The organism is Myroides profundi (assembly GCF_000833025.1).
Lineage (GTDB): Bacteria > Bacteroidota > Bacteroidia > Flavobacteriales > Flavobacteriaceae > Flavobacterium > Flavobacterium profundi_A.
This window is the reverse complement of the sequence record NZ_CP010817.1, coordinates 1,268,772-1,326,442: the sequence shown is the minus strand read 5'-3', so window position 1 is coordinate 1,326,442 and position 57,671 is coordinate 1,268,772. Positions and strand designations below refer to the sequence as shown.

General features: G+C 32.9%; 55 protein-coding genes (1 of these 55 only partly in view). 23 read left to right on the top strand and 32 right to left on the bottom strand.

Annotated features, from left to right (window positions below; all coding sequences use genetic code 11):
- Window positions 1-438: 438 nt before the first annotated feature.
- From MPR_RS05920 to MPR_RS05905, 4 genes are all read right to left on the bottom strand, one after another.
- Window positions 439-1,269 (bottom strand): CvfB family protein, encoded by an 831-nt coding sequence (locus MPR_RS05920; RefSeq protein WP_041890215.1) that lies wholly within the window; start codon window positions 1,267-1,269, stop codon window positions 439-441.
- A 40-nt stretch (window positions 1,270-1,309) separates the two neighbouring features.
- Window positions 1,310-2,041 carry a hypothetical protein gene (locus MPR_RS05915; RefSeq protein ID WP_041890212.1) on the bottom strand — a complete coding sequence of 244 codons (732 nt, stop codon included), beginning with the start codon at window positions 2,039-2,041 and terminating at the stop codon, window positions 1,310-1,312.
- 71 nt (window positions 2,042-2,112) lie between these two features.
- Window positions 2,113-3,198: a DNA polymerase III subunit gamma/tau gene (dnaX, locus tag MPR_RS05910; protein ID WP_041890210.1), complete on the bottom strand. Its 1,086-nt coding sequence runs from the start codon at window positions 3,196-3,198 to the stop codon at window positions 2,113-2,115.
- Between the two features lie 47 nt (window positions 3,199-3,245).
- On the bottom strand, window positions 3,246-3,941 hold the full coding sequence (locus MPR_RS05905) for a DUF4294 domain-containing protein (protein WP_041890208.1): 696 nt from the start codon (window positions 3,939-3,941) through the stop codon (window positions 3,246-3,248).
- Between the two features lie 81 nt (window positions 3,942-4,022).
- Between MPR_RS05905 and MPR_RS05900 the strand changes: the two genes are divergently transcribed.
- From MPR_RS05900 to punC, 4 genes are all read left to right on the top strand, one after another.
- Window positions 4,023-5,114, top strand: a complete 1,092-nt coding sequence (locus MPR_RS05900) for a M42 family metallopeptidase (RefSeq protein ID WP_006265030.1) — start codon at window positions 4,023-4,025, stop codon at window positions 5,112-5,114.
- A 118-nt stretch (window positions 5,115-5,232) separates the two neighbouring features.
- Window positions 5,233-6,012: an enhanced serine sensitivity protein SseB gene (locus MPR_RS05895; protein WP_041890202.1), complete on the top strand. Its 780-nt coding sequence runs from the start codon at window positions 5,233-5,235 to the stop codon at window positions 6,010-6,012.
- A 6-nt stretch (window positions 6,013-6,018) separates the two neighbouring features.
- Window positions 6,019-6,681, top strand: coding sequence for a chloramphenicol acetyltransferase (locus MPR_RS05890; RefSeq protein WP_041890199.1), 663 nt, complete (start codon window positions 6,019-6,021; stop codon window positions 6,679-6,681).
- 181 nt (window positions 6,682-6,862) lie between these two features.
- Window positions 6,863-8,038 (top strand): purine nucleoside transporter PunC, encoded by a 1,176-nt coding sequence (gene punC, locus MPR_RS05885; protein WP_006259381.1) that lies wholly within the window; start codon window positions 6,863-6,865, stop codon window positions 8,036-8,038.
- 61 nt (window positions 8,039-8,099) lie between these two features.
- Here the strand turns inward: punC and capB are convergent, their stop codons facing one another.
- The 7 genes from capB to MPR_RS05850 all read right to left on the bottom strand — a co-directional run bounded on the left by capB (window position 8,100) and on the right by MPR_RS05850 (window position 17,387).
- Window positions 8,100-9,365, bottom strand: a complete 1,266-nt coding sequence (gene capB, locus MPR_RS05880) for a cysteate-C-fatty acyltransferase (RefSeq protein WP_006259382.1) — start codon at window positions 9,363-9,365, stop codon at window positions 8,100-8,102.
- Window positions 9,366-9,603: 238 nt separating this feature from the next.
- The gene (locus MPR_RS05875) at window positions 9,604-12,000 is read right to left on the bottom strand and encodes an alpha-ketoacid dehydrogenase subunit alpha/beta (protein WP_041890197.1); all 2,397 of its coding nucleotides are present in this window, start codon (window positions 11,998-12,000) and stop codon (window positions 9,604-9,606) included.
- A gap of 226 nt (window positions 12,001-12,226) precedes the next feature.
- Window positions 12,227-12,862, bottom strand: coding sequence for a nitroreductase family protein (locus MPR_RS05870; RefSeq protein ID WP_006259384.1), 636 nt, complete (start codon window positions 12,860-12,862; stop codon window positions 12,227-12,229).
- 10 nt (window positions 12,863-12,872) lie between these two features.
- Window positions 12,873-13,826 (bottom strand): phosphoribosylaminoimidazolesuccinocarboxamide synthase, encoded by a 954-nt coding sequence (locus MPR_RS05865; RefSeq protein ID WP_041890194.1) that lies wholly within the window; start codon window positions 13,824-13,826, stop codon window positions 12,873-12,875.
- Between the two features lie 33 nt (window positions 13,827-13,859).
- A complete protein-coding gene (locus MPR_RS05860) occupies window positions 13,860-15,845 on the bottom strand; it encodes an alpha-ketoacid dehydrogenase subunit alpha/beta (protein ID WP_041890192.1) in 1,986 nt (661 codons plus the stop codon).
- A 146-nt stretch (window positions 15,846-15,991) separates the two neighbouring features.
- On the bottom strand, window positions 15,992-16,855 hold the full coding sequence (locus tag MPR_RS05855; protein WP_041890189.1) for a hypothetical protein: 864 nt from the start codon (window positions 16,853-16,855) through the stop codon (window positions 15,992-15,994).
- A gap of 154 nt (window positions 16,856-17,009) precedes the next feature.
- Entirely contained in the window at window positions 17,010-17,387 is a 378-nt protein-coding gene (locus MPR_RS05850; RefSeq protein WP_041890186.1) for a hypothetical protein, read from the bottom strand.
- A 739-nt stretch (window positions 17,388-18,126) separates the two neighbouring features.
- Between MPR_RS05850 and MPR_RS05845 the strand changes: the two genes are divergently transcribed.
- Entirely contained in the window at window positions 18,127-18,777 is a 651-nt protein-coding gene (locus tag MPR_RS05845) for a DUF6266 family protein (RefSeq protein ID WP_006263216.1), read from the top strand.
- Window positions 18,778-19,025: 248 nt separating this feature from the next.
- On the opposite strand, the gene MPR_RS05840 is transcribed toward MPR_RS05845, so the two are convergent.
- Complete coding sequence (locus tag MPR_RS05840) at window positions 19,026-19,349, bottom strand: Bor family protein (protein WP_006259390.1); 324 nt, start codon at window positions 19,347-19,349, stop codon at window positions 19,026-19,028.
- A gap of 838 nt (window positions 19,350-20,187) precedes the next feature.
- Between MPR_RS05840 and MPR_RS05835 the strand changes: the two genes are divergently transcribed.
- Window positions 20,188-20,613, top strand: coding sequence for an acyl-CoA thioesterase (locus MPR_RS05835; protein WP_006259391.1), 426 nt, complete (start codon window positions 20,188-20,190; stop codon window positions 20,611-20,613).
- Window positions 20,614-20,804: 191 nt separating this feature from the next.
- On the opposite strand, the gene MPR_RS05830 is transcribed toward MPR_RS05835, so the two are convergent.
- From MPR_RS05830 to MPR_RS05810, 5 genes are all read right to left on the bottom strand, one after another.
- Entirely contained in the window at window positions 20,805-21,740 is a 936-nt protein-coding gene (locus MPR_RS05830; protein ID WP_041890182.1) for a siderophore ABC transporter substrate-binding protein, read from the bottom strand.
- Between the two features lie 20 nt (window positions 21,741-21,760).
- Window positions 21,761-22,519 (bottom strand): iron ABC transporter ATP-binding protein, encoded by a 759-nt coding sequence (locus MPR_RS05825; protein ID WP_006259395.1) that lies wholly within the window; start codon window positions 22,517-22,519, stop codon window positions 21,761-21,763.
- Window positions 22,516-23,463: an iron chelate uptake ABC transporter family permease subunit gene (locus tag MPR_RS05820; protein WP_006259398.1), complete on the bottom strand. Its 948-nt coding sequence runs from the start codon at window positions 23,461-23,463 to the stop codon at window positions 22,516-22,518. The genes MPR_RS05825 and MPR_RS05820 overlap by 4 nt, the downstream gene beginning before the upstream one ends.
- The gene (locus MPR_RS05815; RefSeq protein WP_041890178.1) at window positions 23,456-24,406 is read right to left on the bottom strand and encodes an ABC transporter permease; all 951 of its coding nucleotides are present in this window, start codon (window positions 24,404-24,406) and stop codon (window positions 23,456-23,458) included. The genes MPR_RS05820 and MPR_RS05815 overlap by 8 nt, the downstream gene beginning before the upstream one ends.
- A 310-nt stretch (window positions 24,407-24,716) precedes the next feature.
- Window positions 24,717-25,610: a LysR substrate-binding domain-containing protein gene (locus tag MPR_RS05810; RefSeq protein WP_041890175.1), complete on the bottom strand. Its 894-nt coding sequence runs from the start codon at window positions 25,608-25,610 to the stop codon at window positions 24,717-24,719.
- 89 nt (window positions 25,611-25,699) lie between these two features.
- Between MPR_RS05810 and MPR_RS05805 the strand changes: the two genes are divergently transcribed.
- Window positions 25,700-26,926, top strand: coding sequence for an MFS transporter (locus MPR_RS05805; RefSeq protein ID WP_041890173.1), 1,227 nt, complete (start codon window positions 25,700-25,702; stop codon window positions 26,924-26,926).
- Between the two features lie 28 nt (window positions 26,927-26,954).
- Here the strand turns inward: MPR_RS05805 and MPR_RS05800 are convergent, their stop codons facing one another.
- The 3 genes from MPR_RS05800 to bioB form a co-directional block, all read right to left on the bottom strand.
- The gene (locus MPR_RS05800; protein ID WP_006263211.1) at window positions 26,955-27,227 is read right to left on the bottom strand and encodes a TM2 domain-containing protein; all 273 of its coding nucleotides are present in this window, start codon (window positions 27,225-27,227) and stop codon (window positions 26,955-26,957) included.
- A 254-nt stretch (window positions 27,228-27,481) separates the two neighbouring features.
- Complete coding sequence (locus tag MPR_RS05795) at window positions 27,482-27,880, bottom strand: hypothetical protein (protein ID WP_235280583.1); 399 nt, start codon at window positions 27,878-27,880, stop codon at window positions 27,482-27,484.
- 1,167 nt (window positions 27,881-29,047) lie between these two features.
- Entirely contained in the window at window positions 29,048-30,022 is a 975-nt protein-coding gene (gene bioB / locus MPR_RS05790; protein ID WP_041890165.1) for a biotin synthase BioB, read from the bottom strand.
- 314 nt (window positions 30,023-30,336) lie between these two features.
- On the opposite strand from bioB, the gene MPR_RS05785 reads away from it, so the two are divergent.
- On the top strand, window positions 30,337-32,418 hold the full coding sequence (locus MPR_RS05785; protein WP_041890162.1) for an LTA synthase family protein: 2,082 nt from the start codon (window positions 30,337-30,339) through the stop codon (window positions 32,416-32,418).
- A gap of 391 nt (window positions 32,419-32,809) precedes the next feature.
- Window positions 32,810-33,382: a Crp/Fnr family transcriptional regulator gene (locus MPR_RS05780; protein WP_041890158.1), complete on the top strand. Its 573-nt coding sequence runs from the start codon at window positions 32,810-32,812 to the stop codon at window positions 33,380-33,382.
- Between the two features lie 44 nt (window positions 33,383-33,426).
- Here the strand turns inward: MPR_RS05780 and MPR_RS05775 are convergent, their stop codons facing one another.
- The 10 genes from MPR_RS05775 to MPR_RS05730 all read right to left on the bottom strand — a co-directional run bounded on the left by MPR_RS05775 (window position 33,427) and on the right by MPR_RS05730 (window position 41,335).
- On the bottom strand, window positions 33,427-34,947 hold the full coding sequence (locus MPR_RS05775) for a PH domain-containing protein (RefSeq protein ID WP_041890157.1): 1,521 nt from the start codon (window positions 34,945-34,947) through the stop codon (window positions 33,427-33,429).
- Window positions 34,940-35,527, bottom strand: coding sequence for a PH domain-containing protein (locus tag MPR_RS05770; RefSeq protein WP_235280580.1), 588 nt, complete (start codon window positions 35,525-35,527; stop codon window positions 34,940-34,942). The genes MPR_RS05775 and MPR_RS05770 overlap by 8 nt, the downstream gene beginning before the upstream one ends.
- A gap of 154 nt (window positions 35,528-35,681) precedes the next feature.
- A complete protein-coding gene (locus tag MPR_RS05765) occupies window positions 35,682-36,404 on the bottom strand; it encodes a hypothetical protein (RefSeq protein ID WP_041895209.1) in 723 nt (240 codons plus the stop codon).
- Between the two features lie 105 nt (window positions 36,405-36,509).
- On the bottom strand, window positions 36,510-37,034 hold the full coding sequence (locus MPR_RS05760; RefSeq protein WP_041890152.1) for a hypothetical protein: 525 nt from the start codon (window positions 37,032-37,034) through the stop codon (window positions 36,510-36,512).
- Between the two features lie 463 nt (window positions 37,035-37,497).
- A complete protein-coding gene (locus MPR_RS05755; RefSeq protein WP_082027843.1) occupies window positions 37,498-37,929 on the bottom strand; it encodes a carboxymuconolactone decarboxylase family protein in 432 nt (143 codons plus the stop codon).
- 69 nt (window positions 37,930-37,998) lie between these two features.
- Window positions 37,999-38,574 (bottom strand): Crp/Fnr family transcriptional regulator, encoded by a 576-nt coding sequence (locus MPR_RS05750; protein WP_041890148.1) that lies wholly within the window; start codon window positions 38,572-38,574, stop codon window positions 37,999-38,001.
- Between the two features lie 27 nt (window positions 38,575-38,601).
- Window positions 38,602-39,546 carry an alpha/beta hydrolase gene (locus MPR_RS05745; RefSeq protein ID WP_041890145.1) on the bottom strand — a complete coding sequence of 315 codons (945 nt, stop codon included), beginning with the start codon at window positions 39,544-39,546 and terminating at the stop codon, window positions 38,602-38,604.
- Between the two features lie 65 nt (window positions 39,547-39,611).
- Window positions 39,612-40,181, bottom strand: coding sequence for a Crp/Fnr family transcriptional regulator (locus tag MPR_RS05740; RefSeq protein ID WP_041890142.1), 570 nt, complete (start codon window positions 40,179-40,181; stop codon window positions 39,612-39,614).
- Complete coding sequence (locus MPR_RS05735) at window positions 40,181-40,801, bottom strand: alpha-ketoglutarate-dependent dioxygenase AlkB family protein (RefSeq protein ID WP_041890139.1); 621 nt, start codon at window positions 40,799-40,801, stop codon at window positions 40,181-40,183. The genes MPR_RS05740 and MPR_RS05735 overlap by 1 nt, the downstream gene beginning before the upstream one ends.
- Window positions 40,802-40,945: 144 nt before the next feature.
- Complete coding sequence (locus tag MPR_RS05730; protein WP_041890136.1) at window positions 40,946-41,335, bottom strand: group III truncated hemoglobin; 390 nt, start codon at window positions 41,333-41,335, stop codon at window positions 40,946-40,948.
- Between the two features lie 58 nt (window positions 41,336-41,393).
- On the opposite strand from MPR_RS05730, the gene MPR_RS05725 reads away from it, so the two are divergent.
- The 5 genes from MPR_RS05725 to MPR_RS05705 all read left to right on the top strand — a co-directional run bounded on the left by MPR_RS05725 (window position 41,394) and on the right by MPR_RS05705 (window position 45,735).
- On the top strand, window positions 41,394-42,143 hold the full coding sequence (locus MPR_RS05725) for a Rossmann-like and DUF2520 domain-containing protein (RefSeq protein ID WP_041895206.1): 750 nt from the start codon (window positions 41,394-41,396) through the stop codon (window positions 42,141-42,143).
- Window positions 42,143-42,670, top strand: a complete 528-nt coding sequence (locus MPR_RS05720; protein ID WP_016649652.1) for a KdsC family phosphatase — start codon at window positions 42,143-42,145, stop codon at window positions 42,668-42,670. Before MPR_RS05725 ends, MPR_RS05720 begins: the two co-directional genes overlap by 1 nt.
- Window positions 42,671-42,678: 8 nt before the next feature.
- Window positions 42,679-43,266 (top strand): Maf family nucleotide pyrophosphatase, encoded by a 588-nt coding sequence (locus MPR_RS05715; protein ID WP_041890129.1) that lies wholly within the window; start codon window positions 42,679-42,681, stop codon window positions 43,264-43,266.
- A 2-nt stretch (window positions 43,267-43,268) separates the two neighbouring features.
- Entirely contained in the window at window positions 43,269-43,793 is a 525-nt protein-coding gene (locus MPR_RS05710) for a mechanosensitive ion channel domain-containing protein (RefSeq protein ID WP_041890126.1), read from the top strand.
- 253 nt (window positions 43,794-44,046) lie between these two features.
- Complete coding sequence (locus MPR_RS05705; protein ID WP_041890124.1) at window positions 44,047-45,735, top strand: SLC5/6 family protein; 1,689 nt, start codon at window positions 44,047-44,049, stop codon at window positions 45,733-45,735.
- Between the two features lie 475 nt (window positions 45,736-46,210).
- Here MPR_RS05705 and MPR_RS05700 read toward each other — a convergent pair whose 3' ends face one another.
- Both MPR_RS05700 and MPR_RS05695 read right to left on the bottom strand, forming a co-directional pair.
- On the bottom strand, window positions 46,211-46,819 hold the full coding sequence (locus MPR_RS05700) for a trimeric intracellular cation channel family protein (protein ID WP_006259425.1): 609 nt from the start codon (window positions 46,817-46,819) through the stop codon (window positions 46,211-46,213).
- Between the two features lie 22 nt (window positions 46,820-46,841).
- On the bottom strand, window positions 46,842-47,579 hold the full coding sequence (locus tag MPR_RS05695) for an RDD family protein (RefSeq protein WP_041890122.1): 738 nt from the start codon (window positions 47,577-47,579) through the stop codon (window positions 46,842-46,844).
- Between the two features lie 17 nt (window positions 47,580-47,596).
- Here MPR_RS05695 and MPR_RS05690 point away from each other — a divergent pair, with 17 nt between their 5' ends.
- The 9 genes from MPR_RS05690 to MPR_RS05650 form a co-directional block, all read left to right on the top strand.
- Window positions 47,597-48,562 carry a stage II sporulation protein M gene (locus MPR_RS05690; protein WP_006259427.1) on the top strand — a complete coding sequence of 322 codons (966 nt, stop codon included), beginning with the start codon at window positions 47,597-47,599 and terminating at the stop codon, window positions 48,560-48,562.
- A 3-nt stretch (window positions 48,563-48,565) separates the two neighbouring features.
- Window positions 48,566-49,486 (top strand): hypothetical protein, encoded by a 921-nt coding sequence (locus MPR_RS05685; protein WP_041890117.1) that lies wholly within the window; start codon window positions 48,566-48,568, stop codon window positions 49,484-49,486.
- A complete protein-coding gene (locus MPR_RS05680; RefSeq protein ID WP_041890114.1) occupies window positions 49,486-50,313 on the top strand; it encodes a DUF4129 domain-containing protein in 828 nt (275 codons plus the stop codon). Before MPR_RS05685 ends, MPR_RS05680 begins: the two co-directional genes overlap by 1 nt.
- Window position 50,314: 1 nt before the next feature.
- Window positions 50,315-51,520, top strand: a complete 1,206-nt coding sequence (locus tag MPR_RS05675) for a DUF4350 family protein (protein WP_041890111.1) — start codon at window positions 50,315-50,317, stop codon at window positions 51,518-51,520.
- Window positions 51,521-51,529: 9 nt separating this feature from the next.
- Window positions 51,530-52,528 carry an AAA family ATPase gene (locus tag MPR_RS05670; RefSeq protein ID WP_006259431.1) on the top strand — a complete coding sequence of 333 codons (999 nt, stop codon included), beginning with the start codon at window positions 51,530-51,532 and terminating at the stop codon, window positions 52,526-52,528.
- Between the two features lie 14 nt (window positions 52,529-52,542).
- Window positions 52,543-53,877, top strand: a complete 1,335-nt coding sequence (locus MPR_RS05665; protein WP_041890107.1) for a DUF58 domain-containing protein — start codon at window positions 52,543-52,545, stop codon at window positions 53,875-53,877.
- A 4-nt stretch (window positions 53,878-53,881) separates the two neighbouring features.
- Window positions 53,882-54,676, top strand: a complete 795-nt coding sequence (locus MPR_RS05660) for a TrmH family RNA methyltransferase (RefSeq protein ID WP_041895203.1) — start codon at window positions 53,882-53,884, stop codon at window positions 54,674-54,676.
- 109 nt (window positions 54,677-54,785) lie between these two features.
- Entirely contained in the window at window positions 54,786-57,383 is a 2,598-nt protein-coding gene (locus MPR_RS05655; RefSeq protein ID WP_041890105.1) for an SEL1-like repeat protein, read from the top strand.
- Window position 57,384: 1 nt separating this feature from the next.
- Window positions 57,385-57,671, top strand: partial view of a GNAT family N-acetyltransferase gene (locus MPR_RS05650; protein WP_041890102.1) — the 5' portion only. Its footprint extends 178 nt past the window's final position; 287 of the gene's 465 nt are visible here — the first part of the coding sequence; the start codon lies at window positions 57,385-57,387; its stop codon lies beyond the right edge, outside the window.

Sequence of the window (57,671 nt, the reverse complement as noted above, 5' to 3'; positions counted from 1 at the left end):
TAATTTACTTATACTTTAATATGAATATAAAGCAATAAATAGTAGTAATATTCAAATTAATTGATTGTTTCTTTTAAAAAAAATAGCGTCTATTTCTAAAACAGACGCCATGGGGACACTCTAAATTCTCAGTTAGCCAACACTATACTAGAAATAGTTATTCTCTTGCATCACAAGTTATACAACTCATAATACGCATGCTCTATACTAAGTATGGTTGATAGTAATGATACTTCTATACAATGTTCACTCCTAATTAAAAAACAATTCGCTCATCTAAAAGAACATTACAAACATATTAATTTACCAATCTTCATAATCTAAAAAAAAGTAAAGCAAGTAATTTATTGAGTAAAGAAACTACTAACCACAATATACAGGTACAAAAAAAGGAGCCACTTTACCCATGACTCCTTCTTATACTATCTCACTCAGATACTATCTCACTAGATAAATACCATCTTCTTTTATCTCTATCTTCTTCTCTTTATAAAGAGTTCCTATTGCCTTTTTAAAGGTCTTTTTACTCATATTTAGGACTGTCTTGATATCTTCTGGATGACTATTATCATTTAGCCCTAAAAAACCTCTGTTGTGCTCTAGTTCTCTAATAATAATTGTAGCACTATCTACTACTCCATCAAAACCTAATTTGTTTCTACTAACGTCTATTTTTCCATCAGGACGAATAGATTTAATATATCCAATGATACGATCTCCTGTATGCAACTCTTCAAACACTTCATTCTTATACATAAGACCTGCGTGTTTTTCATTGATAATCACATTTATACCTAAATCAGTGATATGAGATACGACTAGTTCTACTTCCTCTCCTTCTACAACAGTAATATCTTTATTATCGACAAACTGTTTTAATTTACTAGAACCTACCAATCGTTTACTTTGATCATCAAGATACATATAGATCAGATATCTATTCCCTTCTTTCATAGGACGTGCTTGTTCTCTAAATGGAACGAACAAATCCTTTTCTAACCCCATATCCATAAAGGCTCCATATTCATTAATGTAGTTCACTTTTAATAAAGCAAATTCATTTACATAAATATTAGGCTCTAAAGTAGTTGCTACTAGTCTTTCTTCTTGATCTAAGTAAACAAAGACAATCATCTCATCTCCAACTCTAATATTCTCAGGTTCGTATTTACTAGGTAAAAGAATATCTGTTTCACCATCTGTTAAATAAAGTCCAATACCCGCTAAACGAGCAACCTTTAATTTATTATCATCTCCTATTTTTATCATATTCTTATATATCTTTTATATTGTGAGCTTAAACCCACTTTTACTTTAATTCTAAGTCAAAAATATCCTTTAACACCTCTACTTCAGGGTTAATCTCTATAAAGTGTTGGTACTTATCTTTTGAATCTAATACTCTCTTAACTAGCTTAATCTCTTCGTTTACAGTAATATTTAATTCGATAGCAAAGTTCTGTAATTTTTTGCGAAGATAATTAACCAAGTCATACTTATTCTCTTCAAAACTCAATTTAGAACCCTCATTTGGCAATTCTAATTCAATACGGGCTTCAAACAAAGTTGGTTGAGCCATTCGCATTAAAGAAGCCATTAGCATTAATCCTGATCTAGTCAAACGATCTATATAATAGTTCCACTCTCCCATTAACTGATCATAAGTAAAAGCCTGTTTAGGTAAGTCATCAGGGTTAATTACAACTTTCTCTAAAGATGAAGCTAACTCTTTTCTATTTCGAATACTAGTCAACGATAAGGCAGAAGCCCTTTTAGGTTGTTCTGTTATAGGATTAGTATTGCTTTCTATATTTAGTGACTGATTATTTAATGACTCACTTTCCTGAGGTTGTACTAGATGATTTGACTCAACAGTTTGAACTCCTTGAGGAGCCACCGTATTATCATATTGATGATTTACACTTTGAGTATAACCACCTTGCTCTACTACAGGTGCATTATTAGGCACTTGTATATTTTGACCTGATTGGTGAATACTATTTACCTCTTGTATAGGTGTATTTTTACTTACACTTGCCAAAGCATTTAACTCATCTAAATTACTTGTTAATTGTCTATTATGAAGTAATTCTTTAAGCGCTAAAGCCGGTATTATAAATTGTTTATCTTTTTTTTTTCGCCTTCAAAAGATAAAGACGCTAACTGCATAAGACACAATTCTACTAGTAATCTCTGGTTTTGACTTGATTTGTACTTCAGATCACAATCGTTCGCTATCTCTATTGCTTGTAACAAGAAAGGCATCGATGTTTGTTGTGATTGATTGTAAAACAATTGTTTACCATGATCTCCTATCTCTAATAGATTGATTGTCTCAGGTGTTTTACAAACCATCAAATCTCTAAAGTGAGAAGCTAATCCAGAAACAAAATGATGTCCATCAAATCCTTTAGATAAGATATCATTATACGCTAGTAATAATGCAGGAATATTATTCTGTAAAACAAAATCAGTGATACGAATATAATATTCGAAGTCTAATACATTAAGGTTTTCAGCAACAGCTTGTCTTGTTAAGTTTCTACCACAATAAGAAACAACTCTATCAAAAATAGACAATGCATCACGCATAGCACCATCAGCTTTCTGTGCTATAATACGCAAGGCATCATCCTCAAAGTTGATTCCTTGACTTCTAGCAACCTCTGCTAAGTGATTAGCTGCATCAGCAATAGTGATTCGTTTAAAATCAAATATCTGACATCTAGATAAGATAGTTGGTATGATCTTGTGTTTCTCAGTAGTTGCTAATATAAAAATAGCATGACGAGGTGGTTCTTCTAATGTTTTTAAGAAAGCATTAAACGCTGCAGAAGACAGCATATGCACCTCATCTATAATATACACCTTATACTTTCCAGTCTGTGGTGGTATACGCACTTGATCAATAAGACTTCTGATATCATCCACTGAGTTATTAGACGCAGCATCTAATTCAAATACATTAAATGCAAAGTCCTCATTCGGATCATCATATCCCTCTTGGTTTATCTTTCTAGCTAAAATACGAGCACATGTCGTCTTACCTACTCCTCTAGGCCCTGTAAATAACAAAGCTTGTGCTAAGTGATTACTCTCAATAGCATTAACTAGAGTACTTGTAATAGCTTGTTGGCCTACTACATCTCTAAATGTTTGGGGTCTATATTTTCGGGCAGATACGATAAATTGTTCCATAGGTCTCTTATTATCGCAAAGGTAGTTTATTTTTTAGAATACAGAAATTATTCTCTTAACTCAGCAGGGAAAAACTCATCTTTATCTATCTTGTTTGACCACTGTTTTCTAAGTTCATTTAAGTGAATAGGTCTATGAGGCTCTCTGCTTTCTAACTCAAAAGTATAAAACAAATACTGTAATTGTACTTCTATATAAAAGTCATCCAAATAAAGTTCAGGATGATACTCCGACTTCAAATCCAAACTGAATGTTCGGGCGGCAGTATTAGACCAAAAAGCCTTCCAACCACTTTTAAACTCCTTAATCAATTTATATACAGTCTGTCCTGTCTGACGATCAATAAGCTTAATCAACACTTTTCCATCATTACGAGACAATTTCTTTAATCTCGCTGTAAACTGTTCTTCTAGATATTTCTGAGAGCGTTTTATATACTTACGCTTATCACTATTACTAGTCATCTTAGCTAGGTTTGCATTCAGAATCACTAGATTCTCTGCTGTAGCCTTTGCATAAGGATATACTCTACGCAATCTATTGCGCAGAATAATCATATCACGTCGATACTTCTCATCTTTAATATCCACCCCAATATAAATCTCAGGAATAGTATATTCCTGTATAGTATCTCCTTCTATAATGATTTCATGCGGTATCTCTGGTACTTCAACTAGCTTTTTATCTTGCGCAATAAGGTATTGCACAAAAAACACAAAACTAATTACTAAAAGCTTTTTCATAACCTAAATTATACTCCAAAATTATCTCTTTTTGTTGAGTAATAATAATAGTATTAGGTAAATTAGCAAAAAAATAAAATCATGAGTACAAAGACAATTCTAGATGACAGTTCACTAGCTTTTTTAGAAACATATTTAAATAACCCATCTCCGACTGGACATGAGTCAAATAACCAAAAGACTTGGATGGAATATCTAAAACCTTATGTAGACACTTTTATTACAGATACTTATGGCACTGCTGTTGGAATAATCAATCCTGATGCTCCTTATAAAGTTGTGATAGAAGGACACGCTGACGAAATCTCTTGGTACGTTAAGTATATCACTGAAGAAGGTTTTATTCATGTAGTTAGAAATGGTGGTAGTGATCACATGATCGCCCCTTCTAAACGTGTACATATCCATACTAAAAAAGGAATTGTAGAAGGTGTATTCGGATGGCCTGCTATCCACATCAGAAATAGAGCTGGAAAAGAAGAATCTCCAAAAATAGAAACAAACTTTATTGACCTAGGATGTGACTCTAAGGCTGAAGTAGAAGCATTAGGAGTACATGTAGGTTGTGTGATTACATATCCTGATACTTTCACTATCTTAAACAACAATCGTTTCGTATGTCGTGCTATTGACAACAGAATGGGTGGTTTTATGATTGCACAAGTAGCTCGTTTATTAAAGGAGAATAACAAGACACTTCCTTTTGGACTTTATATCGTAAATGCTGTTCAAGAAGAAGTAGGTTTAAGAGGAGCTGAAATGATCACGCAAACTATCAAACCTAATGTAGCTATCGTAACAGATGTTTGTCATGATTCTAACACACCGATGGTAGACAAGAATATTGAAGGTGATAATAAGATTGGTAGAGGTCCTGTAGTAGGATATGCTCCTGCTATCCAAAATAACTTAAGAGAGCTAATCGAAGAAACAGCTGAACATAACAATATTCCTTTCCAACGCAATGCCATGAGTAGAGTGACTGGTACAGATACAGACGCTTTTGCTTATAGCAATGGAGGTGTTGCTTCAGCACTTATCTCTCTTCCTTTAAGATATATGCATACTACAGTAGAAATGGTTCACAGAGATGATGTTGAAAACACAATCAAGCTAATCTACGAAACACTACTTAAAATAGAGAACAACGAAACTTTTTCGTACTTTAAATAATATAGTAAGGCAGCCATTCGCTGCCTTATTTTTTTATGAATTATCTACCAATTTTATACAAACAAATCAAAGGTATATGATTAAATCCTCTATCTTTGAATAAAAATACATTTAGATAATGTCCAATTACAATCGCAACAAAAATGCAGTTGCAAAACTAAATACAAATTTGACTCTTGCACAAATCATTGAGCAAGCAGGTACTAATCCAGAATATAGAATTGTATTTTACAATCGTTTTTTAAAAGATGATATTTATGTGCTCGTTGAAAAAGGAGCTTTAGAAGGTAAGACTGATGGTAGCATGGATCCTACACCTCCTATTATTGCTTTTGAGAACAACTGTATTCCTGTATTTACACATCCAGATAGAATATACGATAGTAGTGCTATACATCAAGAAATGGATTATATGAAAGTAAGAGGAAATGACTTCTTAGAAATGACACTAGGAGCTACTATCATTGTCAATCCTTTTTCTAAAGTATACAAAGAATTAGTCGTAGAAGAAATAGCAGAAATGCTGAACGGTAGTATATTCAACACCTTAAGTAGCCCTGTATTAAAAGCTCAGATGAATGTAAAAATAGGAGCTCCAGAGACTGAACCTACTGTTTTATTAGAAGAGTTAAAAACTGCCTTTTCTGAGCACGAACTTATTAACGCAGCTTATATCGGTTGGACATTTAATGAGATCTTAGACAAAAATGCTCATTATGTATTCGCGATAGAGTGCGCTAAAGAATTAACTGATTTTAAAGAAGTAGCAGATTTAATATCTAACTTCTGTAAACCTCATTTAACGAAAGAGGAATATATAGATATCATTAAATTAGAAAAGAATGGAAACTTTAGCGATTATTTCTATAATCACGCTACTCCTTTCTACACAAAATAACAAACAATGATTAAGGAAGCTAAATTCTCTCCTATTGACTTAGAGTCATGGAACAGAACTCCTTACTATGAATATTACCGAAATATTCTGAAAACAAAATATACGATAAGTATTAAAATAGACATTACAGAAGTATTCAGTCTATACAAAAGTAAAGGATACAAGTTCTTTCCTACCTTTCTCTATATTATAATGAAAGCACTTAATAACAGTGAAGAGCTTCGTACTTGTATACATGAAGGGCAATTAGGCACATGGAATTTTTTAGCTCCTCAATACACACTCTTCCACGAAGATGACAAAACATTTTCTGATTTATGGAGTGAACACGCTGATGAGTTTAAAGCTTTTCACCACAATATCCTCTCTGATATTGAGAAGTACAAAGATGTAAAAGGAATAAAGATAAAAGAAGGTCTACCTGCTAATTTTGTTCCCATCTCTTGCGTACCCTGGATTAGCTTCGAGAGCATTAGTCAAGATACTTCTCATGACTCTGATTTTTTAAAGCCAATTATTCGTTTTGGCAAATATTATCAAGAGCATGATAAGGTTTTAATACCATTATCTATTTATGTCAATCATGCTATAGCAGACGGATATCACACTTCCATGTTCTTACAAGACATACAAGATATCGCGAATAATGCTAGAAACTGGATATTATAAGGATTATCTCTACAAGAGGTAATCCTTTTTTTATTTTCCTTCGACCTCAATCAACCTCATTATCAACCAACTACTCTCTCACCCATCCTTTTCCCCCTGTTAATTTATCCTACTTAGATAAATAAACCTCTTGTCGCGTATATAATTAGTGTACTTTTGCCGATTCTAAAATTTTTAATATATGCCACAACAACATAAGAATAGTTTTTTCTTTTTAGTATATCTAGTAGGGTTAAGTATCATAGGTTTTTTAGCAACAGATATGTACTTACCAGCATTTGACAAGATGCGTATAGACCTTGACACCACTAAAAGTAATATTAGCGCCACATTGAGTTTATTCCTTGCTGGATACGCTATCGCACAATTAATGTGGGGTCCAATCTCTGACAAAGTCGGTAAACCAAAAACCATTATAATAGGTCTTAGTATATTCACTATTTCTTCTTTGGCTATTTTCTTTACAGATAGCGTAATTGCCTTTATCGTATTAAGACTAATACAAGCTATCGGAGTATGTGCTGCTGCTGTTAGCTGGCAAGCCCTAGTTATAGAGAAATATCCTTCTAGCGAGACGAATAAAGTATTTGCATCTATTATGCCTTTGGTAGCCTTATCACCCGCTCTAGCGCCTTTATTAGGAGTATACTTATTAGATCATTTCGGATGGAGATCTATCTTTATCACATTAGCAATTATATCTGTTCTTCTGATTTTATACACATTCACCATAAAAGAAGAAAAGAAAGTAGAAGAAACAGTACAAGTTGAAGCAAAGAGTATTTCTTATTTCGAAATACTTAAGTCAAAAAAATACGTTGGTAATGTACTTATCTATGCATTGTGCTCTGCTGCCTTCTTTGCATGGCTGACAGGATCACCTTTCTTCTTAAAAGAAATGGGATACAATGAAAGCGAAATAGGCTTTAGTTTCGTACCTCAGACTATTGCCTTCTTAGTAGGTGGTTTCGGATACAGAACATTATCTTCTAGAGTAAATGGAGACGTATTAATGCCTTTCTTTATAGCATTATTTGTTATCGCTATTAGTTCACTTACTGCATTAGCAGTGTTTACTACTCCTACCCTGACTACCTTATTAATCCCGTTTTGTTTAATGGCTTTTGTCAATGGAGCATCATACCCTATTGTAGTTTCAGAAGCTTTAAAGCTATATCCTAATAACTCAGGTAAAGCAGCTGCTCTGCAAAACACTATTCAATTAGGAATGTGTTTTATCGCTAGTTCAATAGTTTCTCTATTTACAGAAGACGCTTTATTTACTACTGTATTAGTTATGACCGGAACTATTCCATTAATATACATAGCCTACCGATTGACAAAAAGTTCAAAATAATAGACACAAAAAAAGGAACCTAAATATTTAGGTTCCTTTTTTTATATCTTCTATCTACATATTATGCGTTAGATACATCTACAGTAGTTGCTTCTGCAATTTGTTTGTAAGTACCATTCTCTAACTTCTCACGGATAGCTTCATAAGCTTTTAATGTCTCATCGATATCCTCTTTAGTATGAGTCGCTGTAGGAATCATTCTCAATAAGATAATTCCTTTAGGAATAACTGGATAAACAACGATTGATAAGAAAATATTGTAGTTCTCTCTCAAGTCATTTACCATCACCATTGCCTCAGGAATACTTCCTTCTAAGTACACAGGAGTAACACAAGTATTTGTATCACCGATGTTGAATCCTCTGTCTTTTAATCCATTCTGAAGTAAGTTAACATTCTCCCATAACTTCGCTTTTAACTCAGGATTAGTTCTTAAAAGCTCTAAACGTTTTAATGCTCCTTTAGTGAAAATCATTGGTAATGATTTTGCGAACATTTGAGAACGTAAATTATATTTTAAATAATCAATAATATCTTTATCTGCTGCCACGAAAGCTCCGATAGAAGCCATAGACTTAGCAAAAGTAGAGAAGTATACATCGATACCATCTTGACATCCTTGCTCCTCACCTGCTCCAGCTCCTGTAGCACCTAAAGTACCGAATCCATGAGCATCATCAACTAATAAACGGAAGTTGTATTTCTCCTTAAGAGCTACTATTTCTTTTAATTTACCTTGTTGACCTCTCATACCGAATACTCCCTCAGTGATCACTAAGATACCTCCACCTGTAGTTTCAGCCATTTTAGTTGCTCTCTCTAAGTTCTTTTCGATACTTTCAATATCATTGTGTTTATAAGTAAAACGTTTACCCATATGTAAACGAACACCGTCAATAATACAAGCGTGAGAATCTACGTCATATACGATTACATCATTCTTCGTTACTAAAGCGTCGATGATAGAAACCATCCCTTGGTAACCAAAGTTTAATAAATATGCTGCTTCTTTTTGTACGAATGCTGCTAATTCATTTTGTAATTGCTCGTGCATTGTAGTATGTCCAGACATCATACGAGCACCCATTGGATAAGCTGCTCCATATTCAGCAGCTGCTTCAGCATCTACTTTTCTAACTTCTGGGTGATTAGATAAACCTAAATAATCATTGATACTCCAGTTAATAACTTCTTTTCCATGAAACATCATACGATTTGACAAAGGTCCCTCTAGCTTAGGAAACACATAATATCCTTCTGCTTGAGATGCCCATTTTCCTAAAGGCCCTTTATTTTTCTGTATTCTGTCAAATAAATCGTTTACCATAATATAACTATGTTTAAAAAAACAATTGCAAAAATAATGATATTTTGTATGCTTTCATAATAAATAGGGAACTATTTGAACCGAAACCCCTCTAACTGTGATAGTATTAAATGCATTTTACATATAATATCTCAATATAAAAACGCGAACAAAATGACCGTTTTTTTCACAAAACATCTGATGAAAAGTGTTTTTAAAATAAAAACCTCCCAACATGGGAGGTTTTTACTTCATATTTTTAATATAATGCAGGATATAAATTAGGGTTTACCTCATTCATCATTGCATAAACTTTTTCAAAAACATCTTCTGATGATGGCTTAGAGAAGTAATCTCCGTCTGTACCATAAGCAGGTCTGTGTGCTTTAGAAGTCAATGTCTGAGGATCGCTATCTAAGTGACGGTATCCTTTTTGTTCTTCTAACACTTTTTGAAGGATATAAGCAGAAGCACCTCCTGGCACATCTTCATCTACAACTAACAAGCGATTTGTTTTAGCAAGACTCTTCACGATATCGTGGTTCAAGTCAAATGGCAATAAAGACTGAGCATCTATAATCTCAACATCTATTCCTACTTCTAACAACTCTTTTGCAGCTTGCTCTATGATTCTTAGTGTAGAACCATAAGATACGATTGTCATATCTTTTCCTTCTTTGATTGTCTCTACTACACCGATAGGAGTTTTAAACTGCCCTAAGTTATTAGGCATTTTCTCTTTTAAGCGGTATCCATTAAGACACTCGATTAATAAAGCAGGCTCATCACTCTCTAATAAAGTATTGTAGAATCCTGCAGCCTTCGTCATATCTCTTGGAACTAATACATGCATTCCTCTGATTGCATTAATAATCATCCCCATAGGAGATCCTGAATGCCAGATACCTTCTAATCTATGACCACGTGTTCTAACAATCAATGGAGCTTTTTGACGACCTACTGTTCTATATTGAAGAGTAGCTAAATCATCACTCATGATTTGGATAGCATATAATAAGTAATCTAAGTACTGAATCTCAGCGATAGGTCTTAGCCCACGCATTGCCATACCGATACCTTGACCTAAGATAGTAGCCTCTCTAATACCAGTATCTGTTACTCTATTTAATCCATGTTTCTCTTGAAGTCCTTCTAATCCTTGGTTTACGTCACCAATATTACCAGAATCCTCTCCGAAGATCATCACATTTTTATGATTTTCTAAGATAGTATCGAAGTTATCTCTTAGTACTACACGAGCATCTACTTCTGTAGCATCTGCATCATAAGTAGGCAATACCTCTTCAATAGCCGTAGCTGTACCCGTCATTAGGTGAGAGCTATATCTAGGTTGGTTCTTAGCGAAGAAATCATCGATATACTGCACTAATGCACCTTTACCTGGTTCTTTAATCACCATTCTCAGTACCTTACGAGCTGTAGTGATTACATCTCTTCTGATTGGCTCTTTAATACCAGCTAAATCATTAGCCATTTTCTCTATAAACACTCTATTTGCACTAGATGCAGCTACAGTACCTAATAAAGCTACTAATTCATTACGCTCAGCGATGATTGGATCTACATAAGCTTTCCAAGCTGCTTTTTTGCCTTCTAGTACTTCTTTTTTAAGTTGTTTATCTAGCTCATCTAACTCTTCCGCAGTAGCAATATCAGAAGTTATCATCCAGTTTCTCATCTGAACGATACAGTCGTGCTCTACTTCCCAAGCTAAACGCTCTGGACTCTTATATCTCTCATGAGAACCCGATGTAGAGTGTCCTTGAGGTTGAGTTAACTCTTGTACGTGTACTAATACAGGTACGTGTTCTTCTCTAGCTATTTTAGAAGCTTGGTTATAAGTATCTACTAAAGCTACATAATCCCATCCTTTTACACGTAGAATTTCGTATCCTTTACCATGTTCATCTCTTTGGAATCCTTTTAATATCTCAGAGATATTCTCTTTTGTAGTTTGGTATTTTGCGTGTACAGAGATACCGTATTGGTCATCCCACACATTCATTACCATAGGTACTTGCAATACCCCAGCAGCATTGATTGTCTCGAAGAATAATCCTTCTGAAGTAGAAGCATTACCTATCGTACCCCATGCTACCTCATTACCATTTACAGAGAAGTTTCCTTCTTTATCAGCATCTGCAAACTCTCTATAAAATTTAGAAGCTTGAGCTAATCCTAATAATCTAGGCATTTGCCCAGCTGTAGGTGATATATCTGCACTTGAGTTTTTTTGGTCAACTAATTTTTTCCAATTTCCGTTCTCGTCTAAGCTGTGAGTAGCGAAGTGCCCTCCCATCTGACGACCTCCAGACATCGGATCATTCTCTAAATCAGCATGTCCAAAAAGTCCTGCAAAAAATTGTTCTACTGTCAATTGTCCTATCGCCATCATAAAAGTCTGATCGCGGTAATATCCAGATCTAAAGTCTCCATTCTGAAAAGCCTTCGCCATAGCTAACTGTGGCACCTCTTTTCCATCTCCAAAAATTCCAAACTTCGCTTTTCCTGTAAGCACTTCACGTCTACCAAGTAAACTACATTCTCTACTTAGTTTCGCAATCTTATAATCTTGAATTACTTCTTTCTTAAAATCATCGTAAGAAAGAGCCGTTTTTGTTTCTTTTTGACTCATTGTAAAATACACTAATTTACTTGTTACGAATATAAAATAATATCACTAAAAAAGCTAGTACATACTTCTTCATTATATTGAATTAATACATACATCTTTTGATAATCAATCAAAAAAACAGTAAAAAAATTACACTAAGTAAAAATTAAAGTATTTTTAACAAAACGATATTATGAATTTCGCAATCACATATAAAAAAATATCCCCTACAAAGAGGGGATATCTATTATTCGATAATTGTTAAAATATCTTCTAGTGCAAAACGTACTTTCTTCATAGGTAATAACCAATCATTTTCATGATCTCTTTCTCCTATCGCTAAAATAGTTACACTTCTCAGTCCTTTCTTATCTAAACCTAATGCCTCATCTAACTGATCATTATAGAAGCCCTCCATAGGTGAAGCATCTACTCTTAACTCAGCCGCAGCTGCAATAGCCATCCCAAAAGCAATATAAGCCTGACGAGCTGCATGCTCTGCTTGCTTCTCTTGTGACATTGCTGCAAAGTTACCTTTGATAAATCCTTTATAATCATTCATAGCACCAGGAGCTAACTCTCTCGTCTTCTCTACATTATCGAACACAGCATCAATGCGCTCTTCTGTATAAGCATCCCAAGCAGCAAAAACCAAAACATGTGAACTATCCACCACCTGACTTTGATTCATAATCACAGGTAATAGCTTCTCTTTTAACTCTTGATTCTTGATTAAGATCATCTCGAAAGGTTGTAACCCAGAAGAAGTAGGTGCCATACGAGCTGCCTCGATGATCTGCATTACTTTTTCGTCTGCTATCTTAACTGAACTATTATATTTCTTAGTAGCATAACGCCACTGTAAACTCTTTAGTAACTCCATAATTTATTAATTATCTCTTAGCCAAAAAAGCTAAAACATTATTCTCTATACGTTCGTTAATATTAGAGATATCAGCCTTCACAAATGGTTCTCCAATAATCTTCTCATATAGCTCTATATACCTATCTGATACACTATTGATATACTCATCTGTCATCTCTGGTATCGCCTGTCCTTCTTTTCCTTGAAAGCCATTGCTGATTAACCATTGTCTTACAAATTCTTTAGACAATTGCTTTTGAGCCTCCCCTTTTGCTTGTCTTTCTTCATAGCCCTCTGTATAGAAGTATCTAGAAGAATCTGGCGTATGTATCTCATCGATTAACACAATCTTTCCGTCTTTAGTCTTTCCAAATTCGTACTTAGTATCCACTAAGATCAAACCGCGCTCTGCTGCTATCTCACTTCCTCTCTGATACAGTGCACGTGTGTACTGCTCTAATACCAAATAATCTGCTTCAGAAACAATCCCTCTTGCCAAGATATCTTCTCTCGAGATATCTACATCATGAGCTCCTAAATCTTCTTTAGTAGATGGAGTGATAATAGGTGATGGCAATTGATCATTCTCTTTTAACCCTTCAGGCAAGGTCACTCCGCATAACACTCTCTTTCCTTCTGCATACTCACGAGCAGCATGCCCAGCTAGATAACCTCTGATCACCATCTCCACCTTAAACGGCTCACATACATGCCCCACCGCTACATTAGGATCAGGTGTAGCTACTAACCAGTTAGGAACGATGTCACTTGTCATCTCCATAAACTTAGTTGCTATCTGATTTAGGATTTGTCCTTTAAAGGGAATTCCCTTAGGCATAATAACGTCAAAAGCTGATAATCTATCTGTAGCAACCATAACTAATAAGTCATCTGCTATATTATAAACTTCTCTTACTTTTCCGCGGTAAACTGACTTTTGATTTGGAAACTCAAAACCCGTTTTTGTGATTGTGTTATTCATATTCTTGTTATAGTTGTGTAGTTCTTTTCTATTCTAGTAGGCTATCAAATCTAATAGCGCTGTTTCAAATCTGTCCTTAGGCAGATATTGATCTTCTAAAGCTTTCACAAATGGTATGGCTGTCTCTAAACTGGCTACCCTTCTTACAGGTGCATCTAAGTCTTCAAAACAATTCTCCATAATCATCGCCGACATATCACTTGCAATTCCTCCGAATAAGGAATCTTCCTGCAAAATTATAACTTTATTTGTTTTTTTCACTGATTTAAATACAGTTTCCTCATCTAAAGGTTGTAAAGTTCGTAAATCTATCAAATCAGCCTTAATATCAGGGTGCTTGTCTAGCACTTCCATTGCCCAATGTACTCCTGCTCCGAAGGTCACTACGGTCACATCTGCTCCTTCTCTTAACACACTCGCCTTTCCAAACGGCAGTGTATAATAATCCTTAGGTACATCCTGATAAATACTTCTATACAACAGTTTATGCTCAAAGAAGATCACAGGATTAGGGTCATTAATAGCAGTAGCCATTAGCCCTTTTGCATCATAAGGAAATGCAGGGTACACTACCTTAAGGCCTGGTGTTTTTGTAAACCAAGCTTCATTGGTCTGTGAGTGGAATGGGCCTGCCTGTGTACCACCACCACACGGCATACGCACAACTACATCTGCCTTCTCATTCCATCTGTAATGTATCTTTGCCAAGTAGTTCACAATCGGATTAAACCCAGTAGATACAAAATCGCCAAACTGCATCTCCATAATCGCTTTTCCCCCATTGATAGAATACCCCATCGCAGCAGAGACTACCGCACTCTCACAGATAGGTGTATTGCGAATACGCCCTTTGCCAAACTGCTCTACGAAGCCATCTGTTACTTTAAATGCACCTCCGTATTCTGCAATATCTTGCCCCATGATGATTAAGTTATCATGACGTTCAAAAGATTGTTTTAACCCTTCTGATATCGCATCTATCAGTCGAATATTAGCTACTTCCTTCGTTGGTTGTATATCTTCATACTGATAAGGAGCATACATATCATTCAGCTCTGTAGCCAAGTCCGCTACTATAGCAGGCTCTTCTTGTGTAGCCTTCCAGTCTTTGTCTATCTCTTGTTTAAACTCTTCTCTAATCTCTTCGTCTAAAGCATCTGTCAATACGCCTATTTCTTTTAGATAAGCTCTGTAATTCTCCACAGGATCTTTTAGTTGCCACATGTCCATTAGTTCTTGAGGCACATACTTTGTACCACTAGCCTCTTCATGCCCACGCATTCTAAAGGTCAAAAACTCTATCAATACAGGACGAGGATTCTCACGCATAGATTGTGCCAGTGCACTGATCTGTTGGTATACTTCTAAGATATTATTCCCATCTATGATATAACTTTCCATCCCATATCCTATCGCACGATCTGCTAGATGCTCACATCTATACTGCTCATTCGTAGGAGTCGACAGTCCATAACCATTATTCTCGATTACAAAAAGAACAGGTAAGTCCCACACAGAAGCAATATTCAGCGCCTCGTGGAAGTCTCCTTCAGAAGTAGCTCCTTCACCTGTAAATACTGCTGTTATCTTATTCTCATTTCTCAAGGTATGCGCTAGGGCAATACCATCTGCTACACCCAACTGAGGCCCTAGATGAGAAATCATCCCCACGATATGATACTCTTGAGTACCGAAGTGAAAAGAGCGCTCACGTCCCTTAGTGAAACCATTTGCCTTTCCTTGCCATTGAGAGAACAAGCGGTGCAGAGGAATATCTCTAGACGTAAACACGCCTAAGTTTCGGTGCATAGGCAGGATGTATTCGTCCTGCTCTAAACTAGCAGTCACTCCTACACTGATAGCTTCTTGTCCTATTCCGGAGAACCATTTAGATACTTTGCCCTGTCTGATCAGGATAAGCATCTTTTCCTCTACCATTCTAGGTTTGAGTAATTTTTTATAAAGTCCAAGTAACTCTTGGTCTGTTAAGTTTTTTCGATCGTAATGTAATTGTTTCATAATTGGTTTAATAGACTCTAAAAATAAACATTTGCCTCTACTAAACAAATTAATTCTAAACAAGTAATTACATCTCCTTATAAAAACATATGATGAGATACACTATACAATTGTTATAAAAAAAGCTCCATAACAAAGCTTTTTTATCATAACATATATTGTTTTCTTATAGTACGTATGTGATACATTGTATAGATATGATCACATGCTACCCATAATTCTTCCATTTTATTTATAACTATTATAAATCTCTTATCTATATCTTCTATAGAACTACCCTCTCTAATTATATCAAATAGATTAATTCCTTCTTCTTTAGATAGACACGCATTCCAGAAACTACACATACGCTTAACATATCTTGAATAGTACTTTGCTACTATTATATCAGTTAGCTCAAAATCATTCTTTTTAAAATAGGACTCTACTTCAGTTACATCTTCTAACTTTAATGTTTTCTTATTAAATTTCCTCTGTAATATCAACAACAATTTAATGCTCAAACCTAAACGCCTATCCATTTCTCCTTTTAAATCCCAATCTATGATTTCTAATTCTTTTAGTAGATTAACTGTTGACGATTGACTACCTTGTACTAAATTATCTAAGTCATCATTATTAAATCGAATATCACGTATGTATTGTTGTCTATAGCATTGACTAAATGACAACCATGAGGATTCCATTTTTTTTAATACATAGGGTAATAAATCTTCTATATAAAACACATTATACTTCAAATCACATTCTTTCAAAACATCAAAAACATGTACTTTCCTACTACTCGTCACCCCCTTTGTATAAAACTCATAAGACAGCCAAAAATTAGAAAAAGGCTTTACACATAATGGACAATCTAATTTATTTAGACTTTTAATTTGTTGATAAAAAAACTCTTCTACTCCTTCAATATACAATAATGTTAATTCTTTTTTAAAGGACATTCTCCTTAATTTATAAATTTCACTATACCCTATTGCTAAGTTTTTATTACTTATAGTTCCATACATAACTTTACTCTAAAAAACATTGACTAGTACAATTCTATTATAACGATCTTTCAATATAGCCTTTAACCGTTGTAACTTTCAAATAGTTACTATTTACAAAACACTTTTGAACGAACGTCTATTTAATACCTCAAACAAAGTGACAATAGGCTTTCTAGATTTTCTCTTTAGCTTTAAAATCAATCAAAAAAAACAACCAATCCTTCATTAATGTATATATATCAATTATAGGTATTATAGCCTCTACCTTATCCTCTTCATAAATATTTTTAACTAGTGCTTCTTTTTGATTGCATTCTATCACATAAACTTCATAACCAAAATCATTATAAAACTCTAACTTGCAATCCACTAGCTTTTCTAAATTATCTACAATAACTGCAACATATTCAATATCTGTAGAAAGGTTATTTAACTCATCAGAAAAAAACCAGCCATATCTTTGGGAATTTTCTATTTCTAATAAAGGGGAAAGTATAATATCTCCTTTTAAAGTGTCTTTAGACTCTATAATTCTAAAATTATATTTCATGTATAATCATCTTTTTATTTAGAGCTATCAGAATCAATAGATCCTTTTGTATAGTACTAAAAATGTATCTTGACTATTCCCACTTAAAAAAACACAGTATACCTATCTAATATAATAGTAATAACACTATTTATAACATACTTTTACCTTACCTAATCACGATACATTACTCCTAATTAATCACCAAGTTAATTTGCTACAAGACACATTAAGAAGCTCTTATCTATTTTCTAACACGAGCAATAAATTTACAATCAAAAACAATACATTGCAATAATATAACCTGAAAACTATATTTAATATCGTTTACATAATTATAACCTTTTCAACATATTTTGAAATATAGCATTTAAAATAAATCATCTATCCTACTTGTGCTGACATACTCTCTACACCATCTCGCTTGCTGATTCTAGGAGTATTCTAGGGGTTTTCTTGCAGTTTACTAGCCTAGAGAGGCATTTTCTCGAAGGAAGGTGCAAGGATACCTCTAGCAACCCTCAAGCAATACCATAGAAATATAAGCTAAACTCAAATGTCAAAACAACTTTCAATAAAGACAGATGTAAATAAAATGCTGATAGTATTCAAAGTATTTTCAACTTTTTTTGCCTCTAAAAACGTATTTACTGGCTTCATCAAGGGTCCAATAAATGGCCGAGAAGTGAACTAGAAGAAAAGTACCCTTCTGATATCTTAATTTTACAAAAAGTAAAGCAACCATTTAAAAATCAAAATTATGGCAGAAGCAATGAACGGAATGTTAGGAGGCGTATCTGGTAAGGTAGGTCCCGTAATAGGAGTAAGATGGCGAGGTCGCTATTTCTGGCGATCTAAAGCGAGGAAAAGCACTAAACCTTTTTCAGAAAAACAGCGAATACAGCAAGAGAAAATGGCACTTGTATCTTCTTTTTTAGCCAAAATAAGAGGATTTATTAATCAATACACGCCAATGAGACAAGGTGAGAAATCACTCATCAATGGGACAGAACAACAATCTTCGTTTTTACTCAGACATGGTATTGGCTATGAAGACAATAGAGGGTACTTACAACTCAATCTAGTCACTGTATCTATAGGAACACTTCCTGTAGCACATATCCATAAAATAGAACTTACAGAAGATAAGCAAATCAAACTAGAATGGGAAGACAATAGCTATAACAGCATGACAGCAGAATCTGACCTGCTAAGCGTCGTAATCTTTCACAATGAAGAAGAGGAATTTCAGATCTATGATACGGTAGGACAACGAATGGATAAAATAGGACTGATCACACTCAAAGAACAATGGACTTACGGTACGATCCATATCTGGACAATGTGGAAAAACAAAGAAGAGACACTGAATAGCACAAGTTTATATCACGAAGAAATAGCTCTAGATTAGCTGATCAGAGACAGTGTAGTAATCTACTTCATTCCTGCCTAAACAACCGATAGAAATGAAGTAGATAAGCTATGCTATTATACCTAATAGAAAATTTATGTTATCTATCAGATTCATTTCATAGTACATTAGGTAGAATAATGAAATATATAATCTGATGATGATAACTGATGTAACTCTTAAAACAAAAAAAGGATTAGATAACCTACTGATTATCTAATCCTTTTTAATACTTCTAAGAGCAACAACTATTTCTTAAAGTCCTCCATAGGTACATAGATAGTGGTAGTCGTAGGAGTGTAAATACCAAAAGTAATACATCCTAATAGACCATCTACAAAGCTCATTTGAGTCTTCACAACATAGTTCGTTTTCTTATCTGCTAGTTCACTTCCTTTATACCCTTTGTTTAAAGGAATTAAACCTGCTATAAGTGCATGATTCTTCTTTTTGTTTACTTCTACCACAGGCATTGTTAGATCAGTATCACCTACTGCTACTTTTGCTGTATAACAAGATGTCATAGTTATTGCAACTACACAACACATCAAGGCTAATTTAATTGTCTTCATTTTTACTATTCTTATTTTTAATGATTCTAAATATACTACCCCTTGAAGTATATTAAAAATAGAGAGACAGTATTATAACAATATCATAGATAATATACATTATCAAATAAATAATTTCTAAAAAATATTAAAAATAGAAATGCAATTTAAAAACACAACTATTTAAAACGATAATAAATAAAGACATTAATAGTCAATTTAAGCTATTCACTTTATGAATCAGATTACATATCGCTAATTAGATCTAAATAAGGGTTTTTTACATACAAATCAAGGCAGAATATACACTGATTAATACAAGAAATAACTCCCCCTAAAAGCTTTATCCACCTCAGAATCACCTTACATATTAACCAAATACTACAAAGCAATTCTGTCCTATGGTTCTTCCATTTGCGATATAACCCTACTTTAAGTAAAATCACTCTTGTAGGCCAATTTTGTATAATAACTATTCATTTAGATGTCAAATACATGATCTGGGTTAAAAATGAACTAAGATTTACACTAGATTAATCATTTCCCATTTATAGTACTTATATTTGCAAGGTTATACATTGAATAAACTACTCTGTTAGGGGAATCGTGTGAAACTCACGAGCTGTCGCGCAACTGTAAGTAATTAGAACTAATTATAAGTCAGATCACCTACACAGTAGAAGTATAATATTATGGTATTGCTTTCGCGATTTGAAGCAACATAGCTATACTATTATCTTTCCCTTATGACATTTTAGAAAGAATAGTATACTAAACAACTAAAAGCCAAAATAGCTATTCCATAATTTATGAATATTAAAAGTAATAACTAACTCAAAAAAAGAATCATTACAACAATATGGAAGGTCAATTAACAAACAGAGAGTTACGTATCCAAAAAAAAATAAAGGATTCGGAAACACACGTATTTAAAGCTGTATTCCCAGGACAAACTAATCACCACAACACCATGTTCGGTGGAGCGGTAATGTACATTATGGATGAGATAGCATTCATGACAGCTACTCGTTTCTGTCGTAAACCTATTGTAACTGTATCTAGTGATAAGATTGATTTTAATCATCCTATCCCTGCAGGAACACTAGTAGAGCTTATCGGGACAGTAGTACGTGTAGGAAGAACGAGTCTAGATGTACGCGTAGATGTATTCGTAGAAAGTATGTACAGAGAAGGAAGAGAAAAAGCGATGACTGGTACATTTACTTTAGTAGCGATCAATGAGAGCAAACGCCCTGTTCCTGTATTTGACGAAGTAGAAGAATAGTAAATCTTTATATCATACAAAAAATCCCTAACGAATAATCATTAGGGATTTTTTATACACACTGTTTTGATTTCTATTCTAAAAACAGCACACACTTGGCCTCTTCTAACAAGAATTTGCTCAAGCCACAACACTATTTCACAATAAAAGCTACCTTATTCAGATAGCTTTTATCGCAAAAAAATTAAAGATTATTCAGCAATTGCTTGCTCAACTTCGTCTAACATCATTTTGATAGACTTAAGTCCTCCTCCTGATAAATACCATATTTCTGGGTTTAAGAAAATGATTTTATCATTTTTATATGCGTTTGTTTGTTTTACTAATGCATTAGCAAACTCTTCTTTACCCATAGTGGCTCTCTTAATAGCAGCTCCTCTATCGATTACGAAGATGTAATCTGGGTTTAATTCTTTAATGAACTCATTAGAGATCGCTTGACCATGCGTAGCAGCTTCGATGTTTTGATCAGCAGGTTTTAATCCAAATACATCATGGATAATCCCGAAACGAGATCCTTTTCCATAAGCACTTAAACGACCTTCGTTAGCAAGCACAACCAAACCTCTTTTCTCAGATTTAGCAGTAGTCTCGTTAATCTTAGCGATACGCTCATCGATTACTTTTAACTCTTTCTCTACTAACTCTTCTTTACCAAACAACTTACCTACTGTACGTTGACTAGCTTTAAAAGAATTCATATAATCTTTGATATCAATATCAAGATTAATAGTAGGAGCTATTTTACTAAACTCATCATACATAGCAGCAGTACGAGCTGCGATAATGATAAGTTCTGGTTCTGCTGCATTTATTTTCTCCATATTAGGTTCTTTAATACCACCTACATCTACTAAGTTAGCATCATCTGCATATTTAGATAAGTAAGCAGGCATATTACCTTTAGGAGCTCCTTTAAATTCTATACCTAAATCCTCAAAAGTATCTATCATTCCATAACTAAGAATAACAGTGTTTTTAGGGTTTTCTTTTACTTCAGTAGTTCCTGACAAGTGCTCAACTGTCACTTTTGCTACATTCTCCTCTGTAGTCTCTGTCTTCGTTTCTTTACAAGACGTAAAGATTAAAGCTGAAGCTGCCACGCAGCTTATTAAAAATTTACTCATAACAACTCGATTAGTTAAAATTATTTAAAGTATATACATACCTTATTGTTACAATTATCAACTATAGTCATATCTATATCGAAAACTTCTTTCATAATATCCTCGCGAATAATATCATCCGTTAATCCGAAATGGATAATCTTATGATCTTTAACTGCTGCAATATAGTCTGCATACGAAGAAGCATAATTAATGTCGTGCACTACAATAATTATGGTCTTTCCATAATCATCTGCCAAAATTCGAAGAATCTTCATAATCTCGACAGAGTGTTTCATATCTAAATTATTAAGCGGCTCGTCTAACAGAATATACTCTGTATCCTGTGCTAATACCATCGCTAAGAAAGTACGTTGACGCTGTCCTCCACTTAATTCATCTATGTATTGTTCTTGAATATCTGTTAGCCCCATAAAAGCGATACTCTCCTCTACCTTCTCATGATCAATAGCATTCATTCTACCTTGAGAATGTGGAAAGCGCCCAAACTCGACTAACTCTTTAACTGTTAACCTTACATTAGGGTGATTTGCTTGCTTAAGGATAGATAATCTCTTAGCGAAATCTCTATTCTTAAAATTGACAATATCTTGATCTAATAAATTGATAAGTCCTGAGTCTTTAGCGACTAAACGACTAATAATAGATAACAGAGTACTCTTACCTGTTCCGTTCCCTCCTACTAGACATGTGATTTTCCCTTTTGGAAAAGAAACTGACACGTCATTTAGAATCATCTTCTCACCATACGTCTTAGATACATTCTTTACTTCTATCATCCTTTGTTACTTTTTAATAATAAATAAATAAAATACACCCCTCCTACAAAGTTAATAATGATACTAATAGTAGTACTCATATTAAAGAGATGCTCCACTAGGTATTGTCCTCCCACAACAGTAACCGCTGTTAGTAAACAACACGCTAGTACCATATAACTATGTTTACTGCTCTTTACAAGCTCGTAAGTCAAATTGGCAACTAATATTCCTAAGAATGTAATAGGCCCTACTAATGCTGTAGAAATAGCTACCATAACAGAGATAATAAGCAAATTAGCTTTAATCACTTTATGATAGTCTACCCCAAGGCTTATAGCATTCTCCCTACCTAAACTAAGTACATCTAACTGTCTAAAGTATTTAATCCCCACTAGCATAGAGGCTATTAATAAGACAGCTGATATAGTCAATAGATTCAAGTTTATCTTATCAAACGAAGCGAACATTGCTGACTGTATGATTAAGAATTCATTAGGGTCAATAAGCATCACTATAAAAGAAGAGAAACTCCTAAACAGTGTTCCCATTAACAGTCCCACTAATAGTAATAAATACATACTCTTACTCTCTCTTCTGAATACTAAATAGTACATCACTAAAGAGAATCCTAACATTAATACTACAGATATCGCAAAGTTGGTCTCTGAATTAAGAACCTGAAATGTCCTATCTCCATAAGCAAACACTAGCAAAGACTGTAACAACAAATAGAATGAATCAAACCCCATAATAGAAGGTGTCAAGATTCTATTAGCTGATATTGTCTGAAATATAATAGAGGAATATCCTATAGCAAACGATATTAAAATCATCGCAATAACCTTATATCCTCTTCTAGGTAATACATAATCTAATTTGGTTCCCGTAAACGTGAACATATATATAGCAATGAATAATAATAAAACAACTGCTAAAACTGTAATAATCTTGTTCTTAAACATGTTTAGCGCGTTTAAATATTAGTATTAAAAATATTAATCCACCTATGATACTTACTGTTAATCCTATCGGAATCTCATAAGGTGCTATTAACATTCTGCTTATTATATCACATACCATTAAAAAGATCGCTCCTATTAATGCTGTATAACTTATCGTCTTCTTAAGATTATCTCCAAACATCAAACTCACAATATTAGGAATAATCAATCCTAAAAAAGGAATCACACCTGCTGTCAGAACCACTACTGTAGAAGTAATAGCTACAAATATCAATCCTAGATAAGTAATCTTCTTATGGTCTAATCCTAAACTACTCGCTGTGTCTTCTCCTAAACCTACGATAGTAAACTTATTTGCATATAAATAACTCAAGAATACAATCGGAACTCCTAAGTATAAAATCTCATAGTTCCCCTTAATAATAGATGAAAAGTCACCTATTAACCAACCTTCCATATTCTGAACCAAGTTCGTTTTATAAGCAAAGAAAGTAGATATCGCATTCAAGATATTTCCAAAAACAATCCCTACTAATGGAATAAAAATGATATTTCGCATTTTTATTTTACTAGATATCTTTAAGAAAATAACACTTGCTAACAAAGCTATTGTAAATGATAATATCATCTTATACACCATACCCCCACCTGGAAATAATATCATACTAAACAATATTCCCATTTTACAGGCATCTAGAGTCCCCATCGTAGTCGGTGAGACAAATTTGTTAAGAGAAATCTGTTGTACAATCAATCCAGAAATACTCATACCAATACCTGCTATTAATACAGATATCATACGGGGTAATCTACTTACTAACATAACCAATATCTCATCCTGATTTAGTCGGTGTATATCAAATACAGATATATCTTTTACGCCAACAAAGACAGAGATGAAAGAAACTATTATCAGTATAAGAATTAATAATATTCTTATCATTTATTCGTTTGTTTTTATTTAGAATCAAATTAAATAATCGCAAATATAAAAAAGTAAAGTGGCTAACAAAAGAAAAAAACTTATCAATTTATATAAAATCAATCACTTAGATTATTGGTATAACAATGTAAATACAGTTTACATCACACAAACACAATTATTAAGTCCACATGTTTTAATTAATTAAATTTTATAACGTTAAATTTAAAGTAATCACAATTCCGTCTTTTTTTAAAATAAATCTCATTAAGCGCAATTATATAGGACCTAAGAGTGCATTTCTTGCATTGTTCCTCACTTAATATCATGCTTATAGTGTATTTAACTCTTCTTTGTTCTCATTCATTAATAAATCTACAAACACCCTCACGGACTTCTTGAGATAACTATCTTTTAACTGAATAACAACAGCCTCTCGCTTCATATCACTATCAACAATTGGAATAGCATGAAGATTGCCTTCTCCATGTACAGTTGCGTAAGTGAGTACAGTCTGATAGGCTCCTTTCTTTACTAAGTCAATAATCATAGAGGTTTGATTAGTCTCTATAGCAATATTAGGTTGGATATTATACTTTTCAAATTCTCTATCTAAGAAGTTACGTGTACTAAATCCTTGCACAGGAAGGGCTAATCGGTACTGTTCTATCTCCTTTAGTCTAATCTCTTTTAGTAGAGCTAAAGATGAGTCTTTTGCAACCATAAAGGCCATATCAGAGATTAATACAGTCTTATAGACAAAGTTCTCCTCATGAGCACCATCAAAAAAAGTTAAGGCAAAGTCAATATACTGCTTCTCTAAATATTGCATTAACTCATTGGTCGTACCGAATGTCACTTCTATCTTTACTTCTGGGTACGTCTGTGTAAAGATAGTAAGAGAAGAAAGTACTAAAGACTTCAGCCCCCAAGTAAGGCCTATACGCAATACGCCTGTCTTTAATCCCTCTAGATCCTCTAATAAAAGCTTGCCATCCTCTGCAGCTCTTATACTTCTTTCTGCATAAACAGAAAATAACTCTCCAGCTTCTGTAAGCGCTATACGCTTCCCTATTCTATCGAATAGAGGTTGACCTATTTCTTCTTCTAACTGTTTTATCTGTTGAGATAATGTACTCTGTGTAATAAATAAATGCTTAGAAGCTTCAGTAAAATTGAGTAATTCCTTTGCTTTTAGAAAATACCTTAGTTGTCTTAGTTCCATAAGTTGATCGTTTTTACCGATTGATATGATAGAAAAATACCGTTTTACTAATATAGAGCTTCCTCGTAACTTTACAAAAAATAAAGAATATGAATACCACCACCTATACAGAAGAAGTCGTTCATATAAGAGCTGTTAAAGGAACTACTACTTATAAAAAAATCAAATGGAGTATATTTCTAGTAGGTGTCTCTGTATTTGCTCAACTATATAATTTTCAACCTATACTGTCTGAAATCACACAATACTTTAAAGTAACACCTTCTGAGAGTAGCTACCTAGTATCAGCTAGTACCTTAGGTATGGCTATCGGTTTATTGCTTTTTGCATTTATAGCGGATAGTTATCCTCGTAAAGATATCATGCTCTTCTCTTTAGTCACCTCTACGATGCTTACGCTATTATCTGTATGGGCAAGTGACTTTTCTATCTTAGTTAATATCAACTTTATAAAAGGGATGTGTATATCAGGAGTATCCGCTGTGACATTAGCTTATCTAGCAGAAGAAATAGATCCTAAATACATAGGGACTGCCATTAGTTTTTACTTAGCAGGAAATACGTTTGGAGGGATGTTTGGAAGAATTGTAGCAGCATTAGTATCTGGATGGCTAGGTTGGCAAGCTGCAGTATTTACCATTGGCATACTCGCTGTTGTTATTGCCATTGTTTTTTATATCCTATTTCCTGAATCTAGGTTCTTCACTCCTAAAAAGCTAAAAATAAAACATAAACTTCGACAGATGAAATCTATCTTTAGAAACTATAAGATACTTGCTATGTATCTTGTAGCTATCTGTCTAATGGGAGCCTTCGTGAGTGTGTATAACTTTTTAGGTTTTAAACTTGAGTCAGCACCTTATAACTTACCTCATTACCTAATCGCTATGATATTCTTAATGTACGCATTTGGTATTTTTGGTAACATGATTGCCGGATCTTTATCAGATAGATATTCTCCTCGTAAAATTCTATTGATTGCTTTAGGATTAATGTTATTAGGTGTGATGGGTATGTATATGGACAATCTTGTTATTATTCTATTAGGATTGACTTTCTTCACTATCTCATTCTTTAGTGGACATACCATAGCTAGTAGAGTAGTAACTACCCTAGGTAAGGAAGCAAAGAGTTCTGCTACAGCCTTGTATTGGTTCTTTTATTATATAGGCTCAAGTATTATAGGCAGCTCTACAGGAATCTTTGTGAATAAAGGCAACTGGAATGGGTTCTTCTATACTCTTATGGCCATGACAATAATAGCTCTTCTAGCGACTTATCTAAGTACAAGACAAACAAAAAAAGCCACTAGTTAGTGGCTTTTTGTTTATATGTTTCTATGTATTAGAACCAACCTTTTTTGTTTGCTTGGTATGTATTATAGAACTCCTCATCTGTTTTAGTTAAATAGATAATTCCTTCAATAAGTCCAATAATTCCAGCAAATCCACAAGTAACTAATCCTAAGATTAATTGGATAACACCTTCTTTAGTATACCCTAAGTAGAATTTATGGATTGCGAAAATAGGTAATAAAATTCCTAAAATACCAGCTACCACTTTTTTGTTCTCTTGAGGAGGAGTAGTTGCACTCTTCTGTGTAGTAAATTGTTCCATCTTTTTATATTATTTTTTTTGCAAAATTAGAATTGTTTATTCAACAAACAAGAAAAATATAACAATATTTTAAATAAAAACAACAAACACAAACAATACACCTACAAAACAACTACTTAATATAACTATTATACAAAAACCGCAAACTCTCAAAATAAAATAAAAAACACCAATCCTTAAACTTCAATGCAATAAAAAAAGCAACCTATAAATATAGATTGCTTTTTTTGTCAATAAGGTGAACTTATCTGAAGCTATTTCTTAAAGCTCACTAATTCCATTTGTGAGATCTCTTTAATATTGATAGGACTAACAAGAGCTTCTGCTCTACTCAAATCAATAATTCTGTATCTCTTCACTTCTCCGTCGGCATCATTTTCTAGACTTATCATCTCACCTTCCAGTACCCAATTTCCTTTAGATTCCTCTAAACTGTATTTGTCAATTGCTTGATACTTTCCACCTTTCATGATATCAATTTCAATTAGTGATTTTTGGTATCTTTCTTTATGACTTCTACTCACTCCTTCTTGGAAGTCGAAATGAGCCACAATCCATGTTTTTTCAATATTAATACTGTTAACACTTAATGCTTTGTCAATTTGAATGTTATTATTATCATCTGCACTGCAACTAGCTAATAATGAACTCATACCAATAATCAAAACTCCAACTAAAATTTGCGCACATCGTCTCATAATGTAAATAATTAAAAAAAATTAATAATAATCTTTTTTAATCCGTGTACACCTCCTCTCCCTCTGGAGGTATTAATACATCAACTGCCTTGCATTCCCCTTTTCGACATCTTTACAGCTATATAACATCACTGTAAATGAATAAACACAATTAAGTTTACATAATAAAAAACAGACTAAAAAAGAACGTTTTTAAATATTAGGTAACTCCGACATTGTTACCTTATCTTTTATTTTCTGAGACAAATGTATAACAGTACTTTTCGCATCAATATGACATAAATCATACAAATCCTATATATTAACTTCTAACTTAATAGGATAACACTACATTTATTCAAATATTTCGCACTTTTCCTTGTATTCATAAAAGTTAATAACCTTAATTATCTAAACTAATAATAGTACTTTAACCTTATTAATATTAACACATAATTATTTATATTTTTTTAATCTAAATACAATAAAAAAAAGCAACAAAATTTAGCTTAATATTTTGTTGCTTTTTTAAACTGAAATGAGGTTATAAAACATCACATTAATTATTTTTTTTAACTCTAATCTACCTCCAATCTCTATTTTTTCTAATGATTGCTAACTATTTTTATACATGATGTCATTTTTTTTTAGAGAAAACACTAGTTCAAATATTGTTAAATCTATATAATTAAAAAAATCTAATGCTTAATACCTCTTTATATAGCACAAATCTCTTAATATGAACCAATGTAAAATATGAGTTTCAAAAAAGGGATTCCAGAGTTTACTAAACAACAGTCCCCACCATCAAATACTCTGGAATCCACAAACACAATAACTCACTCTACATCAATAAAACACATCATTTCTCACCTAAAAACATGATGTAACACTCTAATTTTCCTTCAATACATATAGAATTTTAGATAATTCTAAGCGCATCTTCAATATTTTTTAGAAACAAAAACTGTTCCTAAATAGCTTTATTGAACATTATTTTTCTTTTATTAAAAGACTACAAATTCTTATTAAACATTATCATATCAACAACCAACTCTTTGGATCTATTATATAAAAAATAATAAGGAGCCTTGTTCTTGATAAACAAAGCTCCTTATTATATGTCCAAAACTAAAATAGTTTCTATACTTCCACTTCTTTCTTAGACAACATAGGTCTTAGTCCTAAGTTTTTTAATAACATTTGATCTGCTGATAAACTAGGATTAGGCGTCACTAATAACGTTTCATTATCACCTGAAAACATCGAATTAGCCCCAGCCATAAAACACATTGCCTGTTCATACTCAGACATTTCTATACGTCCTGCACTTAACCTCACCATAGTAGTAGGCATCACAATACGAGCTGTAGCAATCATTCTAATCATATCCCAAGTCTCTACTTTAGGCATTTCTTCCATAGGCGTTCCCTTTACTCTAACTAGAGCATTAATAGGAACTGATTCGGGATGTTTCTCCATAGTAGCTAAAGTATGTAACATAGATATTCTATCTGTATCATTTTCTCCTAATCCTATTATACCTCCCGAACATACTGTTATACCGGCCTTACGAACATTATCAATAGTATTTATACGATTAGAAAATGTACGAGTAGAGATAATCTTATCATAGTGATCTTCTGAAGTATCTAAATTATGATTATAAGCATATAATCCAGCTTCTTGTAATCGCTTAGCTTGTTCCTCAGTTAACATTCCTAAAGTACAACATACTTCTAATCCCATCTCATTAACACCTTTCACCATATCAAGTACTTTATCAAAATCTCTATTATCTCGTACCTCTCTCCATGCAGCGGCCATACAGAATCTAGAAGAACCTGCTTCCTTTGCTTTTTGAGCAGTTCCTAATACTGTTTCTAAAGGTAGTAGTCGCTGTACCTTTATATCTGTATGATATCTAGCTGCCTGTCCACAGTAAGAACAATCCTCTACACACCCTCCTGTCTTAATAGACAATAAAGTACTCACCTGCACTTCATTTGGATTGTGATACTGACGATGTACTATAGAAGCTTGATGAATTAACTCTAATAAAGGAGTGTCATATATTGATTGAATTTCAGCTTTAGTCCAGTTGTGTCTAATTTCCATTTTCTCTTCGTTTATTTATGATAGATGTACCAAAAATAGAAGGAATGAAAAAGGAATAGCTAGTCCACTTTTAGATTTAGACCTATTCCACTTCCAAAATATAATATAGATTACACAGGCCTCATAATAGCCATACCTAGCACTTAGTGATTATATTAAATCTAATTAAAACAACACATCTATAAATAAAACTGAACACATAAACATCACTACTTAATTATTAGCATAAAAATAACACTAACCACACAATAACATTTATAAAACAAAAGTTATAAAGAAAAAACTAAAAACGAATTACTCAAAACTCAATCACTATGTCAAATAACCCTTCATTCTTTATCCCCTATAAGTATTTACTTTACTTTTACTTATTGTTGAATGTTGTACTTCGTATCATTTTAATTAATCATCCTATTACTACCACTACCTTTAGTACAGGAGAGATATTATCAGTATTTGGACTAGGACTTATACGTGACACTTTACTATTCAGTATAGCATATATCTTGTTTTGGCTCTACTTTATTTTCTTTTCAGATCATAAGTATAATAAACCTTATGGATATATCATATTCACTATTCTATTAGGTTTATGGGGATGGGTTACCTTTGGTAAAACCATTATATCAGAATATGGTGGTGTTCTACCCGAAATAGCAATTACCTTCTTATCTATAAAAACAGTACTATTTGCTATCTGTCTATTCTTACCTCAGCTTAGGACTACAGTTCGAAAAGTAAGTTATGCTTTTGCTTTATTTATATTCGTACTAATCCTAGTACAAAATACAGTAAGCGAGTTTTTCTTTTGGAACGAATTCGGTGTTCGATATAATTTTATAGCAGTTGATTATTTAGTCTATACTAACGAGGTAATTGGCAATATTATGGAGTCATATCCAGTAGTTCCTTTATTTAGTGTCATCGCTTTAGTTACATTATTAACTACATACTACATTTTCAAAAAAACGGTATATGTTATAGAACATCTTGCCCCTCTAAAAAATAAAATTATACTAAGTATTATTTATTTACTTGTATTTGGGATCTCTATATCAGCTATTACTAAAGTAATGTCTCCTATAAATACAGATAATATTTTCGCTGAAGAACTAGAAAGTAACGGAGTCTATAAATTCTATCAAGCTTTTAATAACAGTGTGATTGATTACTTTAAATTCTACAATACGCTACCTGATGATGAACTAGCTAAAAATATTAAACAATTCTACCCTCAATATAATGGGAGCACATCTCTTCTTAGAAACATTAATAATGATAGCACAACTACCAAAAAAAATGTAGTCCTGATAAGTATAGAGAGTCTTAGTGCAGACTTTATGGAATTCTATGGCAATACAAATAAACTTACTCCATTCTTAGACAGCCTAGCGATGAAAAGTTTATTCTTTACCACTACGTATGCTACTGGTAATAGAACTGTACGTGGGCTTGAGGCTATAACGATGTCTATACCTCCTTCTCCTGGTGAAAGTGTCGTAAAACGCAAAGACAATAAAGACAAGTTTACAACTGGAAGTATATTTGCTAAAAATGGATACACAGTCAAGTACCTATATGGAGGAGATGCTTATTTTGACAATATGCAAGATTTCTTCGAAGGCAATAATTATAACATCGTAGATAAGTGTGATTTTAGACCTGATCAGATAACCTTTCAGAATGTATGGGGAGTAGCAGATGGAGATATGGCTAAGAAAGCCATAGAAGTAATGAATGAAGAATATCAACAAGGCAAACCTTTCTTTAATCATATCATGACTGTAAGTAACCATAGACCTTTCACTTATCCTGATGGAGTACTAGACACCTCAGACCTTACTAGTGCAAGGGATAAAGGAGTTAGATATACAGATTATGCTATAAAAGAATTCTTTGCACTAGCTAAAGAACAAGCTTGGTATGATAATACCATCTTTGTGATCTTAGCTGACCACTGTGCTTCTAGTGCGGGCAAGACACAACTACCTTTAGATAAATATAGAATACCTGCTATGATATATGCCCCTAAAGGGCTAGCACCTCAACAATTTGATCAAATGATTTCACAGATAGATGTCATGCCTACCTTATTAGGAATACTTAACTTTAAGTATGACTCTAAATTTTTTGGAACCGATGTTTTACAAACAGATTATAAACCTAGAGCTTTTATAGCTACGTATCAAGATTTAGGTTATATCAGAGAAAACACATTAACCATTCTTAGCCCTAATCAAAAGATAAGACAATATGGATTCAATACTCAGAAAGTTAATAATCTAGTAACTCCGCTTACTGCGATAGATGAACTACAATCTAAATATGTCAATGAAGCCATCTCTTTTTATCAATTTACAGCTAAACAGCTAGAATCAAAGAGTTATAATAAATAAAAAAAGCAGGGAGAGTAGTGCACACTACTCTCCCTGCTTTTTTAAACACACGTAACACAATTATTTATATGAATGTTGCATACTACTCATAGACAACACAAAATTGTTCTAAATTAATTCAATTTTCAATTAACATAAGAAAACGGGAAAACACCACTTACCTTGCTCTCCCGTTTTAATTTTAAAAAACACTTATCACTTGTAATATATAATTGAAAAAAACTTATCAAATTTAATTAATGAAAACACTAGCACAGCATTCTTCTTAATCTTAGTATAAAACTCCTTAATTGATTTAAATTAATAAGTATTAATACTTAATTTTGATACTGCAAAAATCACTATTATTGTATAACTCACATAGGACATTTGTCCTTAATGATATAAAAAAATGTTAAGAATAAATATTGACTTTCTATCATACATTGAATCATTAGCACAGACTGATGTTTTTAATGACAAAATATTATTGCAACCTTATAAGCCTAAAGAGGTTTTATTGCATCAAGGAGACCCCGTTACTAAAGTAATTGTTATTAAAGAAGGGATTACTAAATGCTATATCACAGAAGAAAATGGTAAAGAATATATCCCTGAGTTCTTAAGTACAGGAGAGATAATGGGTGAAATAGAGTTCATAGGTAAGAAGAATTGTTTATGCTCAGTAGAAGCCATAACACCTGTGAATGCTTACATCATTCCTCTATCCGTATTTGAGCATTTATTAAAAACAGACATAACCTTTAATAATACCCTGTTAGAAGTAGAAGCATTAAGAGTATTCCATACGAGTGAGAGAGCTTCTTTCCAGCAGCTATATACAGTAGAGCATGCTCTCGAAAAGCTATTAGAACTTCAAGAGAAAGAACAAGTACATATATCTAAAGAAGATATGGCCTCTTATCTAGGTATCACTACACGTACCTTAAACCGTGCCTTAAAGAAAGTACAAGACGAAGAATAAAAAAACGAGGGAATACTAAGTATTCCCACGTTTTTTTATATTTACTACATCCAGTGTAACGCTGATGATTCGACTTGATAAAGCCATTTATCTCTTAGCTTCACTAACTCGCTATACTGAGTCGTACTAAAGGACACTATTCCACCTGCGGTATATATCTTTAAACTACCCACATCTGCAGACTGTTGCCACCATAACTGTGACACCACTATCTTCTGTATCTTATGTGGTTCTAAATAAATATGTGAGATATCCCATATTCCCCTTCTTATCACGATGAAGTCTTCATTTACTTGAAGCAATCCTACTTTATAAAGTCTATAAAGAGCTAATAACATTATCACACTATAGCTCATTGCCATTCCTATAAACGTAACAGAACTAAAGTTTGCTCTAAAGAACAAGGTTAAAAACACTAAAGGAACAACTATGAATAAGAATACTCTAAATCCTAAGTATCGATAATTATATTTTAAAACAGTAGTGTACTCCTTGTTATCTTCTTTAGCCATTATTATTTTAAACAGATCCTTTCTCTCCTGAGTAGAACAGCCAGGTATCTGTAATCCTGATTTCTTATTATTCTCCTTATCCCCTGCTACTTGGCTTATTTTCAAACTACAGATATCAAATAACTTCTGAAAATAATTCTGCTCTATCTCTATTTTTTGTACTCGATTAGGTCTAATGATTGTATTTTGTGTAGATAGTAATCCATGAGACAACAACAATGTCTTATTAGAAAATGTCACTTTAAAATCCCAAAATCGCAACAAAGTACGGATCACATTCACTACTAATACCGTAATCACTAAAAACACAACTAAATATAGAAAAGCTACCAAAGGCAGCCCTCCTTCTATATAATTTGTCACCTCTTCTTTATCAATATACTCTTCTATAGAAATACTTCTCACTATAGAATCATACACCATATTAAAGAAGACAAGTATTAACCCCAATGTATATAGATAATTAGACGTTATACCTACTTTTAGAAGAGTCGTTATACTGATTCGTTTTGAATCTTCTTGTTCTTCTATTATGTTTTGTTCTCCATCTACTAAGTCTATTGAAGTATCTTGTATTACGTGTTCATTCTTATAGTTCAGTAGTATTTGTTTTAATGCATTTGCATCTGATAAAGCCATAGAAGGGATAGTAGCTTCTTTATCTTTACTACCTGCAGAATCTATTTCTACAGAGTACACATTGATTATTTTGTTGATAAAACTCTGATTAAGATTCACCTGTTGTATTTTCTCTAGTTGAATAGTAACTTTAGATTTATTAATAATCCCTTTTTGAATTATAAAAGAATTAGTTTCTTCATCAATGTAAAACAGAAAGTTACGATAACTTAAATAAGCTATTCCCAAACTTAAGATACTTCCTAAGATTACTACTCCCCAAATACTAATAGGTAAATCTATACGCTTATTCACTAAAAATAAGACTATAAGAGGAACAAAAGCTCTTACTATCTTCTGTAAAGCATTCAGAAAATTAGCAATGATTCCTATTGTAGCTTGTCTAGTAGGCTGATAAAAACTATTCTTATTCATGAACAGATTCGTGTGAGTGTTCTACAATATCTAGATTAGTCCTTAAAGCCTGTTGAGGAGACTTCGTTATCTTCTGTATAACATACGCTTTTAGTCGCTCTCCCTCCTCTTTAGATATCCCTGTTATCTTGAGATCGCCTAATGCTCCTCCAGCAGTAAAAAACTCCACGGTACATAAATTAAATACACGTAACAAAGCTCCTTCATATACTCCTACATGCTGCACTCTATTAAAAGGAATAACAGTCTGAGATCTGTTAATAATACCTGTTTTATAAATAATATCTTGCTCACGTAGCGCATAGCCTTTCATTGCTACTCCCTTCATAGAGATAATACATATCAGAATAATCAATACAACTCCTAATCCCATAAATGAGTATAACAATGCTTCATTCAACAAAGGTTCACTCGTCAAATACTGAAAAATATAAGGTGTAAAAGCAATTAGTAAAATAATAATAGAAATTATTATTAACCTTATCCCGACTACTGTTCGATACCTAGAATCTAAGTTTTTAAACATTACTTGCTCTACTTGAGGTAATGCATCGATATCGATTTGTTTATTTTCAAACATACTATTCATACTCTTATCCTTCTGTGTAAACAGACATTAATTCTACTAGTAAATATATCATTTAAAAAGAGATACTGCTGTATGCAATCCATAAAAAAAGTCCTTTAAAAGTAATACACCTTTAAAGGACTTCTCATTATAAGTTACTATATTCTTACTTTACAGCTTGATTTACAACACCTATATAGTAAGGCTTTTTCGCATTATCTTTTGCACCGATTAAGATAATAGAATAAAACTGTGAAGGTTTAAACACAACATCTTTTCTAGTTGCGAGTACCTTACCGTCCTTATCTTTGATTGTTAGTGCATAAGTATTAGCATCTAATGCATTAAATTCCTGTGTTTTCACAGCAGTTGTCTCATTGTCTTGAACTCTATTTTCAAACTCCTTTACTACTGTCTTATCATTAAACTGAACAGTAGCTACTACATTATCTGAGCTCAAATTAAAGAAACGAACTCCTGACTGCTTCACTTCATTTAAAGGAGTTGCTTTCTTAACATTATCCTCAGTTATAAAGTGGATTACCTTCGACTGGTTTCCTCCTATAAAAGAAGTATAAAACTGTCCACTAGTTATCTTCTTCGTAGTTGTAGTAATTGGCTTCACCTTATTAGCTCCGTAGATGTCTATTAATCTATTTCCTTGCCATAGATTCACATAACCTACACTCTGATAAAACAACGGATAATATGGACTCTGAATAGGGCGCCCATCTGCAACATAAATAAGCGCATCCTCACTCTCATAGGCATTTACCATGGTAAAACCTCCTGCATGCTCTGATAAGTCAATATAATTATCATCGCTGCTACAACTAAATACAGCAAAACTCAAAAGTAATACTGTCAATACACTAAAAACTCTTTTCATAATAGATCTTTTTAAATTGGTTTTCATATTCCTTAACTATCTATAACTACACGCAAGAATCATGCAAGTTTATATAACAACTAATATTAAAATTTTCTAATCTTCTTATTCACTGAGTTTTCTATTGGCATATAGCAATAGAGACTCTACATAATCTCCATCAAAATCTATTTTATAAATCTTAGAGACTTTAAACTCCTCTATCTCTTCAAACCACTCTCCTGACGCAGATAACTCTTCGAATGCAAAATACTCACTATCGTCACTATCCATATACTTTCCTACATAGACACAATCTTCCTCTTTAAATTCTAATCCAAATGCACCATATTTATTCCCAATATCCTTTAAAGTATCAAAAATATTGTCTTTTAACTGAATAGGGCTACTGTAAAAATCAACATGTTTTGCTTTCAAGACTTCTTCTATAAAAGCAATATTCTCTCCACGCTCTATAGTAGATATCTTATCTACAGCTATCAATTCATACCCATCTATAATATAATCGACCGAATTACACTTAGTTAATAACCACTTATCATTATAAGCTAATACAATGCCAAGTATCAATTCTTTCTTTCTACCTTTTAAGCGAATGCCTACTAATTTATTCAAGTAATCTTTTATCATAATAATAGATATTAATGAATTAGGTAATCTATGATCAGAGAATTTGTCACCTCTATCTACCTATTCTAAATAGGTCTTTACTAAAATTATGAATAATTCGACAAATATTCATAATTAATAATCATTTTTTAACTACATAAAACTCATCAACCAATCTTCTATTAATCAAATAGATATATACATCTATTTTACTACTTATTCCTTTTTTCTATTTCTACACTTCCCTTTTACTATAAAAAAACATCGCATTTAGCCCAAAAAGAATAACAAAAAAGCAGGATAGATATCCTGCTTCTATTCTCAGTTTATTATCTCAGATTATGCAATAGGCATATAAACGAAAAGTAATTAAACAAACTAGGTTTAAATTAGTGACCTCAGCATACTATAGTATGATTGTGAAGCGAATGAGAAGCTATGAAGTACTATTGTTCTGTACTATTTGGCTAATGCATAATGTGAATTACTTTGCTTTAAGATGAGTGGCTACTCCTATCCTATTCCACGCATTTATAGTGACCATGCACATAATAAGTTGTGCTAAATACACTTCACCAAACAACTTCTCTGCTTGCGCATATAATGCATCACTAATTCCTCCTTGATGAATAAACGTAACCGCTTCAGTCATCTCAAGAATCACACGTTCTTCTTCTGTAAACAGCTCTGTTTCTTGCCATCCCGCTAATACGAATAGGCGTCTAGTAGACTCTCCATACTTTAAAGCGTCTTGTGTATGGATATCTAAGCAGTACCCACATCCATTTAGCTGAGATGCTCTAATCTTTATCAGCTCTTTATGTATAGGTGTTAATTCAGACTCGTTCAAGTACTTTTCTAATAATAACATTCCTTCATACGCCTTAGGCTGTACACCATAAATTGTTTTTCTCATAGTCATAACTTTATTGTTTTTAATATCTACAAATCTAAAGCTATGTCTAATCAATAAACTTAAACAGGTTTAAGAAAATCTCTTCTTCTTTATTTCACTTAAGTACTCTGGGCTAAACCCTAAATATGAAGCCAATAAATACTGAGGAATACGCTGTATAAACTCTGGAAATCGATCTTCGAAGTGGAAGTATAGTTCTTCACGACTAAATTCGTATAGATACTTCACTCTATACTGAGCGGCTGCATACGCACGTTGAAAAACTTGTCTATAGTACTTCTCCATAATAGGGTGTTTCTCTAATAGTAGAGCAAATTGTTCTCTAGTAATCACGATTACTTCTGACTTCTCTACTGCTTGAATATAGAAGTTACTATTCGTATGCTGTTCAAAAGCCATATTATCTGTTAACCACCAATTCTCTATAGCAAAATCAATAGTTTGTTCTATACCATTACTCTTCATATAATAGCTTCTCAAGCACCCCACTTCCACAAAGAACAATTTATCACAAAGCATATCTGCTTTTAAAACAGTCTCTTTCTTTTTGACCTTAATAAGCTCAAAATAAGATAAAACAGAATCTCTCTCTGATGTAGATAAAGTCCCTACAAATTTTTCGATATGTTGTATAAAGTTTTTCATTAGATATAGGCTATAGCACAAAGATACTTACTTCAAATGTAATTGTTTAAAATACGCTATCTTATACTTCGTAAAATCATCTGTTAGCTTACACTCAAAGAAGTCAAAAGTATGCACAGCTCCTTTTACTTCTAAGACTGTCACTTCTCCTCCGTTGTTCTCTATAGAAGCTACATACTGTTTTGCTTCATCTATTAGAGGATCATACTCTGCTAGTACCATTGTCATAGGCGGTAGTTGTCGGTAATTCTGCATCTTATTAGGTACTGCATATTCCCTCCACTTATTCCTATCCCCTGACAAATAATGTTTCCACATATAGGTTGCACTTTTCTTAGATTGCATAGGTGCATGAGCATAAGTATCCATAGAAGGTGTATTCATTTCATCTGAAGTAGGAGGATATAGAATAAAAGCATTGCTTATTGGGATATTATAATGATCTCTATTTAAGTGTAAGAGTGATAACGCTATTGTTCCTCCTGCACTACTTCCCATCACACCTATATTCTGTTTATTTCCTCCTATAGCCTCTATATTATTATAACACCATTCTAGCGTGCTTACACTATCTTCTAAAGCAGCCGGAAAAGGATGCTCTGGTGCTAATCGATAATCAACAGATACTATAATCACCTGCGCCTCTCGTACAAGATCTATTAATTGAAAATCATACTGCTCTGGACTTCCAAAAATAAAAGCTCCTCCATGTAAAAACAAAACCACAGGCAAGGGTTTATCTATTTCTCTTGGCTTATATATTCTTATTTTAAGAGAAGTATCATAGGATGTCGAGATCAGTTGATTATATACCTCTATATCAGAAGGTATAGTTATAGCTCCCTCCTCTAGCATTAATCGTTCTTCCGCGATGCGTATTTGCTGAGGATTAGACTCTAAAAGAGAGTCATAAGGTATCTGTGTCCAAGCGCTTAAAGACAGTGCTATCAATAGTTCTTTATCTATATTCATATCTTAAATGATTAATGTAAAGAACAAAAGTCTTGTCTTTTTACCACATCCTAGAGGACATAGGTCTATAAATGTACTTCCTTGCGTATTCTACTCAAGTGTCTTGGGGTAATATTTAAAAATGAAGCTAAGTATATACCAGGTATCTGCTGTATATAGTGAGGATGATGCTGAAGTAACTTCAGATATCTATCTTTAGCCTCCAGACGTTGAATATCAAACAGTTTTTCTTCTAATTCCATAAACTGCTCTTCTAATAACTGTTTAAAGAAGTTAGTCCACACTATACTATCAGCACATAATTTATCTACATCTGCTTTATAGAGTACATATAATTCTGTTTGGCCTATAGACTGTATATTCTCTTTAGATGGTTGCCCTGATATAAAGGAAGTCATCGCTGTCATCATACTTTCATCAAAGGTGATACAATACGTGCGCTCTTCTCCGCTTTCTAATAAAAAATAAGAACGTAAGACACCTTTTTTTATCCATACTATCTTATCAGCCACTTCTCCTTCACTTATCAGCATTTCTTTATTTTCTAACGTTTGTTCTTGCACTAATAGAGATAGAGACTTCCATAAATCTTGTTTTATCACATTAGACAGTGTACTAAATGACTCCTTTCTCATTATACTGATTCTTTTATTTCGATGGTTCTAAAGGTAAGATTAATACGTGGAGTATGAACCACTTTTGTAGGAGGTAATCTATGTAGCCAATTTTCTTGTGTAGTCCCTTTCATAACTAATAGACTTCCATTGTCTAAGATAATATCAATCTTAACCCCATTCTCTTTGTGCTTGAAAGCAAACTTTCGGACTGCTCCAAAGCTCAAAGAAGCTATAGCTCCATGTTTTTTTAAATCCTTCTCTCCATCGCTATGCCACGCCATTCCTTCTTCTCCTGTATGATACAGATTTAGAAGACATGAATTATAAGTCTCACCTGTCTTCTCCTCTACTATCTTTTTTAATGCTAATAACTCTTCTGTCCAGACCAAAGCTGTCTTTGTAATATTCGAATACGTATAACTAAATGGAATATCGCCATACCAAGCCACCTTTCGCTTAGTAGTTACTTTCTTCCCAAAGATAATAGCCTGATCACATTGCCAAGCTACATGAGTCAAAAGTTGATCGTAATAGTGGTCACACTGCTCTTTATTAAATACGATACCATAGTAATCTACTTCTCCATCATAAGGAAGAATATTCGTAAACTCCTGACTATAATCACTAAACAAATCCATAAGCACTGATTTAATCCTACAAGTTTATAGATTATCTAACACAGAATAAAAAAAGTAATGCTATAAATTAAAGCAATCTTATATCAACCAAAACGGGGTTACTATTTAAAGCAACCCCGTTGTATTATGATACTATATCTATCCTTATTCTAATGGCTTCATCCCTGCTTCTCTGAAGTATTCTATCTTACTTAAGAACATCGCAGCCATACGCTCTGCACGCCACTTCGCTTCATCAGCTATCTTTCCTTCATACAGCTCATCTACAGTAGCATTGAAGATCCTTTTCCATTCTTCAAAATGCTCGCCTTCTACAGGTAATTGTGCGTGTGGAGGAAAAGGTTTGCCTCTATATGTATACTCTTCTAGAAGAATAGTTTGCCAGAAAGCATACATTTTCTCTAAGTGCTCAGGCCATCTTCCATCTAGTTTACTATTAAAAATAGGCCCTATAAACTCATTCTCCTGTACTCTTCCATAAAAGGTATCTACTAATACCTTAATATCTTCTATGTTTTCTATATCTTTTCTCATTACAAATTATTATTTTTACACACTATCTGTTTACAAATAAATGCTAAACTTCACTGCTATGATTACAATATCCATTTTAGGTTCTGGCAAAGTTGCTCATCACTTGATACTAAACTTTTTAGAACACGACAATATTTGTTTACAACAAGTGTATGCACGAACTCCTAACAAAGTTAAGAACTTAGTCTCTCAGAATCAAATTATTTCAGATATCAATGAGCTAAAACCTGCAGATATTTTTATCATTGCAGTCAGTGATGATGCTATAGAAGAAGTCTCTTCAGCTATCCCTTTAAAAGACGCTTTTGTGGTGCATACCTCAGGGACTAAGCCTATGAGTTCTATTGCTAACACAAGTAGAAAAGGAGTCTTCTATATGCTACAGACCTTCTCGATAGATAAAGAGGTTGATTTCAGCCTTATTCCTTATTGTATCGAAGCTAGTAACAAACAAGATTTTGAACTTTTAGAGAAGTTAGCTTTATCTTTTTCTGAAAGAGTATATAAGATCTCTACTGATCAGAGACAGTCTATACATCTAGCAGCAGTATTTGTAAACAATTTTACAAATCATCTTTTTAAACTAGGAGAAGATATTTGTAAAGAGAATATGGTTCCTTTTGACATCCTAAAGCCTCTTATCTTAGAGACAGCGACTAAGGTACAGACCTTATCACCTAGAGAAGCACAGACAGGACCAGCTGCACGTAATGATCAAGGAACTATAGACCGTCACCTAGAAGCGCTAAATGACCCTATAAAAAAAGAAATATATCAACTTATAACTAATTCAATACAAAATAACTAATGTCTAAACATTTTAAAGAAATAATGAATGACATCACTACATTCATATTTGATGTAGATGGTGTATTAACGGATGGTACTGTACACGTAACGCAAGAAGGAAATTTACTAAGAGAAATGTACATTAGAGACGGGTATGCAATGAAAGCTGCTATCGAAAACGGATATAATGTATGTATCATCTCAGGAGGTAGTAATGAAGGTGTACGTACAAGGTTTGCTAACCTTGGTGTGAAAGACATCTACTTAGGAGTACCTGATAAAGTAAAAGTATTTAAAGAATATATAGCTGCTAATAATATCAATCCTGATACTGTATTATACATGGGAGATGATATACCTGACTATCATATCATGCAAGAGGTAGCGCTACCTACTGCTCCTCAGGATGCTGCACCAGAAATAAAAAGAATCTCTAAATATATCTCTCACCTTAACGGTGGTAGAGGGGCTGTCAGAGATGTGATCGAACAAGTAATGAAAACACAACAGAAGTGGTTTCAACACTTTAACGCTAAATTTGACTAATAAACATTATGCTTAATAAGCTATTAAAGGATTATAATATCGTACTAGGATCTAACTCTCCTAGACGTAAACAATATTTAACTGACTTGGGATTCTCTTTTACAGTTCGAGCTTCAGATATAGACGAGTCTTATCCTGAAGAACTAGTAAGAGAACAAATCACCGACTATATCGCTAAAGCTAAGGCTGATGCTATAGAACTACAGCATGATAACGAAATCATCATCACCAGTGATACTACAGTGTGGAATAATCATACCTCACTAGGCAAACCTGAGAACAGAGACGAAGCCTATACGATGCTGAAGAGCTTATGTGGTCATGAGCATGAAGTGATTAGTTCTGTATGCTTAAAGAGCAAGGATAGAGTAAGTGTGTTTCACTGTATTACTAAAGTGAGTTTCTCTGACCTATCTGATGAAGCCCTCTATTTCTATATAGACCAGTACAAACCTTATGACAAGGCGGGTGCTTACGGCATACAAGAATGGATAGGATTAGTTGGAATAGATAGAATAGATGGCTCATATACTAATATAGTAGGCTTACCTACTAAAGAGCTTGTTGAAGAATTACTGAAATTCATTAAGAAATAAATATGCTAAAAGAATATTACACAGAGATTATAGCGACTGTAATTACCTTAGCTCTATACATTCCATGTAGAAAATTAGTAGGATATATCATCCGATCTTTCTCTACTAAAGAACAGCGTAAAGATAGCCGAGTACTACTGATCATCAGATTATTCAATACTCTCCTATCTGTTATTTTTCTAATTCTCATACTAACTATTTGGGGAGTTAAACCAGAGAATTTTATGGTTACACTTACATCTGTATTTACAGTAATAGGTGTAGCAATGTTCGCTCAGTGGTCTTTATTAAGTAATATCACTGCCGGAATCTTATTATTCTTCTCATTTCCATTTAGAATAGGAGATACCATCAGATTACAAGATAAAGATTTTCCTATAGAAGCTAAGATCATTGATATCAAAGCATTCTGTACGATATTACTCACTACAGAGAATGAGAAAATCTCTTATCCAAACAGTTTATTATTACAAAAGGGAATCGTTATAGTCAATAAAAAAGAGGATATAGATAACCCTACCATATAATAGTGGCACAAATTTTGTATTTACCATTTCGGTTTAAATAGTCAAATGGTAGTAGAAGAAAGGCTAGTTAACCTATTTTTAGGTTTTACTAGTCTTTTTTTTATAAAGTCACAACTAATCAATAAAACTACTTCAAAACACGAATACTTATCTATACTGTACGCTTTATAGAAGATCATAGATTCTATTCTAGCTATATAAAGAACAGTACCACAAGATCATTTGCAGTTTATACCTCCTTAATTTCGTTGAAATGAATGCAATTGATTGGAGTATTTTTATACTAATTTTATTTATTGTTATCACCATTAAGCACTTTAGACTTAATAAAGCTGATAATAACTCTATTTACGAAAAGTCAACACTACACTATGGTTTCAAGATCATTGCGGTACAATCTTTTATATACACTTTTATCTCTCTTCCAGGACAAGCTTATTCACAAGGAATGACATTCTTACAACTGTATCTAGGTATTCCCCTAGCAGTATTTATCGTTATATTCTTAATTATACCCAAATACAAAAAACACAATACCAAAAGCGCATTTGAGTACATCAAGACGAAGTCTAATAAAAGAGTCTATTACTTAACCAGCATTATTTATCTAATTCTAAGATTGCTTATTCTTACGATTACATTCTATGCTACAGCTATGATACTCTCTATCTTATTAAAAATAGATTTCAAAATCTTACTCTTAATCATAGGTGCTCTTTTTATCGTTCTGAATATTCTTTTTAAAAACAAAACCAATTTATTCCCAAGACGAAACCAGTTATTATACGCCATTATAATAACGACTATCATCTTTCTGACCATATTATATAAACTACCAGAAGGGATGTATCTAGAAGATACATTAAGCTTCACCGCCTCTTTTGATAAACTTACTGTGATCGATAGTGATCTTGCTCTAAAAGATAAGTTTGACTTGCTTAAATGTTTAGTAAATGGTACTATACTATTCGTTGCCCTATTATCTATAGATACAAAGATTTTACAGATATATAGACAGAGTAAATATTCTGATAAAACGAAGGATGGACTTATAATCAATGGATTACTCAATGTTCCTTTTCACTTTTTCGTTCTATTGACAGGATGTATATTATTTACATTCTATCAGTTTAACGATGCCCCATTACACTATAACCCTCATAATGTACATACAGTATATCAATCTGAATATGCAGATCAATATGATCAAATCAAACAAGAGTATCAAAAAATATTAAACCTAAAGAAAGAAGCTAGCTTCTTATACAGTGGACAAATCTATCAGAACTACAGTAATCAAATACTAAAAGATCAAATACTAAGCTTAACAGAAAATGCTAATAAGCTTCAACTAGAAGCAAAGAAATTAATTAAAAAAGCGAATCACAATGTAGAAGTGAATGATTCTGATTTTATACTCCTTCACTTTATTAACTTTCATGTACCCACAGGGATTACAGGTGTTATCATGGCTTTATTTTTTATCTGTTTACTTTCGATAGGATTCCACGAAATAAACTGGCTATCAAAAAAAACTAAGAAACTGTTATCTCAAACCAATTCAAGTGCTCTGCCTCATCCAGACAATAAAAAATATCACGATATCATTACGCTTATTATCATCATCATCGCTCTAATTATAGTATATAATATTCCAGTATTTTTAAATCTAATCCAAATACTATGGGCATATTCTTCTCTATTCTCGGGAACTTTACTTGGTATTTTACTAGTGACTATGTACTTTAAAAACAATAATAAAGCTTTATTTTACAGCATCTTATTAACTCAAATCACTATTATTATCCTATACATCACTACTCCTATTCATTATCTATGGTATAATACTATTGGGCTAGCCGCTATCCTTATATTAGTACCTATCGCTAACCTAATTAGTAAACTATTTTCTAATCATAATAGTTCTAATATCTTATCTTAGTATCAGGTTAACCATACTTAGTTTCTAACACATATCAGCCAAAGATTCTGATTAGCCCACTATTGCACTGAAGTACGTATGATGTACTAGTCTCGTTTTGTATAAAAACTATATGATAGTGCTATAAGTCTATATTGTGTCCGTTCTTTTAGTTGATTTAACGGACTCACTACGGACTCATAACGGACTCACTACGGACTCAAATCAAATGAGATAAGAACAAGTATGCTCTCAGAGTAAGACAAACTGTAAACTACAGAACTTAACTAAATTATACTGATTCACTATTGACTATATCGTGATTAACAGATTGTTCTACAATACACTATTACTAATATGAAGCCTTCTAGTATAGCACATTTATCCTTGTTGACTCATCGCTAATATACTCAATAAAAAAAAGTGTATACTACATCATGATATGTGCTATGCACTTTATATTCTTTCTTTACTTATTTATTCTAAGAAAGGAAGCTTACACATTCGCAAATGGTAAACTCCACTTATACTTCACAGCTAATACTCTAATCAGAATAATAATACCTGCTGTACCTACGTATAATATGTCCTTACTCAGCTCAAAATAATTTAGTAAATAATAAACTAAACCTCCAAGGATACATGCTGTGGCATATATCTCCTGTTTAAAAATAAGTGGAATCTTATTCGCTAAAATATCGCGAATAACCCCTCCAAAACAAGCAGTAATCGTACCTAAGGTAACACAGATAATCGGGTGTAAACCCACTGTCATCCCTTTCTCTATACCGATTAATGTAAACACAGCTATACCTATGGTATCAAATAGGAAAAGAGAATAACGCAAGAAGTTAAACTTCTTATAGAACACGATAGCCATAGCTACCCCTAATAGAGTGACATAAAAATAACTAAGATTAGTAAGCCACATCACAGGTGTCCATCCGATCATCATATCTCTGATAGTCCCTCCTCCAATAGCTGTCGCGAATGCTAAAATAGTCATCCCAAACAGGTCTAACCTTCTTTCGCGCCCTGCTAATGCTCCCGAAATTGCAAAAGCTAATGTTCCGAGCAAATCTAAAATATCGAAAAAATTAAACATTAAATAGTATAAAAATAATGCGCTAAACCTTAGCTGTTAAATAATTGTAGTCTTTTAATACGGTTTCTATAAACTCCTGATCTGAGAGTGTCTTGATCTCGCCTATACCTAGTACGCTCTTAAGTTTTAGTACTAGCTTCTCTAATAGCTCGTGATCTCTATTGGCTTTAAAAGTAGTTAAAGCTTCTTTTATAATATAAACATCTTTATCTGTCAAACTTAACACCTGCGCAAATAATGGGGTGTACTTCTCCTCTACTTCCTGAAAAATAGTGGATGACAAAAGTAATCTTTCTTTGGTAGAAATAACTGCTGTACCTGCTAAAATATCACCTAATCGCTGACTCTTATCTGTACATACAATAGTAATCAAACCAACTGCTGCTGAACCTATCCAAAAATCAACTAGTCTCATTACCCAACGGCTAGCATAGTCTATCACAGAAGCTTCATACCCATCTATCTTAATCACCTTAATCCTCATGATCTTCTTACCAGGAGTAGCTCCTTGCATAATCGTCTCAAAAAATAAAGTATAAAACAAAGCAGGCGAAGCGATGAGGATCATAACCGCGATTCTAGACCATTCATCTATAAAAGCATTAACTATTCTTAGTTGACTTACAATATAAAAAATCAAAATCAAATACAATCCCTTAAAAATAAGATCTAAAATAGAAGCTAACATTCTTTCACCAAGAGATGCAGTTTTAAATTCTATTTTGATATTTTGTGTTGTATTTATTGTTAAATTAGCCATAAATTATCTGCTTTTAAATGAGAGAAGTCGCTTTTATCAAATATAATAAAGAAAAATGGATTGAATATGAACATACAATATATTCTAACTCAATTCATAAACCTGATTACTTAGCCGATATGTACATTCAGTTAATGAATGACTTATCCTATGCACAAACTTATTATCCCAAGAGTAAAGTTACACAATATCTCAATATTTTAGCAGCGCAAACTTATCAAAAAATTTACAAAACAAAACGTATTGAGGAAAATAGACTTGTTTATTTCTTTAAGACAGAAGTACCTCTAGTTGTACATGAAAATCGTAATTATCTTTACTTTTCTGTACTAACCTTTCTGATTATTGTAGGTATTGGTTTTGTTTCTGCTCATTATGATTTAGAGTTTATTCGTTTAATATTAGGAGATCATTATGTTAATCTAACGTTAGATAATATACAGAATGATGACGCGATGGGTATCTATAAATCTGGTAGTAACTGGGGAAGCTTTGTAGGTATAGCGTTTAACAATCTATATGTATCTCTACAATTTTTTATATACGGAATCTTCGCTGGGTTAGGCACACTATTCTATCTACTCTATAATGGCATTATGCTAGGTGCGTTTCAATATATGTTTATCAGAGAAAATGCTTTTATGGATAGCTTTAGAGGGATATGGTTACATGGAGCTATAGAGATCACAGGGATTATCATTGAGGCATTTGCAGGCTTTGTATTTGGGGGAAGTCTTCTATTTCCTAAAACCTTCTCGAGAAAGAATTCCTTTATTCGAGGGTTTAAGAATGGATTTAAAATATTCTTAGCGATGGTACCATTCGTTATCACAGCTGCTTTTATAGAGGGCTTTATAACACGCTATGCTAAAGAGATGCCTGATGTGCTAAACTATATTATTATACTAGGTACATTCTCTATCATTATTTATTACTTCTTCATCTATCCGAGAAGAGTATATTCAAAACTTATTAAATTATAATCTATGTTTGTTGTTTTTAAAAAAAGAGATTTTAGTGACTTAATGAATGATACAATTTCATTCTTTCAAAAAGAAGGAAAACCATTCTTCAAAAATTACTTTACCCTATGTGGTATCCTATTACTACTTTTATTTGTATGTACTTACTTTCTATTTGATATGGTGTTTTCTGGGTCTAGCTCTGCAAATAACTCATCATTAGATACATTTATAGACAATAATACTGGTCTTTTCTTCTTAGTAGTCTTAGTAGCAGGGGTTGTTGCTATTCTTATAAGCATTATAGCTATGTCATATCCTGTATACTATCTAAAGGCGATGGTAGAACACCCTAAGGATTATCAAGATATAAAGCATATTACTAATCCTCTAAAAAGGGATATTTGGAGATTACTTGGTTTCGCACTTGCTTCTTTTTTCACTATATTACCCTTAATTGCAATTGCTTTCTCTATCGCGGCTGTTTTAATCTTTTTATTAATAGGGATTCCCCTTTTACTGATTATGATGCCTGCTGTTGCTTCATGGATAAACTTAGCTTATTATGAATATGTGACTAATAGAAGTGGATTCTTTGAATCATATCAAACAGCTTACTATATGCTGAAAAGTAAATTCTGGATTATCGTAGGAAACACTTTCTTAGTTTATCTAATAATACAAATCGTTACAATGACGCTAAACATTATCACTCAAATCATGTTCTATGGAGGAACAATATTCAGTGAAAAAAGTTCTTATGATCTAGAAGACACACAAGGTTTTAAACTAATATTCATTGGTCTCGTTATCTTAAGTACCCTAGTATCTTTCGTGATGAATAATATTATGTTGATTAATCAAGGATTAGTTTACTACAGCATCAGAGAACAAAAAGAAAATACACAGTCTCATGCAGACATTGATATGATTGGAAAAAACTAATGAAGAGATTCTTATTTATACTATTATTTTTATCATTTGCTACGCCTCATTTTGGGCAGGTAGAACAGGATACTATTGTATCTGATGTAGAATTTTCACAAGATGAAGAAGACACCTCTGCGACTGCTCATGAAGCTGGAGTTATCAAGGCTAAGCCTATCAATGTACTTCCATACTTAGAAGAGACGAGTACAGATATAGTACTTACTAAATTTGAGACAGATTATAAAAAGAAATACAAGAAAGATCCTGACTTCGATTATAAAGAAGAACTTAACAAAGACTCTATTTGGAAGCGCTTTAAGCGATGGTTAAATCAGCAATTAACTGACTTCTTTAGACAATTTGATATTGACTATGAAACAAGTAGCCGTTTACAAGTTTTTTATAGAATAGCAGGAACACTAGTTATCATTCTTTTAATTTATTATATCGTAAGAGCTGTTATTCAGAAAGATGCCTATTGGTTATTCAAGAAGAGCGCTAAAAAGATGGAGATACAGGTCGATGAAATTGAGTTAAACCTTAAAGTTGTAGACTTCCCTTCTCTATTAAGCAAGACCATTGCGGAACAACAATACCGTCTAAGTATTCGTTACTATTACCTATGGCTTCTACAGAGATTACAAGAAAAAGAGGAGATCGAATGGCATATCGAAAAAACGAACTCTGACTATCAAAATGAAATTAAAGATAGCAAACTAAAAGAGGATTTCAGGTATCTTTCATATCTATATAACAATATATGGTATGGAGAATTTGAAATAGAGGAATCTGAGTTTAACCATGCAAAACAGTCATTTGACACTATACTAAAACAAAGCTAAAATGAGTAAATCAACAAAAACAATGTTGTTCCTTTTTATCGTGATTATGGGCTTTGTTTATTTTATAGAGTCTAATAAAGTAGATCCGATAGATTGGCGCGAAACTTTAGATAATACACATAAGATTCCCTTTGGGACATATATACTAGATCAGGAGATAGACAAAGTGTTTCCTAATGATAGTATAATCAGAATCACTGGAAATGTCTATGACTTCTTTAAAGATAAAAAGTATGATAGTATACACACTAACACACTGTTTTCTTTAAAGAACTATGGGTATATAGACTCTTTCGCTAGAGTAAATTTACACCACTATATTGCAACGGGAAACACTGCTGTTATCTTTCAAGATAATATAGATGGGTTAATCGAAGGTATAGAGACAGACTATCTACAGTATACATTACAAGAGGAATTATTAGATCAAGATAAGGTGTCAGTAACATTAGCTAATCCGAATATTTCTACTTATTCGTTTCAGTTAAAAGACTTAAATACGAACTACTTCGATATTCCAGATTCTCTACGTACAAAGGTAGAGGTGCTAGGATACTTAAAGTATAAAGGAGTCAAATATCCTAACCTTATCCGATATAAAGAGGGATCAGGTCAACTTATATTAGGACTTCAACCTATTGCATTTACAAACTATAATTTGTTAGAAAGTAATAATCACCTTTATGTACAAGGTGTATTATCTTACTTACCTCAACAGAACACCTACTTCACTGTATCTAGATTACCAGGAGATAATGAGTACCACTCTACTTCTATTCTTAGATTTGTGTTTAAACATCCAGCCTTGACATGGGCGTGGTATTTCTTCCTTGGAACGTTGTTTGTGTTTATTATTTTCACAGCGAAAAGAAAGCAGAGAGTAATACCGATTATCACACCGCTGTCTAATACTACTGTTGAATTTACCAAAACAGTGTCTAATCTTTATATTCAAAATAAAGACTATGAAGACTTGATCAATAAGCACATTATATACACCTTAGAAAAAATAAGACGTATACATTGGCTAGATACCACTAAACTAGATGAAGTATTTATCAATAACCTGCATACCAAAACCAAGAAAGACAAAGAAGATATCATCAAATTTGTTAGGTTTATAGAGCAGTTTAAAGCTGCCCCACACCATGCATCAGAAGAAATGCTAATCGAATTAAACAAAATAATTGAGAAAATCATTGATTAAAGATATACTATGGAAAATACAGTAACCCCAGAAGAAAACTTACATTTCGAATCTAGACTAGATTTGAGTTTGTTACAAGAGAAGGTAAAAGGAATCAAAAGTGAGATACAGAAAGTAATCGTTGGTCAAGATAAAACGATAGATCAAATCATTGTATCTCTATTAGCTAATGGGCATATTCTATTAGAAGGTGTGCCTGGAGTAGCCAAAACACTTTCTGCTAAATTATTAGCTCAGACTATCGATATGGGCTTTAGCCGTATTCAGTTTACACCAGATTTAATGCCTTCTGATATATTAGGTACCTCAATTTTCAATATGCAAAAAAGCGAATTTGAGTTTAAAAAAGGTCCAATATTCTCTAATCTTATCTTAATCGATGAGATAAACCGTGCTCCTGCCAAAACTCAGGCTGCGCTATTTGAAGTAATGGAAGAACGCCAAATCACAATAGATGGACATTCTTATAAAATGAATGAACCATTTATAGTAATAGCTACTCAAAACCCTATTGAACAAGAAGGTACTTATAGATTACCTGAAGCGCAATTAGACCGTTTCTTATTTAAGATTAATATAGACTATCCTTCATTAGAAGAAGAAATCGCAATTGTTCAGAGAGAACATGAATTATTAGATAAAAAGAAAACTACGATGATTAATAAAGTAGTTACTCCTAATGAAATCATTTCTTTCCAGAAGCTAATCAAAGAAATTATCGTTGAAGAAAAGATCATCGAATACATTGCTAAGATTGTTGCTGATACTCGTATTAATCCATTATTATATCTAGGAGCTTCTCCTCGTGCCTCTATTGCTATTCTAAATGCTGCAAAGGGATTCGCTGCTATTAATAACAGAGACTTTGTGACACCTGAGGATATTAAAGAAGCTGCTATACCAGTGCTAAAACACCGTATCATAGTATCTCCTGAAAGAGAGATGGAGGGTGTGACAGCAAATGATATTATTAATCAAATCATCGAATCAATAGATATTCCTAGATAATAAAAACAATACTTATGTTTAAATTATTCAAGCAACTTTATTTACAAAAACGAGTGTATATGGTCTTAGGGGCTATTATAGCTCTATTTGTACTTGCCTTTATATTTCCAATACTGTATAAAGTTGTTTGGGGGTTATTTGTATTATTTTTTGCTATCATATTGGTAGATATCACCCTGTTATTCAATAAGAAGAATAAAGTAAATGCTGTGCGTATCTTACCAGAAAAGCTATCTAATGGTGATGATAATACCATCTATATCTCCATTGAGAATAAATATAATATCACAGTACAATGTGATATTATAGATGAGATCCCTTTTCAATTTCAGAAAAGAGATTTTGAAATCACTAAAACCTTGGCTCCTAAGGAACAAAAAACACTTAGCTATACCTTAAGACCTACGACTAGAGGAGAGTATGTCTTCGGGAGGTTAAACGTATATATATCTAGTCCTCTTAAATTAGTATCTAAAAGATTTATTTTTTGTGATGACGTTACTTTAGCTACCTACCCTTCTTTCATTCAAATGAAGAAATATGATCTGATTGCTTTTTCTAAAAACAAGTATGCTTTTGGGATGAAGAAAATCAGAAAGATTGGTACTACTACTGAGTTTGAACAAATAAAAGAATATGTATTAGGAGATGATATACGCAATATTAACTGGAAAGCGACTGCTAAATCTAGTCAATTAATGGTCAACCAGTTTCAGGATGAGAATACAGAGTCTGTTTATAATATCATCGATAGAGGGCGTGTGATGCAGATGCCTTTTAATGGTTTGTCTTTACTAGATTATGCGATTAACTCTACCCTAGCCTTATCTAATGTTATCCTTAAGAAAAATGACAAAGTAGGATTAATGACTTTCTCAGAGAATATCACAAACCAACTTCCTGCTGAAAGTAAAATAAGTCAATTGCAAAAAGTCATGGAACAATTATACAGAGTCAATACTAACTTTGTAGAAAGTGACTTCGGAAAACTATATGCGCATATTAGACATAAGATTACACATCGTAGCTTGATTATTCTTTACACTAATTTTGAATCCTTGTCTAGTTTAAAAAGACAGTTGCCTTACCTAAGAGCTATTGCAAAAAATCACGTTTTATTAGTCGTTTTCTTTGAGAATACAGAGTTAACTAAACTCACTGAAAAAAAGGCTAAAAACACAGATGATATTTTTGACAAAGTAATTGCAGAAAAATTTAACTTTGAAAAGCGTTTAATAGTAAATGAATTAACCAAATATGGTATTCAATCTATACTAACTGCTCCAGAAGAATTATCCATAAACACGATTAATAAATACCTGCAAATCAAAGCTAAGGGTACCTTATAATATGATGATTAAAAAAATAGAAAGCTCACAAAACACCTTGATTAAAAGCATTGTTCAACTTCAAGAAAAATCTAGAAATAGGAAACAATCGGGTACATTTGTTATTGAAGGGCTTCGAGAAATAGAATTAGCAACTAAAGGAGGATATTCATTAAAGACTCTTTTATTCTATCCTGACCTTGTGTCTGAGACCTCTCTACGACCTTTTATTTCAAGAGAAACAGAACTAATAGAAATATCTAAAGATGTATATCAGAAACTAGCTTATAGAGATACAACTGAAGGGGTAATAGCTATCGCACATACAAAATCATTAGACCTAGAGGATCTAAAGCTTTCTGAGAACCCTATTATCTTAGTAGCTGAGGCTACAGAGAAACCTGGAAACCTAGGTGCCATACTTAGAACTGCTGATGCGGCTAATATAGATGCTGTCATCATCGCTAATCCTAAAAGTGATATCTATAATCCTAATGTAGTGCGTTCTAGTGTAGGATGTGTTTTTACAAATCAGATAGCCATGGCTTCTACAACGGATGCTATTGCCTTTCTAAAAAAACACAACATCAATATCTACTGTGCCACATTACAAGATTCGACTTCTTATCATACGAGAGATTATAAAGAAGCTACTGCCTTCGTAGTAGGTACTGAAGCTACTGGACTTACGCAAGAATGGAGAGATGCTAGTACTAAGAATATTATCATACCAATGAGTGGTGTGATAGACTCCATGAATGTATCTGTTGCTGCTTCTATCTTACTGTTTGAAGCAAAACGCCAACGAGATTTTAAATAAAAAAATATACAGCACCTTATCCAAGGTGCTTTTTTGTTTTATATAGCGGTAAATAGTGACATTGCAATACTATTTTTTATTCTATTTTTGAATGCAAAAATAAAGCAACATGGGACATAGACATATAGTAACTAATATAGACTTAACATCACAGGGAGAAGTAGAATATCACTTCGTAGGAGAGTGGAAATATGAAATACCTTTATTCTTCTTTCCTCTATTCTGTATTCCTGTACAATCTAAAGAGTTAAAAAATTACAGTCTAAAACCTTCTTACCTTCTATACTTCAGAATGAAAGAAGCCATGCCTTTATTTGAACAATTTCACCAGTGGATACAATCGAATATAGATATACTCGTTCCTAAAGAACATCAACCTGCTTACTTTGAGTCTTATCAAAAGCAACTATATTACTTCAATAATTTAGAAGGAGATAGTCTTGTACTTGATGGTTCTGATGTCTATAATATGAGTGAAGGTAGTCATAAAGCTCTAGCTAAAGAATATTTAGCTACATTAGAGCGATTAGCTACTGAGTTTAAAGAACTATTAGATAGTAATGCTAGCGTAGAGCAATTCAACAACTCTGATATTGCAAGTTACTTCTTCCCTTTTAGTACATTCCAAGAGTATCTTAATAATGATAGTGCTAACTATGGATGGGATTGGTTAGAAGTTGCTTTTCAACCAAACTATGACTTTTTACACTTTGAAGAGAACGAGCATTGGGGAATAAAAAAGCTTGATGGAAAGATTATTCTACCTGCTATTTATGATGGAATTGGGGAGTTTGAAGAAAGTGGATTAGCCTATATTATTTTAAATGATAAATGTGGATTAATAGATAAAACAGGAAAGATAGTTTTAGAACCTGTTTGGGATTATGTAAGTGATACAGGTGTCACTTATGTACAAAGTAATACTGATGATCCTGAAGACTATGACACCATAATAACTTGTTCTTTAAAGAAAGAAGAGAAATATGCACTATATAATCTTACATCTCAATCTTATATCACAGAATTTATCTACGATAAAATAGAGTTACTAAATGAGCAGTATTACAATGTACTGCAAGGAGAATTATATGCTGTGTTTAATTATAAGGGAGAAGAGTGTATACCGTTTACCTCTACTGCTCCATTCGAATACTACTATCAGTACTTCTGTGGTAAACAAGGAGAGAAAGACATTATGTATTCTAACGAGTATAGTTTTATAGGTAACTTCGATTTTAATGATATCACGGATATTGGGACAGGTAATTGCTTATTAGTTCCTTCTATAAATGGCCCAAAACTCAAGAAAATTATTAATGCGCAAGGAGAACTTGTCTTAGATAATGTAAAAACAGCAGAAGGGCTTACAGAGAAGTGTATTAAAGTAATCACTGATGCAGGAATATCTATCTATGATCTTGAGTTACAACAAAACTTATTTGAACCAATAAAAGGACGTATCGAGAAGTATATCTTAATGGATATTAACCTTAGAATAGGCGAAGTATATGTAAGTTCTGGCAAGAAAAAAGGTATTTATGATTGTAATAGACGAGTATGGACTACTCCATTACAAGTTTGTACAGACTTAAAAAATGTATCAGATGATTTGTATGCTTTAAAAAATAATCAATGGTCATTAACAAAAACAGAGGAAGAAACGCCTTTAATAGAAGGATGTAGCTATATAACAATACATCCTTTAAACAAGAATACCTACCCTGTTATTATTTACAAAGAAAACAGTATATATACTTGGCTTGACAATAGTTTACAACTATTATCTAATACACAATTGATAGCGTTAGCTACTCGAATGCATTACAATCAAGAAGGTGAAGTAGGATTATTTAAACCGTCTTTCACAGCTCAATCAAAACAATTTACACTAAGGGATTATAAAGGTTTAGAGCCTTTTTATATTACTAAGATTAAGGATTATTACTTAGAAAATGACTTTACTGAGTTATATGAACAGTTATTGAGTTTTGCCGAAGAATTAAACAATGCAGATCTTTTACAGGACTTAGGCTATAAGTATTTAACTGAAGAAGAACATCTTGATTATCCTAAAGCATTAAAACTATTTTTAAAAGCTTCTGAGCTTGGCAATCACTATTCTGCTACCAATATTGGTTATATGTATTTTGAAGCCTTAGGAGTAGCCTATGACAGTGCTAAAGGATTAGAATATTATAAATTAGGAGCTGAAAGAGGAAATAATCAGGCAAAACTGAACTTAGCTTATATTTACTATGAAGGCGCAGAGGGAGTTGAAATAGACTTTAAAGAAGCACTAAAGTACTTTCTACCTTTGGACAAAACATGGGACTTCTATGTAGCAAATTATATTGCTGATTGTTATTACCTCCTTGGTGAGTATAAAAAGGCATTGAAGTATATTAAAAAAGACCTGAAAGAAGAAGATCACTTAGGTTCTTTCTTAATGGGAAAATTCTATAACCTAGGTTATGAAGTTAAACAAGATACAGCTAAAGCCATTGAATACTTTGAACAAGCTGTTGCAAAAGGTTATGTACATGCAGCTACTGATTTGTTGTATATTTATGCCTATGATGAGGAGTTTAAAAACAGTGAAAAGTTAGCCTATTACTTAGAAATAGCTAAAGAAAATGACCTCTATATTCCTATAGAGCTACAAGAAAAGGGCTTTCTAAAGAAATTATTAGGTAAATGGTTTAAATAATATGATACAAATAAGACCTGCAAGATTAGAAGACATACCTCAATTACAACTGCTTTATCAAAAGCAGTTTGTGGTAATGCAAGAATATCAACCAGATTACTTTAAAGCTGATCTACCTGCTATTGATTTCTTAGAAGAAACCATACAATCTGATGAATGGGATTTCTTAGTTGCTGTAGATAATGAACAACTAATTGGTATGGTTGCCTTGTTTATAGAGCATACTTTACCTTATGAATGCTTTGTGCAACATAGATACCTCAACTTTGCTGATATCTATGTAGAGCC

Coding starts and splice junctions, on each gene's coding strand:
- MPR_RS05690 (WP_006259427.1), top strand. CDS start 47,597: ATGAGAGAAGTCGCTTTTATCAAATATAATAAAGAAAAATGGATTGAA.
- MPR_RS05705 (WP_041890124.1), top strand. CDS start 44,047: ATGAATGCAATTGATTGGAGTATTTTTATACTAATTTTATTTATTGTT.
- MPR_RS05820 (WP_006259398.1), bottom strand. CDS start 23,463: ATGTTTAAGAACAAGATTATTACAGTTTTAGCAGTTGTTTTATTATTA.
- MPR_RS05865 (WP_041890194.1), bottom strand. CDS start 13,826: ATGAATAACACAATCACAAAAACGGGTTTTGAGTTTCCAAATCAAAAG.
- MPR_RS05785 (WP_041890162.1), top strand. CDS start 30,337: ATGTCAAATAACCCTTCATTCTTTATCCCCTATAAGTATTTACTTTAC.
- MPR_RS05895 (WP_041890202.1), top strand. CDS start 5,233: ATGTCCAATTACAATCGCAACAAAAATGCAGTTGCAAAACTAAATACA.
- MPR_RS05830 (WP_041890182.1), bottom strand. CDS start 21,740: ATGAGTAAATTTTTAATAAGCTGCGTGGCAGCTTCAGCTTTAATCTTT.
- MPR_RS05905 (WP_041890208.1), bottom strand. CDS start 3,941: ATGAAAAAGCTTTTAGTAATTAGTTTTGTGTTTTTTGTGCAATACCTT.
- MPR_RS05675 (WP_041890111.1), top strand. CDS start 50,315: ATGAGTAAATCAACAAAAACAATGTTGTTCCTTTTTATCGTGATTATG.
- MPR_RS05745 (WP_041890145.1), bottom strand. CDS start 39,546: ATGAATATAGATAAAGAACTATTGATAGCACTGTCTTTAAGCGCTTGG.
- MPR_RS05775 (WP_041890157.1), bottom strand. CDS start 34,947: ATGAATAAGAATAGTTTTTATCAGCCTACTAGACAAGCTACAATAGGA.
- MPR_RS05835 (WP_006259391.1), top strand. CDS start 20,188: ATGGAAGGTCAATTAACAAACAGAGAGTTACGTATCCAAAAAAAAATA.
- MPR_RS05800 (WP_006263211.1), bottom strand. CDS start 27,227: ATGGAACAATTTACTACACAGAAGAGTGCAACTACTCCTCCTCAAGAG.
- MPR_RS05860 (WP_041890192.1), bottom strand. CDS start 15,845: ATGAAACAATTACATTACGATCGAAAAAACTTAACAGACCAAGAGTTA.
- capB (WP_006259382.1), bottom strand. CDS start 9,365: ATGGTAAACGATTTATTTGACAGAATACAGAAAAATAAAGGGCCTTTA.
- MPR_RS05695 (WP_041890122.1), bottom strand. CDS start 47,579: ATGGCTAATTTAACAATAAATACAACACAAAATATCAAAATAGAATTT.
- MPR_RS05710 (WP_041890126.1), top strand. CDS start 43,269: ATGCTAAAAGAATATTACACAGAGATTATAGCGACTGTAATTACCTTA.
- MPR_RS05805 (WP_041890173.1), top strand. CDS start 25,700: ATGAATACCACCACCTATACAGAAGAAGTCGTTCATATAAGAGCTGTT.
- MPR_RS05755 (WP_082027843.1), bottom strand. CDS start 37,929: ATGAGAAAAACAATTTATGGTGTACAGCCTAAGGCGTATGAAGGAATG.
- MPR_RS05795 (WP_235280583.1), bottom strand. CDS start 27,880: ATGAGTTCATTATTAGCTAGTTGCAGTGCAGATGATAATAATAACATT.
- MPR_RS05725 (WP_041895206.1), top strand. CDS start 41,394: ATGATTACAATATCCATTTTAGGTTCTGGCAAAGTTGCTCATCACTTG.
- MPR_RS05750 (WP_041890148.1), bottom strand. CDS start 38,574: ATGAAAAACTTTATACAACATATCGAAAAATTTGTAGGGACTTTATCT.
- MPR_RS05890 (WP_041890199.1), top strand. CDS start 6,019: ATGATTAAGGAAGCTAAATTCTCTCCTATTGACTTAGAGTCATGGAAC.
- MPR_RS05855 (WP_041890189.1), bottom strand. CDS start 16,855: ATGTATGGAACTATAAGTAATAAAAACTTAGCAATAGGGTATAGTGAA.
- dnaX (WP_041890210.1), bottom strand. CDS start 3,198: ATGGAACAATTTATCGTATCTGCCCGAAAATATAGACCCCAAACATTT.
- MPR_RS05815 (WP_041890178.1), bottom strand. CDS start 24,406: ATGATAAGAATATTATTAATTCTTATACTGATAATAGTTTCTTTCATC.
- MPR_RS05810 (WP_041890175.1), bottom strand. CDS start 25,610: ATGGAACTAAGACAACTAAGGTATTTTCTAAAAGCAAAGGAATTACTC.
- MPR_RS05660 (WP_041895203.1), top strand. CDS start 53,882: ATGATTAAAAAAATAGAAAGCTCACAAAACACCTTGATTAAAAGCATT.
- MPR_RS05845 (WP_006263216.1), top strand. CDS start 18,127: ATGGCAGAAGCAATGAACGGAATGTTAGGAGGCGTATCTGGTAAGGTA.
- MPR_RS05770 (WP_235280580.1), bottom strand. CDS start 35,527: ATGTTTGAAAATAAACAAATCGATATCGATGCATTACCTCAAGTAGAG.
- MPR_RS05780 (WP_041890158.1), top strand. CDS start 32,810: ATGTTAAGAATAAATATTGACTTTCTATCATACATTGAATCATTAGCA.
- MPR_RS05665 (WP_041890107.1), top strand. CDS start 52,543: ATGTTTAAATTATTCAAGCAACTTTATTTACAAAAACGAGTGTATATG.
- MPR_RS05850 (WP_041890186.1), bottom strand. CDS start 17,387: ATGAAATATAATTTTAGAATTATAGAGTCTAAAGACACTTTAAAAGGA.
- MPR_RS05735 (WP_041890139.1), bottom strand. CDS start 40,801: ATGGATTTGTTTAGTGATTATAGTCAGGAGTTTACGAATATTCTTCCT.
- MPR_RS05685 (WP_041890117.1), top strand. CDS start 48,566: ATGTTTGTTGTTTTTAAAAAAAGAGATTTTAGTGACTTAATGAATGAT.
- MPR_RS05730 (WP_041890136.1), bottom strand. CDS start 41,335: ATGAGAAAAGATATAGAAAACATAGAAGATATTAAGGTATTAGTAGAT.
- bioB (WP_041890165.1), bottom strand. CDS start 30,022: ATGGAAATTAGACACAACTGGACTAAAGCTGAAATTCAATCAATATAT.
- MPR_RS05680 (WP_041890114.1), top strand. CDS start 49,486: ATGAAGAGATTCTTATTTATACTATTATTTTTATCATTTGCTACGCCT.
- MPR_RS05870 (WP_006259384.1), bottom strand. CDS start 12,862: ATGGAGTTACTAAAGAGTTTACAGTGGCGTTATGCTACTAAGAAATAT.
- punC (WP_006259381.1), top strand. CDS start 6,863: ATGCCACAACAACATAAGAATAGTTTTTTCTTTTTAGTATATCTAGTA.
- MPR_RS05840 (WP_006259390.1), bottom strand. CDS start 19,349: ATGAAGACAATTAAATTAGCCTTGATGTGTTGTGTAGTTGCAATAACT.
- MPR_RS05670 (WP_006259431.1), top strand. CDS start 51,530: ATGGAAAATACAGTAACCCCAGAAGAAAACTTACATTTCGAATCTAGA.
- MPR_RS05920 (WP_041890215.1), bottom strand. CDS start 1,269: ATGATAAAAATAGGAGATGATAATAAATTAAAGGTTGCTCGTTTAGCG.
- MPR_RS05765 (WP_041895209.1), bottom strand. CDS start 36,404: ATGAAAAGAGTTTTTAGTGTATTGACAGTATTACTTTTGAGTTTTGCT.
- MPR_RS05700 (WP_006259425.1), bottom strand. CDS start 46,819: ATGTTTAATTTTTTCGATATTTTAGATTTGCTCGGAACATTAGCTTTT.
- MPR_RS05740 (WP_041890142.1), bottom strand. CDS start 40,181: ATGAGAAAGGAGTCATTTAGTACACTGTCTAATGTGATAAAACAAGAT.
- MPR_RS05875 (WP_041890197.1), bottom strand. CDS start 12,000: ATGAGTCAAAAAGAAACAAAAACGGCTCTTTCTTACGATGATTTTAAG.
- MPR_RS05825 (WP_006259395.1), bottom strand. CDS start 22,519: ATGATAGAAGTAAAGAATGTATCTAAGACGTATGGTGAGAAGATGATT.
- MPR_RS05655 (WP_041890105.1), top strand. CDS start 54,786: ATGGGACATAGACATATAGTAACTAATATAGACTTAACATCACAGGGA.
- MPR_RS05760 (WP_041890152.1), bottom strand. CDS start 37,034: ATGATAAAAGATTACTTGAATAAATTAGTAGGCATTCGCTTAAAAGGT.
- MPR_RS05720 (WP_016649652.1), top strand. CDS start 42,143: ATGTCTAAACATTTTAAAGAAATAATGAATGACATCACTACATTCATA.
- MPR_RS05715 (WP_041890129.1), top strand. CDS start 42,679: ATGCTTAATAAGCTATTAAAGGATTATAATATCGTACTAGGATCTAAC.
- MPR_RS05900 (WP_006265030.1), top strand. CDS start 4,023: ATGAGTACAAAGACAATTCTAGATGACAGTTCACTAGCTTTTTTAGAA.